Source organism: Pseudomonas sp. Z3-8 (assembly GCF_051131975.1).
Taxonomy (GTDB): Bacteria; Pseudomonadota; Gammaproteobacteria; order Pseudomonadales; family Pseudomonadaceae; genus Aquipseudomonas.
The window spans coordinates 4,815,290-4,871,860 of record NZ_CP071643.1 but is presented as its reverse complement, the minus strand read 5'-3'; the positions used below and the strand labels follow the sequence as shown (position 1 = coordinate 4,871,860).

General features: G+C 61.6%; 49 protein-coding genes and 1 pseudogene (2 of these 50 only partly in view). 23 read left to right on the top strand and 27 right to left on the bottom strand.

Annotated elements, in window-relative coordinates:
- Nucleotides 1-221, bottom strand: the start of a protein-coding gene (locus tag J3P94_RS22340; protein WP_305496537.1) for a GntR family transcriptional regulator. The gene continues 511 nt to the left of window position 1, outside the view; 221 of the gene's 732 nt are visible here — the first part of the coding sequence; the start codon lies at nt 219-221; its stop codon lies beyond the left edge, outside the window.
- Between the two features lie 1,213 nt (nt 222-1,434).
- Between J3P94_RS22340 and J3P94_RS22335 the strand changes: the two genes are divergently transcribed.
- Both J3P94_RS22335 and J3P94_RS22330 read left to right on the top strand, forming a co-directional pair.
- The gene (locus J3P94_RS22335; protein ID WP_434569689.1) at nt 1,435-1,743 is read left to right on the top strand and encodes a DUF6124 family protein; all 309 of its coding nucleotides are present in this window, start codon (nt 1,435-1,437) and stop codon (nt 1,741-1,743) included.
- A gap of 535 nt (nt 1,744-2,278) precedes the next feature.
- Nucleotides 2,279-2,728, top strand: a complete 450-nt coding sequence (locus J3P94_RS22330) for a hypothetical protein (RefSeq protein ID WP_434569688.1) — start codon at nt 2,279-2,281, stop codon at nt 2,726-2,728.
- Nucleotides 2,729-2,871: 143 nt separating this feature from the next.
- Here J3P94_RS22330 and J3P94_RS22325 read toward each other — a convergent pair whose 3' ends face one another.
- Entirely contained in the window at nt 2,872-3,072 is a 201-nt protein-coding gene (locus J3P94_RS22325) for a nucleoid-structuring protein H-NS (RefSeq protein ID WP_434574335.1), read from the bottom strand.
- Between the two features lie 466 nt (nt 3,073-3,538).
- On the opposite strand from J3P94_RS22325, the gene J3P94_RS22320 reads away from it, so the two are divergent.
- Nucleotides 3,539-3,847, top strand: coding sequence for a DUF6124 family protein (locus J3P94_RS22320; RefSeq protein ID WP_434569687.1), 309 nt, complete (start codon nt 3,539-3,541; stop codon nt 3,845-3,847).
- Between the two features lie 200 nt (nt 3,848-4,047).
- Here J3P94_RS22320 and J3P94_RS22315 read toward each other — a convergent pair whose 3' ends face one another.
- Together J3P94_RS22315 and J3P94_RS22310 are read right to left on the bottom strand one after the other, a co-directional pair.
- On the bottom strand, nt 4,048-4,554 hold the full coding sequence (locus J3P94_RS22315) for a L,D-transpeptidase family protein (RefSeq protein ID WP_305496533.1): 507 nt from the start codon (nt 4,552-4,554) through the stop codon (nt 4,048-4,050).
- Nucleotides 4,555-4,594: 40 nt separating this feature from the next.
- A complete protein-coding gene (locus J3P94_RS22310; protein WP_434569686.1) occupies nt 4,595-5,146 on the bottom strand; it encodes an NUDIX hydrolase in 552 nt (183 codons plus the stop codon).
- A 147-nt stretch (nt 5,147-5,293) separates the two neighbouring features.
- Between J3P94_RS22310 and J3P94_RS22305 the strand changes: the two genes are divergently transcribed.
- The 3 genes from J3P94_RS22305 to J3P94_RS22295 are packed head-to-tail and all read left to right on the top strand — an operon-like array spanning nt 5,294 to nt 6,640.
- Complete coding sequence (locus J3P94_RS22305; RefSeq protein ID WP_434569685.1) at nt 5,294-5,893, top strand: CoA pyrophosphatase; 600 nt, start codon at nt 5,294-5,296, stop codon at nt 5,891-5,893.
- A gap of 16 nt (nt 5,894-5,909) precedes the next feature.
- Complete coding sequence (locus J3P94_RS22300) at nt 5,910-6,434, top strand: gamma carbonic anhydrase family protein (RefSeq protein ID WP_434569684.1); 525 nt, start codon at nt 5,910-5,912, stop codon at nt 6,432-6,434.
- Nucleotides 6,431-6,640 carry a DUF1289 domain-containing protein gene (locus J3P94_RS22295; protein WP_434569683.1) on the top strand — a complete coding sequence of 70 codons (210 nt, stop codon included), beginning with the start codon at nt 6,431-6,433 and terminating at the stop codon, nt 6,638-6,640. The genes J3P94_RS22300 and J3P94_RS22295 overlap by 4 nt, the downstream gene beginning before the upstream one ends.
- A 45-nt stretch (nt 6,641-6,685) precedes the next feature.
- On the opposite strand, the gene J3P94_RS22290 is transcribed toward J3P94_RS22295, so the two are convergent.
- Nucleotides 6,686-7,303, bottom strand: coding sequence for a Pr6Pr family membrane protein (locus tag J3P94_RS22290; protein ID WP_434569682.1), 618 nt, complete (start codon nt 7,301-7,303; stop codon nt 6,686-6,688).
- A 42-nt stretch (nt 7,304-7,345) separates the two neighbouring features.
- On the bottom strand, nt 7,346-7,576 hold the full coding sequence (locus J3P94_RS22285) for a VF530 family DNA-binding protein (protein ID WP_434569681.1): 231 nt from the start codon (nt 7,574-7,576) through the stop codon (nt 7,346-7,348).
- 485 nt (nt 7,577-8,061) lie between these two features.
- On the opposite strand from J3P94_RS22285, the gene J3P94_RS22280 reads away from it, so the two are divergent.
- A complete protein-coding gene (locus J3P94_RS22280; protein ID WP_434569680.1) occupies nt 8,062-10,476 on the top strand; it encodes a glucose/quinate/shikimate family membrane-bound PQQ-dependent dehydrogenase in 2,415 nt (804 codons plus the stop codon).
- Between the two features lie 210 nt (nt 10,477-10,686).
- On the opposite strand, the gene purT is transcribed toward J3P94_RS22280, so the two are convergent.
- The 5 genes from purT to J3P94_RS22255 form a co-directional block, all read right to left on the bottom strand.
- Complete coding sequence (gene purT, locus J3P94_RS22275; protein WP_230151134.1) at nt 10,687-11,868, bottom strand: formate-dependent phosphoribosylglycinamide formyltransferase; 1,182 nt, start codon at nt 11,866-11,868, stop codon at nt 10,687-10,689.
- Between the two features lie 90 nt (nt 11,869-11,958).
- On the bottom strand, nt 11,959-12,426 hold the full coding sequence (locus J3P94_RS22270; RefSeq protein WP_434569679.1) for a VUT family protein: 468 nt from the start codon (nt 12,424-12,426) through the stop codon (nt 11,959-11,961).
- A 225-nt stretch (nt 12,427-12,651) separates the two neighbouring features.
- Entirely contained in the window at nt 12,652-13,437 is a 786-nt protein-coding gene (locus J3P94_RS22265; RefSeq protein ID WP_434569678.1) for a siderophore-interacting protein, read from the bottom strand.
- A gap of 4 nt (nt 13,438-13,441) precedes the next feature.
- Nucleotides 13,442-14,011 carry a PadR family transcriptional regulator gene (locus J3P94_RS22260; RefSeq protein ID WP_434569677.1) on the bottom strand — a complete coding sequence of 190 codons (570 nt, stop codon included), beginning with the start codon at nt 14,009-14,011 and terminating at the stop codon, nt 13,442-13,444.
- Nucleotides 14,012-14,161: 150 nt separating this feature from the next.
- On the bottom strand, nt 14,162-17,269 hold the full coding sequence (locus tag J3P94_RS22255) for a transglycosylase domain-containing protein (RefSeq protein WP_434569676.1): 3,108 nt from the start codon (nt 17,267-17,269) through the stop codon (nt 14,162-14,164).
- A 369-nt stretch (nt 17,270-17,638) separates the two neighbouring features.
- Between J3P94_RS22255 and J3P94_RS22250 the strand changes: the two genes are divergently transcribed.
- The 5 genes from J3P94_RS22250 (at nt 17,639) to J3P94_RS22230 (ending at nt 23,237) form a co-directional block, all read left to right on the top strand.
- On the top strand, nt 17,639-18,097 hold the full coding sequence (locus J3P94_RS22250; RefSeq protein ID WP_434569675.1) for an REP-associated tyrosine transposase: 459 nt from the start codon (nt 17,639-17,641) through the stop codon (nt 18,095-18,097).
- 520 nt (nt 18,098-18,617) lie between these two features.
- Nucleotides 18,618-20,039 carry an amino acid permease gene (locus J3P94_RS22245; RefSeq protein WP_434569674.1) on the top strand — a complete coding sequence of 474 codons (1,422 nt, stop codon included), beginning with the start codon at nt 18,618-18,620 and terminating at the stop codon, nt 20,037-20,039.
- 356 nt (nt 20,040-20,395) lie between these two features.
- Nucleotides 20,396-20,770, top strand: coding sequence for a GtrA family protein (locus J3P94_RS22240; protein ID WP_305496504.1), 375 nt, complete (start codon nt 20,396-20,398; stop codon nt 20,768-20,770).
- Nucleotides 20,767-21,717: a glycosyltransferase family 2 protein gene (locus J3P94_RS22235; RefSeq protein WP_434569673.1), complete on the top strand. Its 951-nt coding sequence runs from the start codon at nt 20,767-20,769 to the stop codon at nt 21,715-21,717. Before J3P94_RS22240 ends, J3P94_RS22235 begins: the two co-directional genes overlap by 4 nt.
- Nucleotides 21,714-23,237, top strand: a complete 1,524-nt coding sequence (locus tag J3P94_RS22230; protein ID WP_434569672.1) for a glucosyltransferase domain-containing protein — start codon at nt 21,714-21,716, stop codon at nt 23,235-23,237. Before J3P94_RS22235 ends, J3P94_RS22230 begins: the two co-directional genes overlap by 4 nt.
- A gap of 178 nt (nt 23,238-23,415) precedes the next feature.
- On the opposite strand, the gene J3P94_RS22225 is transcribed toward J3P94_RS22230, so the two are convergent.
- The 6 genes from J3P94_RS22225 to J3P94_RS22200 all read right to left on the bottom strand — a co-directional run bounded on the left by J3P94_RS22225 (nt 23,416) and on the right by J3P94_RS22200 (nt 33,623).
- A complete protein-coding gene (locus tag J3P94_RS22225) occupies nt 23,416-25,035 on the bottom strand; it encodes an FMN-binding glutamate synthase family protein (RefSeq protein WP_434569671.1) in 1,620 nt (539 codons plus the stop codon).
- A 219-nt stretch (nt 25,036-25,254) separates the two neighbouring features.
- Nucleotides 25,255-26,661: an ATP-binding protein gene (locus tag J3P94_RS22220; protein WP_434569670.1), complete on the bottom strand. Its 1,407-nt coding sequence runs from the start codon at nt 26,659-26,661 to the stop codon at nt 25,255-25,257.
- Complete coding sequence (locus J3P94_RS22215; protein ID WP_434569669.1) at nt 26,658-28,463, bottom strand: DAHL domain-containing protein; 1,806 nt, start codon at nt 28,461-28,463, stop codon at nt 26,658-26,660. The genes J3P94_RS22220 and J3P94_RS22215 overlap by 4 nt, the downstream gene beginning before the upstream one ends.
- Nucleotides 28,460-29,419 carry a cytochrome-c peroxidase gene (locus tag J3P94_RS22210; RefSeq protein WP_434569668.1) on the bottom strand — a complete coding sequence of 320 codons (960 nt, stop codon included), beginning with the start codon at nt 29,417-29,419 and terminating at the stop codon, nt 28,460-28,462. The genes J3P94_RS22215 and J3P94_RS22210 overlap by 4 nt, the downstream gene beginning before the upstream one ends.
- Before the next feature lie 41 nt (nt 29,420-29,460).
- Nucleotides 29,461-31,335 carry an EAL domain-containing protein gene (locus tag J3P94_RS22205; protein ID WP_434569667.1) on the bottom strand — a complete coding sequence of 625 codons (1,875 nt, stop codon included), beginning with the start codon at nt 31,333-31,335 and terminating at the stop codon, nt 29,461-29,463.
- Complete coding sequence (locus J3P94_RS22200; protein ID WP_434569666.1) at nt 31,332-33,623, bottom strand: GGDEF/EAL domain-containing response regulator; 2,292 nt, start codon at nt 33,621-33,623, stop codon at nt 31,332-31,334. Before J3P94_RS22200 ends, J3P94_RS22205 begins: the two co-directional genes overlap by 4 nt.
- A 226-nt stretch (nt 33,624-33,849) precedes the next feature.
- Here J3P94_RS22200 and J3P94_RS22195 point away from each other — a divergent pair, with 226 nt between their 5' ends.
- From J3P94_RS22195 to J3P94_RS22180, 4 genes are all read left to right on the top strand, one after another.
- Nucleotides 33,850-35,217 (top strand): HD domain-containing phosphohydrolase, encoded by a 1,368-nt coding sequence (locus J3P94_RS22195; protein ID WP_434569665.1) that lies wholly within the window; start codon nt 33,850-33,852, stop codon nt 35,215-35,217.
- Between the two features lie 215 nt (nt 35,218-35,432).
- Nucleotides 35,433-35,849 carry an NUDIX hydrolase gene (locus J3P94_RS22190; protein ID WP_434569664.1) on the top strand — a complete coding sequence of 139 codons (417 nt, stop codon included), beginning with the start codon at nt 35,433-35,435 and terminating at the stop codon, nt 35,847-35,849.
- Nucleotides 35,850-35,872: 23 nt separating this feature from the next.
- On the top strand, nt 35,873-36,511 hold the full coding sequence (locus J3P94_RS22185; RefSeq protein WP_434569663.1) for a LysE family translocator: 639 nt from the start codon (nt 35,873-35,875) through the stop codon (nt 36,509-36,511).
- Nucleotides 36,508-37,005: a GNAT family N-acetyltransferase gene (locus tag J3P94_RS22180; protein WP_434569662.1), complete on the top strand. Its 498-nt coding sequence runs from the start codon at nt 36,508-36,510 to the stop codon at nt 37,003-37,005. The genes J3P94_RS22185 and J3P94_RS22180 overlap by 4 nt, the downstream gene beginning before the upstream one ends.
- A gap of 143 nt (nt 37,006-37,148) precedes the next feature.
- Here J3P94_RS22180 and metR read toward each other — a convergent pair whose 3' ends face one another.
- Nucleotides 37,149-38,066 (bottom strand): transcriptional regulator MetR, encoded by a 918-nt coding sequence (metR, locus tag J3P94_RS22175; protein WP_053124730.1) that lies wholly within the window; start codon nt 38,064-38,066, stop codon nt 37,149-37,151.
- 306 nt (nt 38,067-38,372) lie between these two features.
- Between metR and J3P94_RS22170 the strand changes: the two genes are divergently transcribed.
- Nucleotides 38,373-39,392 (top strand): alpha/beta fold hydrolase, encoded by a 1,020-nt coding sequence (locus J3P94_RS22170; RefSeq protein ID WP_305496480.1) that lies wholly within the window; start codon nt 38,373-38,375, stop codon nt 39,390-39,392.
- Between the two features lie 60 nt (nt 39,393-39,452).
- Here the strand turns inward: J3P94_RS22170 and J3P94_RS22165 are convergent, their stop codons facing one another.
- Nucleotides 39,453-40,334 carry a LysR substrate-binding domain-containing protein gene (locus tag J3P94_RS22165; protein ID WP_434569661.1) on the bottom strand — a complete coding sequence of 294 codons (882 nt, stop codon included), beginning with the start codon at nt 40,332-40,334 and terminating at the stop codon, nt 39,453-39,455.
- A gap of 110 nt (nt 40,335-40,444) precedes the next feature.
- Between J3P94_RS22165 and J3P94_RS22160 the strand changes: the two genes are divergently transcribed.
- Entirely contained in the window at nt 40,445-42,076 is a 1,632-nt protein-coding gene (locus tag J3P94_RS22160) for a 5-guanidino-2-oxopentanoate decarboxylase (protein WP_434574276.1), read from the top strand.
- Nucleotides 42,077-42,217: 141 nt separating this feature from the next.
- On the opposite strand, the gene J3P94_RS22155 is transcribed toward J3P94_RS22160, so the two are convergent.
- Nucleotides 42,218-43,147 (bottom strand): AraC family transcriptional regulator, encoded by a 930-nt coding sequence (locus J3P94_RS22155; RefSeq protein ID WP_434569660.1) that lies wholly within the window; start codon nt 43,145-43,147, stop codon nt 42,218-42,220.
- Nucleotides 43,148-43,474: 327 nt separating this feature from the next.
- Between J3P94_RS22155 and J3P94_RS22150 the strand changes: the two genes are divergently transcribed.
- On the top strand, nt 43,475-43,828 hold the full coding sequence (locus tag J3P94_RS22150) for a putative quinol monooxygenase (RefSeq protein ID WP_305496474.1): 354 nt from the start codon (nt 43,475-43,477) through the stop codon (nt 43,826-43,828).
- A 40-nt stretch (nt 43,829-43,868) separates the two neighbouring features.
- Complete coding sequence (locus J3P94_RS22145; RefSeq protein ID WP_434569659.1) at nt 43,869-44,102, top strand: hypothetical protein; 234 nt, start codon at nt 43,869-43,871, stop codon at nt 44,100-44,102.
- Nucleotides 44,103-44,137: 35 nt separating this feature from the next.
- On the opposite strand, the gene J3P94_RS22140 is transcribed toward J3P94_RS22145, so the two are convergent.
- From J3P94_RS22140 to J3P94_RS22115, 6 genes are all read right to left on the bottom strand, one after another.
- Nucleotides 44,138-44,758 carry a flavin reductase family protein gene (locus tag J3P94_RS22140; protein ID WP_305496469.1) on the bottom strand — a complete coding sequence of 207 codons (621 nt, stop codon included), beginning with the start codon at nt 44,756-44,758 and terminating at the stop codon, nt 44,138-44,140.
- 190 nt (nt 44,759-44,948) lie between these two features.
- Complete coding sequence (locus tag J3P94_RS22135; RefSeq protein ID WP_434569658.1) at nt 44,949-45,167, bottom strand: hypothetical protein; 219 nt, start codon at nt 45,165-45,167, stop codon at nt 44,949-44,951.
- Between the two features lie 136 nt (nt 45,168-45,303).
- On the bottom strand, nt 45,304-46,623 hold the full coding sequence (locus tag J3P94_RS22130) for an MFS transporter (protein WP_305496467.1): 1,320 nt from the start codon (nt 46,621-46,623) through the stop codon (nt 45,304-45,306).
- 290 nt (nt 46,624-46,913) lie between these two features.
- Nucleotides 46,914-48,248: a sigma-54-dependent transcriptional regulator gene (locus J3P94_RS22125; protein ID WP_434569657.1), complete on the bottom strand. Its 1,335-nt coding sequence runs from the start codon at nt 48,246-48,248 to the stop codon at nt 46,914-46,916.
- Nucleotides 48,241-50,004, bottom strand: a complete 1,764-nt coding sequence (locus J3P94_RS22120) for a sensor histidine kinase (protein ID WP_434569656.1) — start codon at nt 50,002-50,004, stop codon at nt 48,241-48,243. The genes J3P94_RS22125 and J3P94_RS22120 overlap by 8 nt, the downstream gene beginning before the upstream one ends.
- Nucleotides 50,005-50,315: 311 nt before the next feature.
- Nucleotides 50,316-51,839: a fumarate hydratase gene (locus J3P94_RS22115; protein ID WP_434569655.1), complete on the bottom strand. Its 1,524-nt coding sequence runs from the start codon at nt 51,837-51,839 to the stop codon at nt 50,316-50,318.
- Between the two features lie 537 nt (nt 51,840-52,376).
- Here J3P94_RS22115 and J3P94_RS22110 point away from each other — a divergent pair.
- Together J3P94_RS22110 and J3P94_RS22105 are read left to right on the top strand one after the other, a co-directional pair.
- Nucleotides 52,377-53,483, top strand: a complete 1,107-nt coding sequence (locus J3P94_RS22110; protein ID WP_434569654.1) for a diguanylate cyclase domain-containing protein — start codon at nt 52,377-52,379, stop codon at nt 53,481-53,483.
- A complete protein-coding gene (locus tag J3P94_RS22105) occupies nt 53,476-54,420 on the top strand; it encodes an iron-sulfur-binding ferredoxin reductase (RefSeq protein ID WP_434569653.1) in 945 nt (314 codons plus the stop codon). Before J3P94_RS22110 ends, J3P94_RS22105 begins: the two co-directional genes overlap by 8 nt.
- Before the next feature lie 174 nt (nt 54,421-54,594).
- Here the strand turns inward: J3P94_RS22105 and pyk are convergent.
- Nucleotides 54,595-56,048, bottom strand: a pseudogene (pyk, locus tag J3P94_RS22100) (pyruvate kinase).
- Between the two features lie 325 nt (nt 56,049-56,373).
- Between pyk and J3P94_RS22095 the strand changes: the two are divergent.
- Nucleotides 56,374-56,571, top strand: partial view of a tetratricopeptide repeat protein gene (locus J3P94_RS22095; protein ID WP_305496455.1) — the 5' portion only. Its footprint extends 177 nt past the window's final position; only the first 198 of its 375 coding nucleotides appear in the window; it begins with the start codon at nt 56,374-56,376; its stop codon lies off the right edge, out of view.

Below are 56,571 nucleotides of genomic sequence, written 5' to 3'. Positions count from 1 at the left end.
TGGTTGCGGCGGATCAGGCCTTGTTCGAACAGCACTTCCAGTGCTTTGCGGGCGGTAACCCGGGAGATGCCCAGTTGTTCGCTGAGGCTGCGCTCGGACGGCATTGCCTGCTCGGCTTTCCATTGGCCGGCGTGGATGGCGGCTTCCAGGTTGCGGGCCAGTTGCAGGTAGAGCGGGGTGGGTTGGGTGTCGTCAGGGCGCAGGGTCTGGATGTCGTTCATGGGGGTGTCCGATGCGGTTTTTTTGGGCGTTGTCGCTCGGTAAGTTAGGGTGGAAGCTAATACCACTTAAATACCATGTCAACGTGGGATCTGGTTAGTTCCGGCGTATTTCGAGGGGGTTGGCTTTAAGTGGTATTAGCGGGTGGGGGAGGGGGTGTGAGTGTACGGCGTTGGGTGGTGGTTTCAGGAGGGCAGTGGTATGCATGGGTTGTAAATTATGGGATTCGATATTTATTTTTTGTGACGACTGGCGGGGGGATATCCGTTGCTGCGGTAATGGCCACTTATGGTTCCGCTTTTACAGCGGGTCACTTTTGGAAGAGCGCCAAAAGTAACCAAAAGCGCTTTGCCCCACCACTCGGCACCTCGCCTGGGCTCGGTGTGCCCTCACTCCGGCATTGCTCCGTGGGCCCGCCGCGAAGGGCCGTCCCTGGCCCAGCGCGGCTATCCCGGCATCCATGCCGGGATGCCCACTCCACAATACCTGCGTTCGGCCATCGTGGTTAACGGGGCGCTGAGATCAAAGTCAAAAGCACGGCAAGAGCAAGAGCAAGAGCAAGAACCGGCCTGTCTTTGGCGGTCGTACTTCGATCCATCTGTGGGAGCGAGCCTGCTCGCGAAGGCGGAGTGTCTGTTGATGAGGATGCTGGATGTGCCGGCCCCTTCGCGGGCAAGCCCGCTCCCACAGGGGCTGCGGTGTGCGCAAGTTTTGTAGCTGCTGAAGATCGAATGTGGGAGCGAGCCTGCTCGCGAAGGCGGAGTGTCAATCGATGAAGGATGCTGGCTGTACTGGCCTCTTCGCTAGCACCATTACCGGCCGTTATCGCAGCAACGGATATGTACCCAATTCAACTCCTAAAAAGACTACCCGGCGTTTTGTGGGAAACATCCCGGATTAGATGGTTGGTCTGTCAGACGCCCCGAAATTTCCGACATGTTTTTAAGGTTGTCCCTCGGAAGTCAGGGTTCTAGTCTTTGGGCGTCGCTGCCAATTTAGCGACCGGACGTGAGAATCCGAGCATCTCTAGGCGCACAGGCGCCCACCATATAAAGTGCAGGCGCATTTCGCCTATGCATCATGTTATGGCGGCTGTGCGCGGGCACGCTTCTGCGTGGCCGGGTTCCTAGAGTCCGGATTCTCACCCCGCGTACGGCTGCCACCCCCCAGTCCGTGAGAAGACTCGGTGGTAGCTCCATCTCTAGGAGCAAGACCATGATCAAAGAAACCCCAAACCCGCCGAACCCCGCCGATCGCGCTATGGACCAGAATCCCAAGCCCGACGACAGCGATTCAGACCCCCAATCCTCGACCGAACTGTTCAACGTGGCGGACAGCATCGACACCGAAACCCTGCTAGCCAACCTCAGCGAAACCCTGGCCTCGGCCAATGCAATGCTCAGCGACCTGGCATTCAATCTGGAAGGCTCACGACGGCACGTAGCGTTGGGAGTGGTGCAGATGATTGAGCTGGGGGAGTTGCTGACAAACAAGGCCTTGGATCGGGTCGAGCTTCGGACTTGATGCCATAAGGAATGGCCTCTTCGTCGGATCGCCGCCCGGAGCAGGCTCGCTCCCACAGGAGGAGTGCGGTCCCACCAAAACCAGGTCGGCTTCAGGCCGCCTCGTGGCGGACGTTGATTTCGGCGCCCCGTTAACCACGCTGGCCGAACGCAGGCATTGTGGAGTGGGCATCGGATGCCGGGATAGCCGCGCTGGGCCAGGGACGGCCCTTCGCGGCGGGCCACGGAGCAATGCCGGAGTGAGGGGACACCGAGCCTTGGCGAGGTGCCGAGTGGTGGGGCAGAAGCGTTTTGGTTACTATTGCGCTTCTCAAAAGTGACCCGCTGTAAAAGCGGAACCATTACTGGCCGTGACCGCAGCAAAGGATATGTACCCCCATTCAACTCCAAAAAACTACCAGAACTCTGTGGGAAACATCCCTGATCAGATGGTTGGTCTGTCAGACGCCCCGAAATTTCCGACATGTTTTTAAGGTTGTCCCTCGGAAGTGAGAATTCTAGTTTCAGGAGTCGCGTTTAGTTAGTGTGCAGAGATTATGAATCCCGTTAACGGTTACGTCCTTTCAAGCGCCTTGGATGTGCTAGTCAAAAGCCCGCTAATTCATGCTGATGACGCTGCGCTAGTGAGCGCGGCTACAGCGGTCTGGTATTCCAATTTGGATCTGACGAGCACAACCCAAGCTTTTCTCGGCCGGCATACCGAAGAAATAGAAATTCGTCGTGCCGGTTATTTGCTGGAACGATTTACTCGTTTTTCATGCGTAACGGACGCTCGTGCATCTGATGTTTTTAAAGCCCTTGAAGTTTTTTGGCTTTCGACGCCGAAGCAAGCTGTAACTTCGAAGAGTCAAGTTGCGCTTCGAAAACGGCGGGATGAACTGGCTCTTTCCTGGGGGTTGAGTGAGGGGCTTGGCTTGAAAATACAAACCTTGTTGCCCTACCAGACCCGACACTATGAAGCTCAGCAGCGTGCAACCATTCTTTAATCTTGTGTTCTTGCAGGGCTCTGTGGGCGAGCCCGCTCGCGAAGGCGATGTCACAGCCGATGAAGAAGTTGGCAGTGCCGGCCTCTTCGCGAGCAGGCTCGCTCCCACAGGAGAAGTGCGGTCCCACCAAAACCAGGTCGGCTTCAGGCCGCCTCGCGGTGGACGTTGATTTCGGGCGCCCCGTTAACCACGATGGCCGAACGCAGGCATTGTGGAGTGGGCATCCCGGCATGGATGCCGGGATAGCCGCGCTGGGCCAGGGACGGCCCTTCGCGGCGGGCCCACGGAGCAATGCCGGAGTGAGGGCATGCCGAGCCCAGGCGAGGCACCGAGTGGTGGGGCAAAGGCGTTTTGCTTACTTTTGCGCCTCTTAAAAGTGAGCCGCTGTAAAAGCGGAACCATTACTGGCCGTGACCGCAGCAATGGATATGTACTCAATTCAACTCCCAAAAAGACTAGCCGGAATTTTGTGGGAAACATCCCGGATCAGGTGGGTGGTCTGTCAGACAACCCGAAATTTCCGACATGTTTTTAAGGTTGTCCCTCGGAAGTCAGGCAGCTAGCCTCAGGGTGTCGCTGCCAATTCAGCGACTCGGATTTGACCGTCCGAATTAATAAGGCGCGTCAGCGCTCCAAGGCCTATTTCAGGCGTTTTTCTTTCGTCTGAGGTATCGTGTCGCGGCGGCTGTGCGTGGGACGTCTGCGGACGTGCCGGTTTGCCTTATTCCCGGTCGGTCAACCCGCGTACAGCTGCCACTTTTTTGTTTGACCGCGAAAGGTGGTGGCTCCATCAAAAATAAGGAGCTGCGAATGATCAAAGAAACCCCAAACCCGCCAAACCCCGCCCACCGCGCTATGGACCAGAATCCCAAGCCCGACGACAGCGACTCAGAACCCCAACCCTCGACCCAACTGTTCAACGTGACGGACTGCATCGACACGGAAACCCTGCTAGCCAACCTCAGCGAAACCCTGGCCTCGGCCAATGCAATGCTCAGCGACTTGGCATTCAATCTCGACGGCTCACGACGGCACGTGGCATTGGGAGTGGTGCAGATGATAGAGCTAGGGGAGTTGCTGACGAACAAGGCCTTGGATCGGGTCGAGCTTCGAACTTGATGCCATAAGGAATGGCCTCATCCCTTGCACGATGCGGGAACGCCAGGCCCCCTGTGGCGAGGGAGCTTGCTCCCGCTGGGTTGCGAAGCGACCCTGAAACCTGACAGCGCGGTGTGTCAGGCGGATTGAGTTGTCTGCGTTGGGGCTGCTGCGCAGCCCAGCGGGAGCAAGCTCCCTCGCCACAAAGGCTCCTTGCGCAGTTACGGGCGAATCTCGATCATCGTCCCATCCGGCACCAGGTTCCACACCTCACGCATATCCACATTGCGCATGGCGATGCAGCCATCGGTCCAGTCCAGCGTATGGAACAACTGCTCAGGGTTCTCCTCCGAATCCGGCGTGCCGTGGATCATGATCATTCCCCCCGGCTCCACGCCTTCGCGGCGGGCGCGGGCGGCGTCGCTGATGTTGGGGTAGGAAATGTGCATCGACAGGTAGAAGCGCTCGCTGGTCTTGCGCCAGTCCAGCCAGTAGAAACCCTCGGGGGTGCGCTTGTCGCCTTCGATCAGCTTGGGGCCTTTCTTGGCACCCTTGCCCAGGGAGATGCGATAGGTCTTCAGCGGCTTGCCGTCGTTGATCAATTGCAATTGATGGGCGGACTTCAGCACCAGGACTTTTTCAATGACCTTGCCGTTATAGGTTCCCACGGCGGCGGCTTGGGACACAGCGGTGAACGACAGGCAGAACAGGACAAGCAACCAGCGCATTAAAACGATATCCCTAGAGGTGTCGCGACTATATTGATGTTCAGGTATTGGCAGGCTGGGCCAGCGGCGGTATCGACTCGGATCGTACCGGGTAATCCTCGGCCTGTCGGTCCGCGTAAAAGTATTCCAGGGTACGGCCCACCGTGCGGAAAGCCAGTTCGTCCCACGGAATCTCGGTTTCTTCGAACAGCTTCACTTCCAGGCTCTCGGGCCCGGCGGCAAAATCCATGTCGACCAGCTCTGCGCGGAAGAATACATGCACCTGGCTGATGTGCGGTACGTCGATCAGCGTATAGATGCTCAGGTTTCGTACCCGGGCGCAGGCTTCCTCGGCGGTTTCACGGACGGCGGCCTGCTCGACGGTCTCGCCGTTTTCCATGAAGCCCGCCGGCAACGTCCAATAACCGCGGCGCGGCTCGATGGCGCGGCGGCATAAAAGGACTTTGCTACCCCAGGTCGGTACACATCCGGCAACGATATTGGGGTTCTGATAATGGATGGTGTGGCAGGTGTCGCAGACGAAGCGCAGGCGCGAGTCGCCCTCGGGTATGCGCTGGGTCACCGGGTTACCGCACTGGCTGCAGAATTTCATGCTTGGATTCCTGGAGGCTGCGCCTATCTTGGCGTGTGCGGGCGGGTATCGGCAAGTTGTCGTTTCGCGACATGACGTGGTCCCGGGGCTTGGGCCGCCTGGCTGATTGGTGCATGATGCTAGGCAGCGAATAAATCGAGAAGTCTCATGCTGGACGAGCTACTGCATCGAGTAAGCAACCATACGCCGCGCGATCTGGAGACCGATCGGCGTTTCCCTGAAGCGGCGGTGCTGGTGCCGATCACCCGCAGCGACGAGCCGGAACTGGTCCTGACTTTGCGCGCCAGCGGGCTCTCGACCCACGGCGGCGAAGTGGCTTTCCCCGGCGGGCGCCGCGACCCGGAAGACCCGGACCTGATCTTCACTGCCTTGCGCGAAGCCGAAGAGGAAATCGGCCTGCCGCCTGGCCTGGTGGAAGTGATCGGCCCTCTCAGCCCGCTGATTTCCCTGCATGGCATCAAGGTCACCCCCTATGTCGGGGTGATTCCCGATTACGTCGAGTACCAGGCCAACGACGCCGAGATCGCCGCGGTCTTCAGCGTGCCGCTGGAGTTTTTCCGCAAGGACCCGCGCGAGCACACCCACCGCATCGATTACCAGGGGCGCAGCTGGTACGTGCCCAGTTATCGCTTCGGCGAATACAAGATCTGGGGCCTGACGGCGATCATGATCGTCGAGCTGGTCAACCTGCTGTACGACGCGGGTATCGACCTGCACACACCGCCCAACAGTTTCATCAATACCTGACGCCCCGAGGACTCCCATGAAATACCGCCTGGGCGATGCCCGTGTCGAAACCCACCCACAGAGCTGGGTTGCGCCCAACGCCACGCTGATGGGCAAGGTCCGCCTCGAAGAAGGCGCCAATGTCTGGTTCAACGCCGTGTTGCGCGGCGACAACGAACTGATCCTGATCGGCAAGAACAGCAACGTGCAGGACGGCACGGTGATGCACACCGACATGGGCTTCCCGCTGACCATCGGCACCGGCGTGACCATCGGCCACAACGCGATGCTCCACGGCTGCACGGTGGGGGACTACAGCCTGATCGGCATTAACGCGGTGATCCTCAATGGCGCGAAGATCGGCAGGAATTGCATCATCGGCGCCAACTCGCTGATTGGCGAAGGCAAGGAGATTCCCGACGGTTCGCTGGTGATGGGCTCGCCGGGCAAGGTCGTGCGCGAGCTGACCGAGGCCCAGAAGAAGATGCTCGAAGCCAGCGCGGCGCACTATGTGCACAACTCGCAGCGTTATGCCCGCGACTTGGTCGAGCAAGAACAATGAACCCGGCTGAACGTCCGGTTCCCTCGCCCTGCGTGAACATCTGCGCGCTGGATGATGACGACATCTGCACCGGCTGCCAGCGCACCGTGGCGGAAATCACCCGCTGGAGCCGGATGGACAATGAAGAGCGGCGCGGCGTCCTGGCGTTGTGTCACGAACGGGCCAAGGCCAGTGGGTTGGTTTGGATGTTGCCGGCAAAACCCTGACGTTCCCCTGTGGCGAGGGCGCAAGCTCCCTCGCCACAAAAGCATTCACAACGCTTTAGCTGCCCGCCGCCCCAGCCACCGATCCAATCCCACCACCCCCAGCGCGATCCCGACAAACCCCGCCAATATCCCCCCGGCGTTGATCAGTACCTGTGGATAACCCAGAGTCGCAACGTCAATGAAAGGGTAAGGGTAAGCCGCCAGCAGATTGCCACGCAGCAGGATATAACCGAAGTACACCAAGGGATAAAGCATCCACAGCCCGATGTGGCGCAGGCGCAAGCTGCCCTTGGGCACGCAGAACCACCAGTAGCCGATGAACAGCACGGGCATCACGTCATGCAACAGTTCGTCGGCGATGAACTGCCAGCCTTCGGGTTGCCAGAGATGGCGCAGCAGCAGGCTGTAGGCCAGGCCGACCAGGGCAATGCTCACGGCGATGCCGCTGCATACCGCTGGCCCGAGGAACCAGCGCCGCGCCGCTGAATCACGGTGGGTCAGTTCGAAGCTCAGCACCACGGCCACCAGCGTGTTGGTCAGCACCGTGAAAAAACTGAAGCAATTCACCAGCCCGCCCAGCAGGCTCGCGCCCAATTCCCAGCGTCCCAGCAAGATCAGATACAACTGGATGCTCAGTCCCGCCCAGCCAAGCAGTGCCGCCATCGACACGAAACCGCGCCGCAGGGGAATTCCAACGCCCACGACTCAGACCGGCCGTTTCGTGCGCATCAGCTTGATGTACAGGCGCTCGACTTTTTCCCGCGCCCACGGCGTCTTGCGCAGGAAGGTCAGGCTCGACTTGATGCTGGGGTCGCTCTTGAAACAGCGGATATCGATACGTTCGGCCAGGCCCGACCACTCGTAGTGTTGCACCAGGGCATTGAGGATCTGCTCCAGCGTCACGCCGTGCAATGGATTGTCGTTGTGTTCGGTCATGAAGCCTGTACACCAGGTAAGTGATATGCCGCGCACCTTAGCCGAGGTACCGTTCGGGTGGAAGCGCCGCGCTTTGAAAGCAGTGGCCGCGTCGTTGAAGCCCGTTTGACTGTTACCGAATCCGAAAGGATCCATGTTGGTAAAAGCGCTTTCTCTATTTGTAACAGAACATTATCCTTGCGCAGCCAGCTGAAACGCTTCTCCTGCCGAGCCAGAGCCTTTGCGTTTGTTCAATCCTTAAAAAAGGATCAAGAAACCCCTCTTTATCTTTGATGTTCAGACTCTGTCAGACAGCGCTGTCCGGCTTCGCTGCCAGGCGGACGACACGCCGATTGGCGGGAGCCAGTCGTCGTTCTGATGGCCAACGCAAGCCCAGCGGCAGCGCGTCGACCGATCACTTTTTTACTGAACCATGCCTGCGCGAGATCGTCATCTAAAGTGACTGCTTGCGCGGGACTCTTTAAAACGTCACGGAGATACACACTATGAGCACTGAGGGTGCTTTGAGTCGAAGCCGTCTGCTACCGAGCCTGCTCGGCATTCTGCTTCTATTGATGGGCCTGGCCCTGTTGGCCGGGGGAATCAAGCTGAGCACGCTCGGCGGCTCGCTGTATTACCTGCTGGCCGGTATCGGCCTGGCGCTCACCGGCGTCCTGCTGATCCTGGCCCGCCGTGCGGCGTTGTGGCTGTACGCGCTGGTGCTGTTCGCCAGTACCGTGTGGGCCCTGTGGGAAGTGGGCCTGGACTGGTGGCAACTGGTGCCGCGCCTGGCGATGCTGTTTGCCCTGGGCATCGTCTTGCTGCTGCCATGGTTCCGCCGCCCGTTGCTGACTGCCGACGCGTCGCCGATGGGCACCCGCGCATTGGGCGCTGCGGTGATCATCGCCGGTATCGCCGCGCTCGCCAGCCAGTTCACCAACCCGGGTGAAATCAAGGGCCAACTGGACCGCGACAGCGTGCCGGGCATGGCCAACACCGCACCGGCGATGCCGGACGGGGACTGGAACTCCTACGGCCGCAGCGCCCACGGCGACCGTTATTCGCCGCTGGCGCAGATCACCCCGCAGAACGTCGGCCAGTTGAAGGAAGCCTGGACGTTCCGCACCGGTGACCTGCCAGGGCCGAACGACCCGGGCGAGACTACCGCTGAAAACACCCCGCTCAAGGCCAACGGCATGCTCTACGTGTGCACGCCGCACAGCCAGGTGATTGCACTGGAGCCTGAAACCGGCAAGGAAATCTGGCGTTTCGATCCGAAGCTTTCCACGCAGAACGCGGAAAACTTCAAGGGTTGGGCCCACATGACCTGCCGCGGTGTGAGCTATCACGATGACGCCGTGTACGCCTCGGCCGAGCAGAGCCCGACCGGCACCGCCAGCACCACGCCGGCCAGCACCGTGTGCCCACGGCGGATCTTCCTGCCAACCGCCGACACCCGCCTGATCGCCCTCAACGCCGACACCGGCAAGATGTGCGAAGACTTCGGCGACAAGGGCCAGGTCGACCTGACCGCCAACATCGGTGGTTTCACCGCTGGCGGTTACTACTCCACCTCGCCACCGGCGGTCACCCAGAACCTGGTCGTGATCGGCGGCCACGTCACCGATAACGTTTCCACTGACGAGCCAAGCGGTGTAATCCGTGCCTACGACGTGCACACCGGCAAGCTGGTATGGAACTGGGACAGTGGCAACCCGGACGACACCACGCCGATTGCCGAAGGCCAGACCTACACCCGCAACTCGCCAAACATGTGGTCGATGTTCAGCGTCGACGAAAAACTCGGCATGCTCTACCTGCCGATGGGCAACCAGACGCCCGACCAGTTCGGTGGTTTCCGCACGCCCGAGTCGGAAAAATACGCTGCTGGCCTGACCGCGCTGGACATCGCCACCGGCAAGGTGCGCTGGTACTTCCAGTTCACTCACCACGACCTGTGGGACATGGACGTCGGCGGCCAGCCGACCCTGATGGACCTCAAGACTGCTGATGGCGTGAAACCGGCCGTGCTGGCTTCGACCAAGCAGGGCAGCATCTACGTGCTGGACCGCAGCAACGGCCAGCCGATCGTGCCAATCAAGGAGATCCCGGTGCCGCAAGGCGCGGTGGAAGGCGACTTCACTTCGCCGACCCAACCGATGTCCGACCTGAACTTCGTGCCGCCGGTCCTTAAGGAGCGCGACATGTGGGGCGTGACCCCGTTCGACCAGATGCTGTGCCGGATCGACTTCAAGTCGCTGCGCTACGAGGGCATGTTCACACCGCCGTCGTTGCAGGGCTCGATCGTCTATCCAGGCAACTTCGGTGTGTTCGACTGGGGCGGTATCTCGGTGGATCCGGTGCGCCAGATCGCTTTCGTCAACCCGAGCTACATGGCGTTCAAGTCGAAACTGGTGCCGGCGGCGGAAGTGGCCGGTGGCCCGGGCCGCAAGAGCGAAACCGAAGGCGTGCAGCCGAACAAGGGCGCGCCGTACGGCGTAATCCTCGAGGCGCTGCTTTCGCCAATGGGCCTGCCTTGCCAGGCACCGGCCTGGGGTTATGTGGCGGCCGTCGACCTGACCAACAACAAAACCCTGTGGAAGCACAAGAACGGCACCGTGCGCGACAGCTCGCCGGTTCCGATCCCGCTGAGCATGGGCGTTCCGAGCCTGGGCGGCACGTTCACCACCGCCAGTGGCCTGGCGTTCCTGAGCGGCACGCTGGACCAGTACCTGCGCGCCTATGACGTGAAGAACGGCAAACAGCTGTGGGAAGGCCGCCTGCCCGCCGGCGCCCAGACCACGCCGATGACCTACACCGGCAAGGACGGCAAGCAATACGTGCTGGTCGTAGCCGGCGGCCATGGCTCGCTGGGGACCAAGCAGGGTGATTATGTGATCGCCTACAAGCTGGCGGATTAAGCAGAACCGCGCCCAAGAAAAAGGCGACACCCTTGCGGGTGTCGCCTTTTTTTGTACCGGAGTCTGAACATAGCCGCTTTTGTGGCGAGGGAGCTTGCTCCCGCTGGGTTGCGAAGCAGCCCCCGCTTTTGCCAGCCATCACACCATAGGGGATGCTGACGCATCCAGCGGGAGCAAGCTCCCTCGCCACGGGGTTTTATGTACGAGGTTTCAGAGTTCGATCTTGACCGCCTGCGAAGCCCGGGTTGCCTTGGCGCGGGCGGCTTCGATGGATTCGTCGCGGGCCAGGGCTACGCCCAGGCGGCGCTGGCCGTTGACTTCCGGCTTGCCGAACAGCCGCAGGGCGGTGTCCGGTTCGCTCAGGGCGGCGCCGAGGTTGGCGAAGGCGGTCTGCGTCGACTGGCCTTCCACCAGAATCACCGCCGAAGCCGATGGGCCGAACTGGCGGATCAGCGGAATTGGCAGACCCAGAATGGCGCGGGCGTGCAGGGCGAATTGCGACAGGTCCTGAGAGATCAGCGTCACCAGGCCGGTGTCGTGCGGGCGCGGCGAGACTTCGCTGAACCACACCTGGTCACCCTTGATGAACAGTTCGACGCCAAACAGTCCACGACCACCCAAGGCCTCGGTCACTGCCTTGGCGACGCGCTCGGATTCGGCCAGGGCCACCGGGCTCATGGCCTGTGGCTGCCAGGATTCCTGATAGTCGCCCTTTTCCTGACGGTGACCGACCGGTGCGCAGAACGTGGTGCCGCCGACGTGGCGCACGGTAAGCAGGGTGATTTCGTAGTCGAAGTCAATGAAACCTTCGATGATCACCCGGCCCTTGCCGGCGCGGCCACCTTCCTGGGCGTAGTCCCAGGCTTTCTGCACGTCATCGGCACTGCGCAGCAGGCTCTGGCCCTTGCCCGAGGAACTCATCACCGGCTTGACCACGCAAGGGAAACCCAGGGTCTCGACGGCCTTGCGGTAGTCTTCCACGGTGTCGGCGAAGAAGTACGGCGAGGTCGGCAGGCCGAGTTCTTCGGCGGCCAGGCGGCGGATGCCTTCGCGGTTCATGGTCAGTTGCGCGGCGCGGGCGGTAGGGATCACGGTGAAGCCTTCGGCTTCCAGTTCCACCAGGGTCGCGGTAGCGATGGCTTCGATTTCCGGCACGATGTAGTGCGGCTTCTCGGCCTCGATCACTGCGCGCAGGGCCGCGCCGTCGAGCATGTTGATCACGTGGCTGCGGTGGGCCACTTGCATGGCCGGCGCGTTGGCGTAGCGATCCACGGCAATCACTTCAACGCCCAGGCGCTGCAGTTCGATTACCACTTCCTTGCCCAGCTCACCGCTGCCACACAACAAAACGCGGGTCGCGGTGGGCGACAATGGGGTTCCGATACGGGTCATCTGAAGGTCCTCAAACAGGAGCGGATCATCGGGGCGCGCGCCGGGCGAGCTTCCCATGGGGAGAAAGCGCGGCATTTTACATGAACCGCGTCAGCCGGCGACGGCCTGTTTGCGCAGACGCCAGGCCATGATCAGCCAGACGGCCGTGACCCCGGCGAATTTCGACAGCAGGGCGGTGATGACCACGCCTGGCGTGAGGGCGTCGATCAGGCCGAAAAAGATGAAGGTATCCAGCGGAATACTCAGGGCCGAGCTGATCCACAATCGATCGTGCAATGGGCGCTTGGTGACGCTGAACACCAGCCAGTCGATGCATTCGGACACAGCGAATGCCGTGGCGCTGGCCAGGGCGATGGTTGGGTCGGAGGTGACGTAGGACAGCACCAGCGCCACCAGCATCGCCGCAATGGCACCATGGCCGAAGCGGGTCTGCACCATGTCGCGCAGGACGAACACCAGGCCACCCCAGGCTGACCAGATAATGTCCAGGTGCGGCGCGGCGGAGAACGCGAAGTTGATCAGCACGACGCTGCCGATGTAGGCGATCAGGAAAAGCATGGGACGGGGTACCTGGTGGGTTGGAATGTCGGGTAATGATTCCGTGGCGAGGGAGCTTGCTCCCGCTGGGCTGCGAAGCAGCCCCCAAAGCAGTCACCTCGATTTATCTGATCCACCGAATTGTCAGGTTTTAGGTCTGCTGCGCAGCCCAGCGGGAGCAAGCACCCTCGCCACGGAGGTTGTGTTCAGTCAGTGGGTAAAGGTTACTTCAGCACCGCCAGACCCTCAATCTTCCTCATTGTCATCAAGCTTCCAATACCCCACCGCCTTGATGAAATCCTGGTCCAGCCCTTTCTCCTCCAGCAACACTTTGCGAATCTGCCGCGACACTTTGCTCTCGGTCGCGACCCAGGCGTACAGCTTGCCACCAGGCATTTCCAACTGCTGGACGGTGCGAAGCAGGCTGTCGCGGTGGCCTTCGCGCAGTACCCAGATCACTTGCACCTGGGCCGGGCTGTGAAGGATCTGCTGTTCGGCGCCGTTTTCCACTTCCACCACCACCAGTGCCCGCCGGTTGGGGGCCAGGCCTTCGAGACGTCGGGCGATGGCGGGCAGGGCGGTTTCGTCGCCGATCAGTAAGTAGCTGTCGAAAATATCCGGCACGATCATCGAGCCCCGTGGCCCGGCGATGTTCAGGTACTGCCCGGGCGCCGCCTGGGCCGCCCAGGTTGAAGCGGGGCCGTCGCCGTGGAGGACGAAATCGATCTCCAGCTCCAGGACGTCCAGGTCGTAGCGGCGCGGGGTGTAGTCGCGCATCTCGGGCATCGGGCCCTGGGCCTTGCCGGCGCCGGGGTTGAAGTTTTCCAGGGCGGCGTGTTCTTCGGCGTTCTGCGGGAACAGCAACTTCACGTGATCGTCCGTGCCGAGGCTGACGAACCCGGCCAGTTCCGGTCCGCCGACGGTGATGCGGCGCATGCGTGGTGTCAGGTCTTGCACCCGCAGCACTTGCAGGCGGCGGCGTTTGATTTCGTGGCTGACGCGGTGGATGGTGTCTGGATCGACTTCAGTCATGCTTTTACTCCGAAACAGTTGGACGGCGAGGGCCGTCGACAATGGCTTTGGCGGTGTCGTTGAGCAGGTCGCGTACCCGCAGGATCTCTTCCGGGCTCCAGCGACCATGGTGCATCTGCAAGGCGTGGCGCAGGTTGTGGACCGCCTCGTGGATTTCCGGCGGCCGATCCTGGCCGCGCAGCGAACGCTTGCTGACTTCGATGCGCATCCGTACGCCGTCCAGCGCCACGGCCTGGTCTTCAAGGGATAGACGTCCGGCATCGGTGACGCTGTAGCGTTTTTTTCCGCCATCGGCATCGCCGCTGACCATTTCGCTTTCTTCGAGGAAGGTCAGGGTCGGATAGATCACGCCGGGACTGGGGCTGTAGGCGCCGTCGAACATGCTTTCGATCCGGCGGATCAGGTCATAGCCGTGGCAGGGTTGTTCTGCAATCAGTGCCAACAACAGCAGTTTCAGGTCGCCCGCGGCGAAAACACGCGGCCCGCGACCGCCGCGCTCACGGCTTGCCGCACGTTTGTCGAAGCCGTCGTGAGCGACATGTTCGCGGTGAGGGTGGGAATGCGGGCCTCTCATCGGTCTGTCCTCAGAAATTCTTAAGATAGAACTTAAGATATATCTTTAGACGATGCACGCCTGTTTTTTATAAATCCGACGAGCAGCCGGATTCGCCCGACGGCGCAGCGTTGAGCGCGATGGGTTATCAGAAGCTGAAATGGCGGGTGCTCAGCGGCTCGTCACCAATGGCTGACATTGGGTGTGGCTGCCCGGTTGCAAATAGGCCGAGAGAAACGGCGCCATGCCCTTGAGCACCTGTACCGGCAAGGCCGAGGTGAACTTGAAGTTCTGTGCCGAGGCGCCCGGTACGAAGGCGGTCAGGGTGCCGAAATGGCTGTCGCCGATGTAGAACACGAACGTGGCGGTGCGGTTGATCGATTTGGAACTGATCACCCGTCCGCCTGAGCCGACGGCTTCGATGCGGTTGTCGCCGGTGCCGGTCTTGCCGCCCATGGCCAGCGGCGTGCCGTCGGCCAGTTTGAAACTGCCCGCGACACGTTTCGCGGTGCCGGCGTCCACCACTTGCGACAGGGCGCCGCGCAAGGCCCGGGCCACTTCCACCGGCATCACCCGCTTGCCGTTGTCCGGATCGCTGACCAGCCGCGTTTCGTAAGGCGTGTCGACGGCAAACTGCAGGCTGTCGACACGCAGCGCCGGTTGGCGGATGCCGTCGTTGAGAATGGTCCCTACCAGTTCCGCGAGGGCGGCGGGGCGGTCGCCGGAGCTGCCGATCGCAGTGGCTAGCGACGGCACCAGATGGTCGAACGGATAACCGACTTGCTGCCAGCGCTGATGGATATCCAGGAAGGCTTCGACCTCCAGCATGGTGCGGATGCGGCTGTCGCGGGCGCTCTTGTGCCGGCTCTTGAACAGCCAGCTGTAGACCTCCTGGCGCTCGAACTGGCTGGCCTTGACGATCTGGTTGAACTTGGCGTCGGGGTTGTTGAGCAGGTAGCCCACCAACCACAGGTCCAGTGGATGGACCTTGGCGATGAAGCCTTGGTCCGGCAGGTCATAGGCGCCGGGGCCGTAGCTTTGGTAGAGCCGCTGCAGACGCTCGTCGGTGAGCTTTTCGGCGCTCTTGGCGTTTTTCAGATGGGCACGTACGAAGCGGTTGAAACTCTCCTGGCTGTCGTTGGGAAAGAAATAGCGGTGCACGGCGGCGAGGCGGATCGCGGTGGGACGCATGCCGTCGAGGAAGGTTTCGAGGCGCTGGGCGGTGTCCTTTTTCTGGTATTTCTTCCAGAACCTGAGCAGGAACGAGGTGCCTTCGCGATCGGCGAACTGGGCCAGGTATTCCTGGCGGCGCGGGTCCTTGTCATCCTTGAGCAGTTCGGAGCTGTTGTTGGGACCGGCATAGGTGGCGTAGCGCACCAGGTCGCGCATCAGGCGAATGAACGGCAGGTTGATCGATTCGCGCAGGGCGTCGCGCAGGGTCGGCAGGCGACCGTCGTCTTCCCTGCGAAAGTTATGAAAGGTGTGCAGCCCGCCGCCGGTGAAAAATGCCTCGCCGGGGCTGGCAGAGTAGGTGCGGTCGAGTGCCGCTTCGAGCATTTTCGGCAGGCTGCGGTCGGTGTTTTCAATCAGGTAGTCCACCGCCCAGCGCGAGAGGCGGTCCTGGTCGGCGATCTCGGTTTTCTTCAGTTGCGCCGGGGTCTGTTGGGCGTAGCGCTCGTGCAATTCGGCGATGATCTGCAGGTAGGTGGTCAGCACCCGCAACTTGGCGGTGGAGCCCAGTTCCAGCTTGCTGCCCTCGTTGATGTCGAAGGGCTGGTCGGTGCTGTCGGTCTGTACCCGCACACGCGAACCGTCCGGCGTCAGTTCCAGCAGGGTAAAGCTGTAGCGCACCTGCGTGGTGCTGGTGGGGGTCAGCAGGCGCTCTCCCATCAGGCCGATCTCGGCGGCGAACGCCGGGTCGGCCAATCGCTTGAGGTACTCGGTAGCCTGGGCCTGCAATTCGCTTTGCAAGGTGCTGGTGGCCGACAGGTCGAGGCGATCAAGGTCGTACAGCGGACGATTGAGCAGCGTGGCGAGACGACTGCGGGCGGCGCTGATGCCCTTGTTGGTTTCGTTGGGCTGGATCGTCGGCTGCTGCACCCAGTCGCGATAACTGACTTTACTCGCCAGGGCGGCCTCGGCCAGGGCCGCATCGATCACGCCATTCTGCGCCAGCAGCCGGATGTGGCTGTCAGTCAGGCGAGCGAGTTCATCGTGACCCTTCGATAGGTAATGGGAAGGCCGCCGCTGGGCGATCATCAGCGAGAGCATTTCCCGCAGGGCCAGGCCTTTCTGCGCCAGGCTCTCGGGGTCGGTGGCGGTGCTGAACAGGCGCTCGTTGGCCTTGTTGAAATCGGCGCCGTACCAGACCCTCAGTCCTTCCGCCATGCCATGGACTTCGCCATGACCCGGAACAGCGGAAAGCGGCACGCTGTTGAGGTAGTCGCGGATGACCCGCTGGCGGGCCTCGAGGGTTTGCGGGCCGGCCTGGTAGGCGCGCACGCTGGCGGAAATCATCTGGCGGATCTTCTCCGCCCCCGACACGGTCAGGCCCTCGGGGGAGTGCCGGTATTTCTCCAACTGCGTCGCCAATGTGCTGCCGCCCGCCGACTGGCCGGGCAAGCTCAGCAACTTGGCCACTTGCGACCAGGCCGCCATGCCGAAACGCGGCCAGTCCACCGCCGGGTTAGCCAGCGGCTGCTTGGGATCGAGCAGGAAGCGGTTCTCGATAAACAGCAGGCTCTGCACCACGAGCGGTGGGATGGCGTCGAAACTGGCGTACAGCTGTTGCGGGTATTTGAACTGATACACCGGCGCGGCGCGGCAATCGGTGATGGTCAGTCCGGCCTGGATCTTTTCCGCGTAGGGCACGAACAGGCCTTTATCGACATAGTCCATCAGCTCTGGGGAGAAACGGGCCTGGGCCTGGATCACATAGTCGCGCTTGATCAGTCGTGGCAGGAACTCCCCCAGCGAGCTGTAGCCCAATCGCCGGTCGAACGGACCTGCGCCAGGGTAGACGATGGCGTCGCTGGGCCCCGGTTGCACCGAATAGGTCAAGGACGCGGCGTACTTGCTGATCTCCCGGGCCTGGAACCGGGACGTGCGCATCTCCTTGGCCACGGCAAGGCCGACCACCACGACGATAATCAGCAACAACAACCAGAACGCCCGCCAGCCATGCCGTGCGCGGCGTTTTTTTTGGGGTAAAGGCGCTTCTTCCATACGTTCAGTCGGGACCACAGGTTTATTCGAATCGGTTTGCCACAAAGCGCCCATAGTCGACTGATCCATTCACGCAGATTGATCGGACTTGCTTGAAGCTTAGACGGTGGTTGGCGTGGGGGGAGGGAAATTGTGGGCATCCATAGGTGAAGCCTCCCCTATGAGGTTTGTAATTATTGCAACGGTCATGTCTGTGGCGAGGGGATTTATCCCCGTTGGGCTGCGAAGCAGCCCCAATGCCAACAACGCTGTTGTACAGGCGTACCAAGTTGCAGTTAGGGGGACTGCTTCGCAGTCCAGCGGGGATAAATCCCCTCGCCACAAGTCCTACGCAAGTATCGGAATATTCGCTCGACCTTTGCCGGGGCGACAAAGCAGCGGCGTGGCTACGCTGGATTCAAACCCTTCAAAAGGAAGCAAGGAATGCATCCGCGCCCCAACTCACATCGCTTGCGCAGAGGTCGTTATTCAGAGCTTGGGCGTGCTTATCTGGTGACTGCTGTGGTTCACAAACGCCAGCCGGTTTTTTCCGATTGGAGGCTTGGACGCCTGTTGGTTGCCGAATTCAAGCATGCTCATGATTCCGGCCAGGTGAATTCTTTGGCCTGGGTGGTGATGCCGGACCATTTCCATTGGCTGCTGCAAATCATGGATAGTCAGCTAAGTCGTATCATCGGCGCTACCAAGGCTCGATGCACCCACAGTGTCAATAACACGATCGGAGCCACTGGTCCGCTGTGGCAAAGCGGCTTTCATGATCGTGCGATTCGAGATGACGTGGAGTTGTTGCCGTTTGCTCGCTACATCATTGCGAATCCGCTTCGTGCCGGGCTGGTGAGTCGAATTGGCGATCACCCGCTGTGGGACGCTGCATGGCTTTGAGAAGAACTTATGGCGAGTAGATTATCTGTGGCGAGCGGATTTATCCCCGTTGGGCCGCGAAGCAGCCCCAATGCCTACGGCTCTTTTTACAGTTATTCCGAGTTGCGGTTAGGGGGACTGCTACGCAGTCCAGCGGGGATAAATCCCCTCGCCACAAGTATTCCTTCTCAAGGGAGCGCAGCCTGAAAGTCTTGTATTAGAGCCATCGACCTCTACCAGCGCATGACCCTGCACCATCACTGTGCAATACTTGCCGAGTTCCGTGAACCGCTGTAACTGCAGATAATGCCTCTCCTTAAAGACGGTTTTTACTGCGGCATATCCCTGAATTTTCCAGGTTTTACAGTGAAACTCTCTGTTCTCTGCTTTTTATACTGCACGACCCGCTGATCTTGAGGACTTGTCCTACAGGACGGTCTGCCCACGAGGCAGGCCCGGTTTCGGCAAGGTTGCAGGCTTATCCGCCTGTGGCCTTGGAGACTCGGTGGTTAATCCAATAACAAGACGAGGTTGTATCCCTATGCCAGTCGGCAATCCTCTGCCCCATGGCGAGACCGCTCAGGGTGGTCCGCTCAAACGTGAGCTCGGCGAGCGGCATATCCGCTTGATGGCGCTCGGCGCCTGCATCGGTGTCGGGCTGTTCCTCGGTTCGGCCAAGGCCATCGAAATGGCCGGCCCGGCGATCATGCTGTCCTACATCATTGGTGGCCTGGCGATCCTGGTGATCATGCGCGCCCTCGGCGAGATGGCCGTACATAACCCAGTGGCCGGTTCGTTCAGCCGTTATGCCCAGGATTACCTCGGCCCGCTGGCAGGCTTCCTGACCGGTTGGAACTACTGGTTCCTCTGGCTGGTGACCTGTGTGGCGGAGATCACCGCGGTGGCGGTGTATATGGGCATCTGGTTCCCCGACGTGCCCCGCTGGATCTGGGCGTTGGCCGCACTGGTCAGCATGGGCTCGATCAACCTGATCGCGGTCAAGGCCTTTGGTGAGTTCGAGTTCTGGTTCGCCCTGATCAAGATCGTGACGATCATCGCCATGGTCATCGGCGGCGTCGGCATCATCGCCTTCGGGTTCGGCAACGATGGCGTGGCCCTGGGCATTTCCAACCTGTGGACCCACGGCGGCTTCATGCCCAACGGCGTGTCCGGCGTGCTGATGTCTCTGCAAATGGTGATGTTCGCCTACCTGGGCGTCGAGATGATCGGCCTGACCGCCGGTGAAGCGCGCAACCCGCAGAAAACCATCCCCAACGCCATCGGTTCGGTGTTCTGGCGGATCCTGCTGTTCTACGTTGGTGCGTTGTTCGTGATCCTGTCGATCTACCCGTGGAACGAAATCGGCACCCAGGGCAGCCCGTTCGTGATGACCTTCGAGCGCCTGGGCATCAAAACCGCCGCCGGCGTCATCAACTTCGTGGTGATCACCGCTGCCTTGTCGTCCTGCAACGGCGGGATCTTCAGCACCGGTCGCATGCTTTACAGCCTGGCGCAGAACAGCCAGGCCCCGGCCGGTTTCGCCAAGACCTCGAGCAACGGCGTGCCGCGCCGTGCGTTGCTGTTATCGATCGCCGCGCTGCTGCTGGGCGTGCTGCTCAATTACCTGGTACCGGAGAAAGTCTTCGTCTGGGTTACGTCCATCGCCACCTTCGGCGCGATCTGGACCTGGGTAATGATCCTGCTGGCCCAGCTGAAATTCCGCAAAGGCCTGAGCGCGTCCGAGCGTGCGGCGTTGAAGTATCGCATGTGGTTGTACCCGGTCAGCTCGTACCTGGCGCTGGCATTCCTGGTGCTGGTGGTGGGCCTGATGGCGTACTTCCCCGACACGCGTGTGGCGCTGTATATCGGCCCGGCGTTCCTGGTGCTGCTGACGGTGTTGTTCTACACGTTCAAGTTGCAGCCGAAGGAACAGGTACAGGGTTCGATGCGTTCCGCATCGTAAGCCCGGCACTGTCGAAGAAAGCCCCGGCCGAATGACCGTAATGCGCTTCACCTGAGAAAAATGATGTACCTGTGGCGAGGGAGCTTGCTCCCGCTCGGCTGCGAAGCAGTCGTAAATCGGCGGGTGCGGTGTGTCTGATGCTCCGCATGTGTCAGGTTTTGGGGCCGCTTCGCGGCCCAGCGGGAGCAAGCTCCCTCGCCACGGGTTCGTCGATTGCCTTGAGGAACCTGACCCCCGCCTCGCGGCAACTGCCGAAGCGTTTTCCTGAACTGTCTCGCTCCTGTTATTTCTAACGCAAGACCGCGTGTTTAAGGCGTTGGACGTCATGTCCGGCGGCACTGACCGTTGGAGGGAGCATGAAAGCGATATGGAATGGTTTTTTCAGCTATTCACTCGTCGGATTGGCCAACACGCTGATCCACTGGCAGGTGTTCTTTGTGTTGCGCGTGGCGTTCGACCTCGATCAGTCAACGAGTAACTTCATCGCTTTTTGCCTCGCCGCGACATTTTCCTTTTATGCCAATGCGCTTTATACCTTCGAGGCCAAGCTCTCGGTGCCGGGTTATATGCTGTTCCTGTGCGTGATGGGCGCCCTTAGTTTCATCGTCGGGCATCTCGGGGATCGCTGGCAGTTGCATGGCCTGCTGACCGTCGCGGCGTTCTCGCTGTTGAGCCTGGTGCTCGGTTTTCTGTTTTCCCGGTTTGTCGTGTTTCGCGGACCTCGTCCATGAAGATTTCGCTGATCGTTCCGGTGTACAACGAAGAGCAGGCGATCAGCCTGTTCTACCAAAGTGTCCGCGAGCATCCGCAGCTCCAGGACCATAGCGTCGAGATTGTTTTCATCAACGATGGCAGCAGCGACCAGACTGCCGCACTGGCGCGTGAGATAGCGTTGGCGGACAGCCAGGTTGTGTTGATCGACTTCTCGCGTAATTTTGGCAAGGAGCCGGCCTTGTTTGCCGGGATCGAACACGCCAGCGGTGATGTGGTGATCCCGATGGACGTGGATCTGCAGGATCCCATCGACGTCATCCCCCGGATGATCGAGCAATGGCACAAAGGCGCCGAAGTGGTGCTGGCCAAGCGTCGCAATCGTTCATCCGACAGTTACCTGAAGCGGCGCGGGGCGGCGCTGTTCTACCGCCTGCTCAATCGGATTGCCTACCCGCACATTGAACAGAACGTGGGCGACTTTCGCCTGATGGACCGCAAGGTCGTGGAGGTCATCAAGACCCTTCCCGAATATCAGTTGTTCATGAAAGGCGTTCTGTCGTGGGCCGGTTTCAACACCGTCATCATCGAATACGACCGCGCCGGCCGCGCCGCTGGCAACAGCAAGTTCAACGGCTGGAAGTTGTGGAACCTGGCACTCGAAGGCATCACTTCGTTCAGCACCGTGCCTTTACGGTTGTGGACTTACGTCGGCAGTTGCATTTCGTTGGTTTCGTTGCTGTATGCCGCCTATCTGATTATGGACAAGTGGATCTTCGGAAACGATCTGCCCGGTTATCCATCGCTGATGACCGCGATCCTGTTCCTGGGCGGCGTGCAACTGATCGGGATTGGCGTGTTGGGTGAATACATCGGGCGCATTTATCTGGAGACGAAACATCGGCCTCGGTATGTCATCAAGGAAATGATCCAGGGCGGACGACCCAAGATGCGAGATGAACCGTGAGCCAGTCCCTGTGGGCCAGGGTAATGACGCCACGGGAGGTGCTGCTGTTTTTCCTGGCGGCCAGTTTTCTTCATGTCTTTCCCCTGGTTCAGGCTGATTATTTCTACAACGACGATAACTGGCGGGCGCTGGTGGCGGGCGAGGGCTGGCGCGAGGAAGGGCGGGTTGTCATCGAGCTGTTCTACAACGCCCTTTCGTTTGGTTCGAAGGCGCCGGATCTGTTTCCCTTGCCATTATTCATCGCCACCGCGGGCATCTCGTTTGCGCTGAGGTCGCTGACGTTTTTTTATTTCAAACGGCCGACGTTTGTTCATTGCCTGGTCGTCCTGCCGATCTGGTACAACCCGTTCTTCTTGCAGAATCTGTCCTACCACTACGACGGGCCGGCGATGGCATTGGGACTGGTGGCGCTTGTTTACGCCGTCATCCGGTCCAACGACAGGGCCTGGCGAGACGTATGGATACCGGCATTGTTACTGGCCGTGGCCCTCGCGATCTATCAAGTGCTCATCGGTTTTTTTATTGCGATGTGCTGTGTCGAAGTGATCAGGCGGGTGTGGGAGGGCGAGCCGTCGGAGCAAGTACTGCGGTTCATTGCGCGCAGGCTTCTGGTCATTGTCGGCGGCGTGTTGGTCTATTACGTCACGGCTTATCAACTGATGACCGGAGCGCGTCAGGCGTTGCTGCCGCTGCAAGCCAGCAGTCTGATGGAAATGGGCAACCGGCTTTTTTTTCTTGCGCATCTGTTGGTTGAAGGGGCCCGACCTTGGGTCTGGAGCGGTGCGTTGCTCATGCTGGTCGGGTTCGCATGGGCAGGCATCGGATTGTTCCGGCGCCCAGAACTGCTTTGGCGAAAAGCACTACTGTTGCTCGTTTATCTATTGACCCTCCCAGTGCTCTTGTTCTGCATCCCTGGCATCACGCTGTTATTTGCCGAGTTCAACTACGGTGCCAGGACATTGGTGGCTTTTTCGGCGTTGTTATTGCTGACGTTCTTTCTGAGCCTGCAAATACTCACCCGTGTCCATGCAGGACTGGGACTGGTCTTGTTGATTCCGTTGTTGGCGATGTTGTCATTCTCCTTCGGACACGGCCGTGCCCTGTCGCTGCAAAAGGAACAGGAAGCCGTGGTGCTGGCTTCGCTGGCTTATGACATCAACCATTCGCCGCTGCGCGATAAAAGCCGTCTCTACATGGTCCCGGAACTGAAAGCCAACTGGCTCCCGGCCGCCAGCGGATTGTTCGCGGCGATGCCGGCTCAACGGTATGTGCTGGGCGTGGGCTACGTATTACTGCCGGAAAGCTTGCCGCGAGCGGGCATCACCAACGTGTATCTCGCCAAGGATGCAGAAGTGGTTGCCTCGATCCGGCGCGGGGATTTCCTGCCGGTGGTGTCTACTGGGTTTTATGACCTGTTTGTCATCAATGACAGCGGCTATATCTTCATGAAAAAACCGCAGGGTGATCCTGATGTGGCGCCCAAGTTGTGTTTGATGGTTGATATCGAGCGGTGTCGCTGAACGGCCGCATAGCAAGCACAGCGCATCACCCCGTGGCGAGGGAGCTTGCTCCCGCTCGGCTGCGCAGCAGTCGTAACCGGATTTTGCGCGGTCTGACTGCTGTAGCGCGGTGCCTGTCTTGGGGCCGCTGCGCAGCCCAGCGGGAGCAAGCTCCCTCGCCACAAGAGCGAATGCGAAGTTACGCTGCCGCTATTTCCTGGGGCTCGAAACTGTCTGCCCGCGCCAACTGCCACATCCGTGAGTAGAACTCGCCGTTCACTTCCCCGGTCAGCAGTTGCCCGGGTTTGAGGAAGACGTGCAGTTGGGAGAACAGCTTGATCTCGGTGGCCGACATGCGCCGCACCAGATGCTTGGGTTGCAGTTGCGAAGGGTGGTCGAGGCCGGCGGCGGCGAGCATTTCGGCCAGGGCCTTGAGGGTGTTGCGGTGGAAGTTGTAGACCCGCTGGGCTTTGTCCGGGACGACCAGGGCGCGCTGGCGCAGGGTGTCCTGGGTGGCGACGCCGGTGGGGCATTTGTTGGTGTGGCAGCTTTGCGACTGGATGCAGCCGATGGCGAACATGAAGCCGCGTGCGGCGTTGGCCCAGTCGGCGCCGATGGCCAGGACACTGGCGATGTCGAAGGCACTGACAATCTTGCCGCTGGCGCCGAGCTTGATCTTGTCCCGCAGGTTCAGGCCCACCAAGGTGTTGTGCACAAACAGCAGGCCTTCGCGCAGCGGCACGCCGATGTGGTCGGTGAACTCAACCGGCGCGGCGCCGGTGCCGCCTTCCTTGCCGTCGACCACGATGAAGTCGGGCAGGATTCCGGTTTTCAGCATGGCCTTGGCGATGCCCATGAATTCCCACGGATGCCCCAGGCAGAACTTGAAGCCCACCGGTTTGCCGCCTGACAGTTCGCGCAGTTGCTGGATGAATTGCATCAATTCAATCGGCGTGGAAAACGCGCTATGGCAGGACGGCGACACGCAATCCTCGCCCATGAGGATGCCCCGGGTCTCGGCAATTTCCCGGGTGACCTTGTGCTTGGGCAGAATCCCGCCGTGGCCCGGCTTGGCGCCTTGACTCATCTTGATTTCGATCATCCGTACCTGAGGGTTCTGCGCCTGGATTGCGAAGCGCTCCGGGTCGAAGCGCCCGTCGGAGGTGCGGCAACCGAAGTAACCGCTGCCCAATTCCCAGGTCAGGTCGCCGCCGTGTTCGCGGTGGTAAGGGCTGATGCTGCCTTCGCCGGTGTCATGGGCGAAATTGCCGAACTTCGCGCCCTGGTTCAACGCCCGGATGGCGTTGGCACTCAGGGAGCCGAAGCTCATGGCCGAGATGTTGAACACCGACGCCGAGTACGGCTGGGTGCATTGCGGGCCGCCGACCGTGACGCGAAAGCCGCTGGGGTCGCTCAACGGGGCCGGGCGCATGGAGTGGCCGATGAATTCGAAGCCGGTCTGGTAAACGTCGATCAAGGTGCCGAACGGTTTGTCGGCGCTTTCGTTCTTGGCCCGCGAGTACACCAGCGAGCGCTGGGCGCGGGAAAAGGGCAGGGCGTCGCTGTCGGACTCGAGCAGGTATTGGCGGATCTCCGGGCGGATGCCTTCGACCAGGTAGCGGATGTTGCCCAGGATCGGATAGTTGCGCCGTACCGCGTGACGGCTTTGCAGCAGGTCGAACACCCCCAGCAGGCTCAGCAGCCCGGTCAACAGCACGATCGGCCATAGCCAGTCGTGTTGCAGGAACGGCAGGCTGGCGAGGGTGAAGATCACACAGCCGGCGAAGAAGGCGTAGCGGCTCAGCAGCGATAGGCTCATGCGGGTTCCTTGGGGGAGAGCGATTGGCGAGACATTAGCGTGGAATGCAACCCCGTGGCGAGGGAGCTTGCTCCCGCTCGGCTGCGCAGCAGTCGTAAAACCGGATCCTACGCAACGACTGGATTACTGCGACGGGCCATTTGGGGCTGCTGCGCAGCCCAGCGGGAGCAAGCTCCCTCGCCACAAAAGCCCTCTCGCTGAAATTAGAACTGCGGTCGCTCACCCCGCGAGCTTCATCTGCCGTACCGGCAGCTCCACCCGGAACGTCGTCCCGACGCCGACTTCGCTGCGCACGGTAATCTCGCCGTGGTGTTTTTTCACGATGCCGTAGGACAGTGACAGCCCGAGCCCCGTGCCCTGGCCGATGGGTTTGGTGGTGAAGAACGGGTCGAAGATTTTCTGCAGGGTTTCCGGCGGGATGCCCGAGCCATTGTCGGCGACTTCGATCCAGACGTTGTCGCCCTCGACCCCGTTGCGCAGGGTGATGGTGCCGCGCTCGGGGCCGATGGCCTGGGCGGCGTTGACGATCAGGTTCATGATCACCTGGTTGATCTGCGACGGCAGGCATTCGACTTCCGGCAGGGGGCTGTATTGCTTGACCACGTCGGCCTTGTATTTGATTTCGTTGGCGACGATGTTCAATGTCGAATCCATGCCCTGCTGCAGATTTGCCATCTGCCATTCCTGGCTGGAGTCGACGCGGGAGAAGTCCTTGAGGTCCTTGACGATCTGACCGACGCGAGCGATGCCGTCCTTGGATTCCTTGATCAGTACTGGAATGTCCTCCACCAGGAAGTCGAGTTCCACCTGTTCGCGCAGGCGCTTGAGTTCCGTCAGCAGCTCCGGCGAGGCAATGGCTTGTTCGGCACTGCCGTAGGCGTGGAGCATTTCTTCGAGCTTGCCGAAGTACCCACCGAGGGCGCCGAGATTGGAGGAAATGAAGCCGATCGGGTTGTTGATTTCGTGGGCCACACCAGCCGCCAGCTGACCCAGCGAAGCGAGCTTTTCCGACTGCACGAGCTGGCTTTCAAGCATCTTGCGTTCGTCGATTTCCATCTGCAGCAATTCGCTGGCCTGCTTGAACGCCAGGGTGCGTTGCTCCACCAGGTCTTCGAGCTTGTTCATTTTCAAACGGGCACGAGAAGTCATTTCCCATTTGGTGGTGAGGGTATTGGCCATCTGCTGGACTTCGATGTTGTCGAAGGGCTTTTTCAATATGAGCAGGCGGTCGTGGCCGTTCAGGCGATCGAGCAATTCGTCCCAGGAATAATCCGAATACGCGGTGCAGACAACCACCTGCAATTGCGGGTCGACTTTCCACAGCTCTTCGATGGTCTTGGCGCCGTCCCAGCCTTCGGGCATGCGCATGTCGACGAAGGCCAGGGCATAGGGAAGCTCCTTGGCCAACGCCCGTTGCAATTTGGCCAGGCCTTCCTGGCCACCGTAGGCCGAATCGAGTTCGAACACGGTGGCGGCGGGTTTCGGGGCCTCGCCGAACAGCGCGCTTTCCATGTCCTGCAGGTCGCTGTCGCTTTCGTCCTCCGGGGTCAGGATCTTGCGGAAATCGTCGTGGATGGCGGGCGTGTCATCAATCAAGAGGATGCGCCGGTTGCTCAGGCTGTTCATGGCTCACCTTCTGCGAGTTTCAGGGGCAGCTGCAATACAAACGTCGCCCCGGTACCAGGCCCCTCGCTGTGTGCGGTGAGGTGGCCGTTCATTTCAATCGCTGCCAGTGCGCAACTGTGCAGGCCGAACCCGTGGCCGTCCTTACGGGTGGTAAAACCGTGGGCGAAGATGCGTGTCATGTTCTCTTCCGGGATGCCTTCGCCTTCGTCCTTCACGCTGATCTGCAGGGTCTCATCGTCTACGACGGTGGCCTTGAGCGTCATGTTCCGTGCATGGTTGGAAACCCCGGCCATGGCGTATTTGGCATTGCTGATCAGGTTGATCAGGATCAGCAACAAGCGGTGTTTGTCGCCCATGATCCGCGGCACTTCGCCGTAGTCCTTGATGACCGTTACATGGTGGCGGGTCAGGGCTCCCGAGTTCATGCGCAGGGCGTCTTCGAGCAGTTCGCTGACCACCAGGGGTTCCATCAGGCTGTTGGCGCCGGCATAGGATTGCTGCGTGGAGACGATGTCCTTGATGTGGTCCACGCTCTTGCTCAGTTGCGCGAGTTCGTCGGTCAGGCCTTGTTGTTCCACCGCGATGGCTTCCACCAACTGGTTGAGGTAGCCGGGCAGCAGCTTGCCTTTTTCGTCCTCGGTGAGGAAATGCCCCAGGTCGTGGTTGTGCTCGTTGATCAGGTTCATCGCCTTGCCCAGCCCCAGGGCCTTGCTGCTGCGCAGCTTGCGGCTGACCAGGTCGGCAGAGATGTTCACGCTGTTGAGCACGTTGCCGACGTTGTGCAATACGTTGGTGGCGATCTCCGCCATGCCGGCCTGGCGGGCGGTGTCCATCAGTTCGCTCTGGGTGTCCTTGAGCTGGCGGGTGCGCTCTTCGACCCGTTGTTCGAGTTCGTCGTTGGCGGTTTGCAGCGCACTGTTGACCCGCTTGATCTCGCCGAAACTGCGCACCAGCCTAACCGCCAGCCAGATCAGGATCAGCACCAGGAAGGTTGCGAATACCAGCAACAGGATGTGGTTGCGCTGATGTTTGGTGGCGGCTTTTTCCTGGTCCTTTTCCAGCAGACTGGTGATGGTGTCCAGGCGGGCGGCCAGGGGGACGGCCTCGAAATCGCGCAGTAGCTGGTTGACCAGTGGTTGCTCGCGCAGGATCAGCGCAATGTGCCTGCGCAGGATTTCCACGGAGCTGACGAGCCCGTCCGGCAAGCGCTCCTTGTTGATATCCAGCTGGTTGAGGCCCATCAGGATTTCGGCAGCCTGATCCTGCGTGGTGATCTGCGCGAACTCCAGCGTGGCGAGCAGCAGGTCGTAGGTATCGATGGTGGCGCTCTGCAGCCGAAGCTTGTCGTTATCGGACAGCAGGGAGAACTGGCGCTGGATATCGTCTTCGGCGGTGGGCAGGAAAGCCAGGGAGTTGCGCAGCACCGCGTTATGGGACTTGAACTGTTCCACCAGGCGGGTTTTTTCCTTGAGCGCCTTGAGGTACTCGTCGCGCTGGGTCGACCAGAGCTCGGGCGCATGGCGGCCAGGCTCCGCCTCGATGGCGTCGAGGCGCTGCCACAGGCGCGTCATTTCATTGAGCGGCGAGACCAGCGGGTCGTAGTTGTGGCTCAGGGCGATTCGCGACTTGAGCACTTCGTTGTCCCAGATCCCGTCCTGCTGCTTGAGCAGGCGGATCAAGTCGCGCGATTCGATGTGCGAGGCGGCTTGCTGGGCGCCTGATTCGATGTACATGAACAACAGGATCGAAGCCAGCAAGACGCCGATGAAAGCCAGGCCGAGGCGGCGGGAGAGACTGTTCATAGCGGCTTGCCCTCCCATTCGCCAGTGAGGGTCTTGAGGAATTCGACGATCAGTTCGGTATCGTTTTTCAGCGGCTCACGGCCCAGCTGGTACTTGAACATGACTTCCACCGCGCGCTCCAGGGTCGGCGCGGAGCCGCCATGGAAATACGGCGCGGTGACGGCCACGTTGCGCAGGCTCGGCACCTTGAACACCTGGCGGTCGGCTTCGTCGCCGGTGATGTTGAAGCGGCCGTTGTCGGCCCGGGTGGGGTTGCCCCGGTCCTGGATGTAGTCCCCCATCACGCCGAACTTCTGGAACATGTTGCCGCCGATGTTCACGCCCTGATGGCAGGCGATGCAGCCGTATTCCTTGAAGCGCTGGTAACCGAATTTTTCCCGGGGGGTGAGAATGTCGGTGTTGCCCAGCAGGTATTGGTCAAAGCGCGAATTCGGCGTCAGCAGGGTGCGCTCGTAATCGGCGAGAGCGCCCTGGATGTTGGGCTGGGTCACGCCGCCGGGGTAGGCGTCGGCAAAATCCCTGGCGTAGCCCGGATCGTCGGCGATGCGCTTGACCACCGTTTTCCAGTCGCTGCCCATCTCCCCGGGGCTCGTCACGACGATGTGCACCTGTTCTTCCAGGGTATCGACGCGACCGTCCCAGAACTGATGGAAGTTCAGGCTGGCGTTGAACACGGTGGGGGTATTGACCTCCACCGGCTTGCCGTCGAAGCCCAGGGAAAACTGCTTGTCATCGGCGCCGCCCTTGTCCAGGCGATGGCAGCTGGCGCAGGACAGTGTGTTGTTGACCGACAGCCGTGGGTCGTTGAACAGCCGCTGGCCCAACTGGACCCGCTTGGGGTCCAGGGCCGGCGCGGCGGGCAGGGGTTTGAGCGGTTCGTCCAATGGTTCTGCGTGACTGGTCACGCTGTATCCCAGAAGCAGGCAGAGAGCCAGAATCAGTCCGTGTGACGCCATGGGATGCTTTCCTTGAAACTTCGGTTTATGGACTCAATTGCTCATGAAAACGGATTCGTTTTTTTTCCCCATGCCGCCACCCACTGGGCAAATGCCTGCGGCTCCACGGCCTTGCTGAAGTAATAGCCCTGGGCTTCCTCGCACTGGTGCGCCTTGAGGAAGGCCAGTTGCTCGCGGGTTTCCACACCCTCGGCAATGATGTGCAGGTTCAAGCTCTTGCCCAGGCTGATAATGGTGCTCACCAGTTTCGCGTCGTTGCTGTCGATGCTCAGGTCGCCGACGAACGACTGGTCGATCTTCAACACGTCCACCGGAAATTTCTGCAAGTAACTCAGGCTCGAATAGCCGGTGCCGAAGTCATCGATGGCCAACCGTACCCCCAGCTGCTTGATGGCCTTGAGGGTGGCCACGGTGGTATCGATGTTCTGCATGAGCACGCTTTCGGTAATCTCCAGTTCCAACTGTGTCGGGTCCAGGCCGGTTTCCTTGAGGGTGCGCGCAATGCCTTCGACGAAACCGCGCTGGCGAAAATCGATCGCCGAGACATTCACCGACAGGTACAGCGGCCGCATGCCCTCGGCTTGCCAGCGACAGGCCTGTTGGCAGGCTTCCTGGAGCACCCACTGGCTCAGCGGTACGATCAGCCCGCTGTCTTCGGCCACCGGGATGAAATCCGACGGAAAGACGAGCCCCTGGTCGGGCCGGTTCCAGCGCACCAGCGCCTCGACACCGACCACCGCGCCGCTCGTCAGATCGAGCTTGGGTTGGTAATGCAGCACGAATTCCTTGCGTTGCAGCGCCAGGCGCAAACCTGATTCGATAGTCTGCTGCTGTCGTGCCCGGCGGTTCATGTCCTCGGTGAAAAAACGGTAGTCGTTGGGGCCGGTCTCCTTGACGTTGCGCATTGCCGTCTCGGCTTTCTTGATCAGCGCCACGGCGTCGAAACCGTCATTGGGGTACACGCTGATGCCCAGGCTTGCCGTCACCGTCAGGTCATGGCCGTCGATGGGGTGTGGAGAGTTGATCGCCGCGAGCAGTTTTTCCGCCACGCCCTTGATCAATTGCGGATCGGCGACGTCGCCGAGGATCACCACGAACTCATCGGAGCCGTAGCGAAACACCGAGTCGGATTCACGCACCACGGTGGCCAGGGTGCGTGCCACCCGCTTGAGCATTTCATCGCCCACCGGATGGCCCAGCGCATTGTTGATGCGCTTGAAGCGGTCGAGGCCGATGAACATCACCGCCAGCTGCCGGTCATGCCGGCGGCACTGGGCCAGGGCCTGGGTCAGGCGGTCGCCGAGCAGCATGCTGTTGGGCAGTTCGGTGAGGACGTCGTATTGCAGCAGGTGAGAAACCTTGAGCAGTTCCTGGACCCGCTCTTCGATCGTGCGCTCCAGGCTGCGCATTTTCCGCGCTGCGTCTTGCGCCAGTTGCCATTTCCAGGTCATGGCGCTGGCCATCTGGCGGATTTCCAGAGTGTCGAAAGGTTTCTTGAGAATCAGCAACTGGTCGTCGAATTCGATGCGTTCGGACATGGTTTCCCAGGAATAGTCCGAATACGCGGTGCACAGGGCAATTTGCAGCCGCGGGTCGGCTTTCCACAGCTGTTCGATGGTTTGCAGGCCGTCCCAGCCCGGCGGCATGCGCATGTCAGCGAATACCAGCGCATACGGCTGGCCCTCGGCCTGGGCGCGCTTGACCAGTTCTAGCGCTTCCTCGCCCTGATAGGCCGAGTCGATCTGAAATTGCAACCGATTAACCTGCGGCGTGCCGAACAGCAGGCTCTCGGTGTCGTCCAGCGAATCGTCATTGCCGGCGCTGGGGCTGAGGATCTTGCGAAAATCCTGGTGGATGGCGGGCGTGTCGTCCACCACCAGGATTCGCCGGTTGGCAGGTACCGACATGGGGTTCATGGGTTGCTCTCCGATAGCTGGCTGGCCGGCCGGGTCCAGTGGTCCGCCACCGGCACGATGGTGCCGGCCTTGAGCAGTGCGGCAGCCTGGTCGCTGTCGACCACGGTACTGAAGTAATGCCCCTGGGCCTGCATCGAGCCGCCGCTGGACATCAGGGTGGTGCGTTGTTCCTGGGTCTCGACGCCTTCGGCAATGATGCCGATGCCGACGTCCCGGGCAAAGTTGATGATCGCCCGCAGGGTCGTGGCGTTCTCCGGATCGGCGTTGGCGCTGTCGAGGAATCGCTGGGCGAGCTTGAGATGGTTGACGCGGTAGGTCTTCAGATAATCGAACGAGGAATACTCGGTGCCGAAGTCATCGATGGCGACCTGTACGCCGAGTTCGCACAGCCGTGGCAGCACGTCGTTGTGGGTCCATTTGGTCTGGGCCAGGGTCGCCTCGGTGACATCGAAGCGCAGGTCCCAGGGCGCCAGCTCCCAGCGCGCGGTGGTGCGCAGCACGTCGTAGATCAGTTCCGGGCCGGTCTTGAGCTGGGTCAGGGACAGGTCGATGGCGATCACTGGCGGCGCCATGCCCTGATCGCGCCATTGGCGCATCTGCTGGCACGCCTGGTCCAGGACCCAGTGACCGAGGCCGATGATGATCCCGGTTTTCTCGGCGGCAGGCATGAACGCCGCCGGCTCCAGCCAACCGCGCTCGGGGTGGTTCCAGCGCACCTGCACGCCCATGCCGAGGATCTTGCCGGTGCCGAGATCGACTTCCGGCAGGTAATGCAAATGCAGTTCGTTGTTCTCGATGGCCTGGCGCAGGTCATTGGCCAGGGCGACCCGGTCGGTGACTTCCTGATTGATCTCTTCGTTGTGGAAGTGATACTGGTTGCGGCCCTTCTCTTTCGAGCGGTACAGCGCCATGTCGGACTGCGCCATCAGGCTGTCGGCACTCAGGCTTTGTGGCGTGTACAGGCTGATGCCGATGCTCACCGAGATGCGCACGTCGTTGCCGTCCAGGGAGTAGGGCGCTACCAACGCGTCACGGATTTTGCCGGCCAGCGCGGCGCAGTGCGTCGCTTCGTGGACATCCAGTTGCAGGATGGCGAATTCATCGCCGCCCAGGCGCGCCACCACGTCGTTTTCCCGAGTACAGCCCTTGAGGCGCGCCGCGACTTCCTGCAACAGCAGGTCACCGATGGGGTGCCCGAGGGTGTCGTTGATGCGCTTGAAATGGTCCAGGTCCAGGTAGAACATCGCAAACGGCGCCGCCCCCCGGCGCGCGGCGGCGAACGCCTGGTGCAGGCGCTCGATCATGGTGGCGCGGTTGGCGAGCGCGGTCAGGCCGTCGGTGCGGGCGAGCAGGGCGATCTTTTCCTCGGCCACTTTGCGCTCGGTGATGTCGAGGATGATGCCCTCGACTTCCAGCAGCAGGCCTTGTTCATTGCGCACTGGAATGTAGCGGTTCTCCACCCAGCGAAAGGTGTCGTCTCCGGTGCGCATGCGAAACTCGATGGACGCCCCGGCCGTGTCGCGGTCCAGGACGCGGACCATGGCCTCCTGGACCTTGCCCTGATCGTCGGGGTGGATCAGGGTTTGCGCCCAGTCCGGCGAACGGATCAGTTGCGCCGCGACATGGCCGAACTTGGTGATGTTGTGCGAGATGTACATCAGCGGGAACGGCGGCTCGCCACGCAGGCGATAAAGGATGGTCGGGCTGTTCTGCACGATGATGTTGGCGTCGGCCAGTTCCCGGGTGCGTTCCTCCACCGCCCGTTCGAGCATGTCCATTTTCAGCGCCGCGTCTTCGGTCATCTGCCATTTGACGGTGAGGGTGCTTGCCATCTGGCGGATCTCGATGGCGTCGAAGGGTTTCTTCAGGATCAGCAGGCGATCACCCAATTCCAGGCGATCGGCGATGTCCTCCCAGGAGTAATCCGAATAAGCGGTGCACAGCGCCACTTGCAGCTTGGGATCGACGCGCCACAGCCGCTCGATGGTTTCAAGACCGTCCCAGCCTGGCGGCATGCGCATGTCGATAAAGGCCATGGCGAAGGGTTTACCCCGGGCCAGGGCCGTTTCTACCTTGCTCAAGGCCTCCATGCCCTGGAATGCCGACTCCAGCTCGAAACTCTGGGCGGCGATCACCACCGGTGCGCCGAACAAGGCTTCTTCGGCGCTGCTCAGGCTGTCTTCGAGGATCACATGGGGGGCGAGGATCTTTCGAAAATCCTCATGAATCGTTGGCGTGTCGTCGACGATCAGGATCCGCCGATTGGATCTATCCATCGGCAGGCTCATGGCCGTGCACCGTTGAGATGCTGACTATGGAACCGTGGGAACATCTGATATCCCTTTCGCTGGCATGAGTATTCGGCCTGTACTTGGCCCTTCATGAGGTACAGCATAGTCGGCTCAAGGAAACCGCGCGGTGCATGGTGGCGAATTGTGTCTAAATATCCGCTATCTACTAGCCTGTCTTTCAGGGGTAAGGTAGAACGGTGATCGTCAATAGGAGGGGGTGCCAATGGAAGATCAGTCGTCGAACGTTCCTGCTGCGAAGCCGACGGTGTTGCTGGTGGATGACGAAGAGTCGATTCTCAACAGCCTGCGTCGGCTGTTGCGCAGCCAGCCGTATGAAATCCTGCTGGCCGACAGCGGTGCGAAGGCCTTGGAAATCCTCAAGGAGCGGCCGGTCGACCTGGTGATGACCGACGCCCGGATGCCGAACATGGACGGCGCCACGCTGCTGGCGGAAATCCGCAAGCTGTATCCATCGACCTTGCGCATCCTGCTCACCGGCTACGCCGACGTGGACATGATGACCAAGGCCATCAACGAGGGGCAGCTCTATCGCTACCTCAGCAAACCCTGGAATGACGAGGAACTGGTGCAGGCCCTGCGCCAGGCCTTGGCCCACCAGCATTCGGAAAGCGAGCGTCAGCGCCTCGAAGCGTTGAACCGCGAGCAGAACCAGCAACTCAAGACCCTCAACGCCACGCTGGAAAAACGCGTGGCGTCGCGCACCGCCGAGCTGCAGCAGACCGCCGACATGCTCGACCTGGCCTACGAAGAGCTCAAGCGCAGCTACGTGACCGGCACCGAGGTGTTCTCGCTGATCGCCAACCTGCGCCTGCCCAAGGCCAAGCAGACCAACCGGCAGATCATCGAGTTGATCCGGGTCTACAGCCGGCTCAACTTTCTCGATGAGTCCACCGACCGCGACCTGACCATGGCCGCCGCCCTCTACAACATCGGCAAGCTGAGCTGGACCGATAACATGATGGTCACGCCCGCCGACATGCTGCACCACAGCGAACTGGAGCTGTACCGCGCCTATCCGAAGCAGAGTGAATCGCTGCTGATGACCCTCGACCCGATGAAGGACGCGGCGCGCATCATTCTCCATCATCAGGAGCGCTGGGATGGCAGTGGTTTCCCCGATCACCTCAAGGGCGAGGCGATTCCGTTCGGTTCGCGACTGTTGAAACTGGCGGTGGATTTCATCGAATTGCAGCGCGGGTTGATCCTGGAGCGGCAGATGAACAGCGATGAAGCGCTGGTCTACATCCGCAAATACGCCGGCAAACTGTACGACCCGGACATGGTCGAGGACTTCATCAAGGCCTGCGCCGAGTACCTGGAAGACGTGACCTTGTCCGACCCGACGGTGAAGGTCGTGACCACCCGCGAGCTGGCGGCCGGCATGGTCCTGGCCCGCAACCTCAATGCCGACAACGGCATGCTGTTGCTCAATGCCGGCAAGGTCATGAGTGCTCCGCTGATCGAAAAACTCATCGCCTTCGAGGCGATGGAAGGGGCGCGGTACAGCGTGTTCGTCAAGATCCCCGAGGAGGAAGCGGATCCTGCGGCGCCGAAGCCGATTTTGGGGTGAAACCGCTCCAGCTACCACTGCGGTTCCTTGTGGGAGCGAGCCTGCTCGCGAAAGCGTACTGTCAGTTAAAAAAAATCTGACTGACACTCAGTCTTCGCGAGCAGGCTCGCTCCCACAGGGGAATTGTGTTGGGTTGGAGGGGGAGGCCAGGCTTTGCTCCCACCGCCTGCCCCTGTAATCTGCCCCGGCATTTTCTGCCCGAGGCCTTTTTGATCATGACCATTGCTCTCATCCGTATCGCCGCCGCCCTGCTCATCGGCCCTGACGGCCGGACCCTGCTGGTACGCAAGCGCGGCACCCAGGCCTTCATGCAACCGGGTGGCAAGATCGAAGCCCGTGAGCAACCGGTCCAGGCCCTGGCTCGGGAGCTGGAGGAGGAACTCGGCCTGAGGATCGATCCGGCGCAGGCTCGTCACCTTGGACAGTTCAGCGCGCCGGCCGCCAACGAGCCGGGTTTTACCGTGCAGGCCGAAGTGTTTTTGCTGGACATCGATGCTCAGGTTTCTCCCGCCGCCGAGATCGAGGAAGTGCGTTGGATCGATCCGGCCGGCACCGGCGATTTGTTGCTGGCGCCGTTGACAGGCGAGGTGATCCTGCCGTTTTATCGAGCCACTTGTCTCGCAACCTGCTGATTCAAGACTCAAGGACTGACGCCATGATTCCATTGCCGGACCTGCTGATTTTCGCCGCCGCCGCGTTGTTGATGGTGCTCACGCCCGGCCCGAACATGATCTACCTGATTTCCCGTTCGATCTGTCAGGGCCGCAAGGCCGGCGTCACCTCCTTGCTTGGCGTGGTGGCGGGCTTCTTCGTGCACATGTTCGCCGCGGCGGCGGGGCTGACCGCGGTGTTCCTGGCAGTGCCGATGGCTTATGAAATCCTCAAGTGGGCCGGTGCGCTTTATCTGCTCTGGCTGGCCTGGCAAGCGGTGAAGCCGGGGGCTCGCTCGCCTTTTCAGGCCCAGCAGTTGCCGGCGGACTCGACCCGCAAGCTGATCACCATGGGTTTTCTCACCAGTGCCTTGAACCCGAAGATCGCGGTGTTCTACCTGTCGGTGTTTCCGCAGTTCATCAGCCCGGAGCATGGCTCGCTGTTCACCCAGAGCATCATCCTCGGGCTGACTCAGATCAGCGTGAGCTTCAGCGTCAACCTGCTGATCGCGCTGTTCGCCGCCGGCATCGCCTCGTGGTTTGTCCACAACCCGACCTGGCTGGCGGCGCAGCGCTATTTCATGGGGGTTGTACTCGGCGCACTGGCGCTGCGACTGATGCTTGAGCAACGGCGTTCGGCGTGAACATCCGACGGCTGAAGGTGGCTGATGCCCAGGGCTATCGGGAGTTGATGCTCCAGGCCTATGAGCTGCATCCAGAGGCTTTCACCTCCAGCGCCAGTGAGCGGGCGACGCTGCCCATCAACTGGTGGGAATCGCGCCTCACCAGCCGGCTCGATGTGATCCTCGGGGCATTCGTGGAGGACGAACTGGTGGGTATCGTCGGCCTGTCCCTGGAGCCTCGGTTGAAGGCCCGGCACAAGGCGACCCTGTTCGGCATGTACGTCGCCGCAGCCCATCGCCAAGGGGGGCTTGGCCAGCAACTGGTCCAGGCGGCCCTCGCCGAAGCCCGTCGTCACGCCTTTCTGCGGCTGGTGCAACTGACCGTCACCGCCGGCAACGACCCGGCCGTCAAACTCTACCAGCGCAGCGGCTTCGTTTTGTACGGGCTCGAACCGATGGCGATTCGCGTGGGCGATGTGTATTTCGACAAGATCCACATGTGGCTTGAACTCTGATCTCACCGAAGATTGGAGTGATGGAGCTTTTGTGGCGAGGGAGCTTGCTCCCGCTGGGCCGGCTGGCGCTCCAGGGCGTAGCAGACCTTTCTTGTGGCCGCTTCGCGCCCAAGCGGGAGCAAGCTCCCTCGCCAAAAAAGCGGTCAGCGCACGGCGCTGACGCCGTCGAGTGTCGAGAACGATGTGTCCTTGGCCGTCAGCAAAAAATCGCGCATGTACGGCGCGTCGAGCATGTCGGTGCGCACCGCCGCGTAGAGCGTGGCGAACAGACCTTTCTCCCCCAGCCGCTTGGCCTTCACGTAGCCCCGTGAGCTGTATTCATGCAGTGCCCAGTGAGGCATGCCGCAGACGCCCCGGCCGCTGGCAACCAGTTGCATCATCATTACCGTCAGCTCGGAGGTGCGAACCTGGGCCGGTTCGATGTCGGCCGGCTCCAGGAAACGGGTGAAGATGTCCAGCCGATCGCGCTCCACCGGGTAGGTGATCAGGGTTTCGCTGACCAGGTCTTCGGGCACGATGTACGGTTTGCCCGCCAGTCGATGCTGGTTCGCCACCGCGAGCATCGCCTCGTAGGTGAACAGCGGCACATAGGTGATGCCCGCCAGCTCCAGCGGGTCGGAAGTGACCACTAGGTCGAGGTCGCCCCGGGCCAGGGCCGGCAGCGGGGCGAAGGCGAAGCCCGAGGCCAGGTCCAGCTCGACTTCCGGCCAGGCATCGCGGAACTGGTCGATGGTCGGCATCAGCCATTGGAAGCAGCTGTGGCACTCGATGGCCATGTGCAGACGCCCGGCGGTGCCGCCGGCCAGCCGCGCGATGTCCCGCTCGGCGCTGCGCAGCAATGGCAGGGCGGCATCCGCCAGTTGCAACAGGCGCAGGCCGGCGCTGGTGAACCGGACCGGTTTGGTCTTGCGCACGAACAGCTGCATGCCCAGGCGCTCCTCCAGTTCCTTGAACTGGTGGGACAGCGCGGACTGGGTCAGGTGCAGCCGCTCGGCGGCCTCCACCAGGCTGTCGGCTTCGCGCAGGGCGTGCAGGGTCTTCAGGTGACGGAGTTCAAGCACCGGATGGCTCCATGAGTAAATCTTGTGATAAATACGAAAAGGTTGAGTTTGTCTCATGTGGGGCCGGCTGTCGACAATGACCCAAAATCTACCTGTCGTCACGGTGCTTCAGACGGACCCAAAGGGCTGCTACGCACTGGAGCGCCAGCCGGCCCAGCGGGAGCAAGCTCCCTCGCCACGGAGAATCGGGGATTCAGATAACCACTCGGCAATCTTCATCAAACTGTCACGCAACTGTGGCAGCGCGCTTGAACAAACTTCATCAGACTTGCGCTCTATTGGGGTTCTGCGTTCTGGTGTTTGTTCATGCGTGTATTCATTTTTCTGGCCGCATTGTTGTGCGGCCTGCCGTCGTTGGCGGCTTCTCGTTGTGATGTCAATGTCGCGACCCAACGGGTCGACCTGGACCAGGTAAGCCTGGCGTACCAGAGCATCGGCCGTGCTTCGGATCCCGCGCTGCTGCTGGTGATGGGGCTGGGCGGTCAGTTGATCCATTGGCCGGACGAAGTGGTGGTGGCGCTGTGCGAACAGGGTTTCCGGGTGATTCGCTACGACAACCGGGATGTGGGTCTGTCCGCCTGGCGCCAGGCCCCAGGCACTGCCAACCTGACCTTCGAAGCCTTGCGCTACAAGCTTGGCTTGCCGGTGGCCGCGCCTTATACCTTGACCGACATGGCCGCCGATGGCCTGGGCTTGATGGATGCCTTGCAGGTGCAAAGCTTCCATGTACTGGGCGTGAGCATGGGCGGGATGATCGCCCAGCACATGGCGGCGATGGCGCCGCAACGGGTCGAGAGCCTGACCCTGATCATGACCAGTTCCGGCGCCGCAGGCTTGCCGGCGCCCAGTGAAACGCTGGTGCAGTTGCTGTCACGGCGCAGCGCGCCGAATCGTGAAGTGGCGCTTGAGCAACAGGCCGACCTGCTCGCCGCGCTGGGCAGCCCGATGGTGGTCGATGACCGGCAGGCCTTGCTGCATCAAGCCGCCGTGGCTTACGACCGGGCCTTCAACCCCGAAGGTGTGAAGCGTCAAATCATGGCAATCCTGGCCGAGCCGAGCCGGGTGGCGCTGCTCAATCAATTGCAGGTGCCGACGCTGGTGGTCCATGGCACCGCCGATCCGTTGCTGCCGGTGATGCATGGTGTGCACCTGGCGGCGCACATCCGTGGCAGTCAATTGAAACTGATCCCAGGCCTTGCCCATCGCTTTCAAGAAGCCTTCAAGGAACCCTTGCTGGGCGCGGTGTTGCCCTACTTGCAGCAGCACCGCGAAGACACCTCGCACTGGGCGCAGGTCGAGCCGGCGCAGGCGCCTAATCTGCTTTGATCTTCAAGACTCGCACGATCCCCTGTGGTGAGGGAGCAAGCTCCCTCACCACAGGGACGGCTACCGTGCGCGAGCCTGCTCCACCAGCCATTCCATCAGTTCCTGCAACTGGCCAGACACCTGGGCTTTGCGCGGATGCACCAGGTGATAACCCAGCCCGGTCCTGACCTTCATTTCGAACGGCGCCACCAGCCTGCCGGCGCTGAGGTCGTCGCCGATCAGCGACCAGTCGCCAATCGCCACGCCCGTACCCTGGGACGCCATGGACATCGCCAAGTCCAGGGTTTCGAAATGCTGGCCCTTGCTGACGTTGTTCAGGTGGACGCCGGCCTCGGCGAGCCAGGCGTTCCAGTCGCGCTCGTCGGTGGTGGGGTGCAGCAGCAAGTGCTGTTGCAGGTCGGCGGGCGAGCGCAACGGTGCGGGGCCTTCCAGCAGCGGCGGGGAGCAGACCGGCGTCAGTTGTTCATCGAACAGGTGCAGGCAGGCCAACGAGGCATCGGGCGGCGGGCCGTAGACGACCGCCGCGTCGAAGGTTTCCCGTTGGAAATTCACGCCGTGCCGGATCGTGGTGGTCAGCTCCACCGGCACGTCTGGCCGTTCCTTTTGCCATTGCAACAGGCGCGGCAGCAACCAGCGCATCACGCAGGTCGGCGCCTTGAGTTGCAGGGCCTGGCGTTTCTCGCCGATCTGCTCCAGCGCCTCGCCGATCAGGCCGAACACCTGCTGCACCCGCGGCAGCCACGCCTGGCCTTCGGCGGTCAGGCTCAGGCCACGCGCCTGGCGGTGAAACAGCGGGTAACCCAGGTGCGCTTCCAGCCCGGCAATTTGTCGGCTCACCGCACCTTGAGTGATATGCAACAATTCCGCGGCCCGCGTGAAGTTGCAACATTGGGCGGTGATCAGGAAGGTGTGCAGCGCCGGCAGCGGAGGAAGTCGTTTCATTGAGGCCGAGCCATGACTTGAAGACATGGCTAGTATGACTTTTTATCGATTGTTGTCGCTATGGCCCGACCGTTCCAATAACGCCATTCCCGAAGAAAAAGGCGATGGCAATGGCGACGTGCGGCGAAGTATTGGTCAAGTTACTCGAAGCTTATGGTGTGGAGCAGGTGTTTGGCATTCCTGGCGTGCACACCGTCGAGTTGTATCGCGGGCTGGCCCGTTCGAGCATCCGTCATGTGACGCCGCGTCACGAGCAAGGCGCCGGGTTCATGGCCGACGGTTATGCGCGGGTCAGCGGCAAGCCGGGGGTGTGTTTCATCATCACCGGGCCGGGCATGACCAACATCGCCACCGCCATGGGCCAGGCTTATGCCGACTCGATCCCGATGCTGGTGATCTCCAGCGTGCAGTCACGCAGCCAGTTGGGCGGCGGCCGCGGCAAGTTGCATGAGCTGCCGAACCAGAGTGCGCTGGTGGGCGGCGTGGCGGCGTTTTCCCATACGTTGATGTCGGCTGCCGAGTTGCCCGGCGTATTGGCCCGCGCCTTTGCGGTGTTCCAGGCCGGGCGCCCACGGCCGGTGCACATCGAAATCCCGCTGGACGTGCTGGTCGAGGACGCCGATGCGCTGTTGTGCAGGGCACCGGTCCGGGTCAGCCGCGCCGGGGCTGCGCCAGACGCCGTGGAGCAGATGGCGGCATTGCTGGCGACGGCCAGACGGCCACTGATTCTTGCCGGCGGGGGCGCCATCGATGCAGCAGCTGAATTGACCGAACTGGCCGAACGCCTCGGTGCACCGGTGGCGTTGACCATCAATGCCAAGGGCTTGCTGGCGTCCCGGCACCCGTTGCTGATCGGCTCTACCCAGAGCCTGGTCGCGACCCGGGCCTTGGTGGCCGAGGCCGATGTGGTGCTGGCCATCGGTACCGAACTGGCCGAGACCGACTATGACGTGACCTTCGCCGGCGGCTTCGAGATTCCCGGTGCGCTGCTGCGCGTCGACATCGACCCCGACCAGACCGTGCGCAATTACCCACCGAAACTGGCGCTGGTGGCCGATGCGCGAAGTGCTGCTCGCGGCTTGCTCGACGCGCCGAGCCTGCAAGCGCCCGATGCACGCCAGGACGACTGGGGAGTGGCGCGTGTAGCGCGGCTGTGGGCTGAACTCGACCGACTATGGGATGAACCGACTCGCGCCCAGACCGTGTTCCTCGACAGTGTTTTGCAGACGCTGCCCGAGGCGGTTTTTGTCGGCGATTCCACCCAGCCGGTGTACACCGGCAACCTCACCTTCAATCTCGAACAGCCGCGCCGCTGGTTCAACTCCTCGACCGGCTACGGCACCCTCGGCTACGCATTGCCGGCGGCGATCGGCGCCTGGCTTGGCGGTGTCGATAACGCCCATGGCCGCCCGCCGGTGGTGTGCCTGATCGGCGATGGCGGCCTGCAATTCAGCCTGCCGGAACTGGCCAGCGCCGTGGAAGCGCGGGTACCGGTGATCGTATTGCTGTGGAATAACCAGGGCTACGAAGAGATCAGGAAATACATGGTCAACCGTGCCATCGAACCGGTGGGCGTGGACATCTACACGCCGGATTTCATCGGCGTCGCCAAGGCGTTGGGCTGTGATGCCGAGGCGGTTGAGGATGTGCCGTCATTGCGGGTGGCGTTGCTTGCTGCATGTGAGCGGCGGGGGCCGACGTTGATCGAGATTGATCAGGACCTTTGGGCGGCGAAGTATTGAGGTGCCTTTACTGGCCCCATCGCGAGCAAGCTCGCTCCCACATGGGAATCTCTGTTGGCTATAAATGTTGCGTTCACCGCCGATCCCTGTGGGAGCGAGCTTGCTCGCGATGAGGCCGGCCCAGTCAGCACAAAGTACAGATCAAACGGTCATCCGCAACCGCGCCAGGTCCCTCAGCGGCGGCGCGCCGAACAGCCGGCTGTATTCGCGGCTGAACTGCGACGGGCTTTCATAACCCACGCGATACCCTGCCGCCGAGGCTTCCAGCCCTTCGGCCAGCATCAGGCGACGGGCTTCCTGCAGGCGCAATTGCTTCTGGTACTGCAACGGGCTCATGGCGGTCATTGCCTTGAAACGATGGTGCAGAGTCGAGACGCTGAGGTTGACTTCCCGGGCCAGGTCGTCGATGCGCAGCGGCTGTTCGAAATGGCCGTTGAGCCATTTGATCGCTTGGCTGATGCGATGGCTCTGGCTGTTGGCAATGGCGATTTCATACAGCCGGTAGCCTTGCGGGCTGCGCAGCAGGCGATAGAGGATTTCCCGGCGCACCAGTGGCGCGAGCATGGCGATGTCTTTCGGGCTGTCCAGCAACCGTGCCAGGCGCAGCACCGCATCGAGCATCGGCGTGTCCAGGCGTTCGACATACAGGCCGCGACCGGCGGGGCGGGTCGGTACGCCCAACGGACCGGCGTCGGCGATCAGCGCGGTGATTTCCGCCGGGTCGATGTCCAGGCGCAGCGCCAGGATCGGTTGTTCGGGCGACACGTCGGCGATGCACCCGCTCAATGGCATCGAGACCGAGACCACCAGATAGTGCAACGGGTCGTAGTTGAACAGTTCGTCTGCCAGGCGCACTTGCTTGCTGCCCTGGGCCATGATGCACAGCGCCGGTTGGGCCAGCACCGGGGCAAATCTATGCGGCTGGCTGTGGCGCGACAGGTGCAGCGAACCGATGGCGGTGGCGTAGCTGCCGTCCTCGCTGGTATTGCGTTCGATGATCGATGCCAGCTCGGCGCGCTGTTGTTCCAGGTAAGTGTCCAGCGGGACGTGGGCGTGATCGAGTGGCGACATGCCGAAATCCTCGGATGATAGGGATGCGATGGACGCAGCTTAAATTTGTGCAAGGCGCAGCGGTAGCAACATCCTGTTGAAAGCTTGCCTGATCCTGCACGGCCTGTCGGATCGGGACGGTGCAACCTGCTCGAAACTTGCTTGAAACCTTTTGTTTCAAGTTGCGCTGTTTGTGTCGGTTCCAAGCCAGGCCGGCGGCATCTGCGGGCAGGATCGTGCAATGTGTCGGCAGGAATCGACTAACGAAGCTGGCGTCAGGGCGCTTAACCTTTGATCCTGTCGCAGCCCGTCCCCGGCTGCACAATGGATCACCTGGGAGGGTTGAACATGACTACACAGATCCCCGTCAGTCACATGGCTTTTGTGCGGGCACGAGCCGGCTGCAGTCAGCAATTGGGTGCGCGCCTGAGTACCTTGATCACCCCGTCGCGGCAAGCTCCCGGTTGCCTGCACTTCGCCTTGCAGCAATCGCAATGCGACGCCGACCTGTGGCTGGTGTCCGGGCTGTGGACCCACCAGCAGGCGATGGAGGCCTACTTCAATTCCCCGGCAATGGCGATCTTCGCCGAGCTGGTACAGGATCTGGTGGTGAGCAGCCTGGATTTCCATACCTTTCGCGAGGTGTCTGCCGCCAAGGCGACCGAAGGGTGTATGGCGAAGGTACACAAACTGGCCGGTTGAAGGTTTAATGACGGTCATTCCAACCGCCAGGATGCGCATTATGGCACGCAAAGCCTTTGAAACTTTTGAAGCTGTTTCCGCTGTTGTTCCCAAGGAGGGTGGCGGCTATTACGCAGCCATCGCCACCAAGGCCATCGGCAGTCCCGACAAGCCGCGTTTCAACAAAGTGCTCGAAGAGCAGACGTTCGAGACTGCTTTCAAAGCCGATGAAGCGGCTGCCCAGCAGTTGACTCACCTGCAGGGTGTCGATGGCGAAGGCGGCCTGATCTGGTAATCGGCATTTCTAGGTTGTCTTCGTGGCGAGGGGATTTACTTCGGGCGATGCATCCTGAACAACGCTTCCGGCCCCAGCTGGAAGTAATCCGCCGGTCCGCCGCCACGCAAAATCGGCTCGGCGGCGGCAGTGTCGTATACCCCATCCTTCAACAGCCATTTGGCGATATGCACGGCGACGACTTCGCCGAGGATCAGCCAGCTCGGTACAAGCGCCTTGTCGGCACGTTGCAGCTGAATGATCTGAGTGACCTTGCATTCGAAGGACACCGGGCTCTCCGCCACGCGTGGTACCTGAATTACCCGCGACGGGGCGGTCGTCAGACCTGCCAGTTCGAACTCATCGACCTCTGGCGCGACCATCGCGCAGCTCTGGTTCATCTGCTCGGCCAGCGGGCGGGTGGCGAGGTTCCAGGCGAACTCCCCGGTCTGCTCGATATTGTTCAGGCTGTCTTTGCGCCCGACACTTGAGAAACCGATGATCGGCGGAACGTAGTTAAAGGCGTTGAAGAAACTGTAAGGCGCCAGGTTCAGGCGACCTTCGCCGTCCTGGGAAGAAATCCAGCCAATGGGCCGTGGACCGACGATCGCGTTGAACGGATCGTGGGGCAGGCCGTGACCGTTGGCGGGTTCGTAGTAATGGATATCGTCGGGCATGGAGATGTGAAGGTCCGGTGCTTAAAAAGGAATCCGACGATAGTGCAGCGATCAGCCCGTTTTGTCAGCACCCCGAAAAACATGTGGGAGCGAGCTTGCTCGCGATGGCGGCGCATCAGATAAAAATTTCTGTCTGACACACTGTCATCGCGAGCAAGCTCGCTCCCACAGGGTTTAGTTATATAGGGAATCAATTGGTGGACGCCGCATCGGCGCGGTCGGAGCCCTGTGTTGCGACGGTCGGCTCGGTGGCGCGATTTTCATCTTGTCTGGCAACAGAGGCCGAGCCGCTGCGGTCATGGGTGCCGGCGATAAAAGCGGCGGTGCCGGTGCGGTCGAAGCCGTCGTCGGCAAAGGCGCTGGTGGCCAATAAGGAGAGGGTCAGGGCGAAAATGAGTTGGGTTTTCATGGTCATGCTCCAATCAATGTTTTGATGGAGATGAGAATGAAGTGCGGTCATTAAGTGAGAATTAATCTCGAAAACCTGGAACGAAAAAGGGGCGAACCCGGTGAGGTCAGCCCCTTCTGTTGCTACGCCTTGACTATCAGTCCGTCACGATCCGCGAGTGCTTGCGGGTGTCTTTCATGGTGATGTAGACCAGCAGCGATACCGCGATGCAGCCTGTCACGTACCAGTAATAGCCGGTTTCCATGCCGATGCTCTTGAACCACAGCGCGATGTATTCGGCGGTGCCGCCGAAGATCGATACGGTCAGGGCGTACGGCAGGCCGACGCCGAGGGCGCGGATCTCGGTAGGGAACAGCTCGGCTTTCACCACCGCGTTGATCGAGGTGTAGCCGCTGACGATGATCAGCGCGGCCATGATCAGGAAGAACGCGCCCCACCAGGTCTGGATGGTGTGCAGGGTGGTGAGGATCGGCACCGTGAACAACGTGCCCAGGATGCCGAAGGCAATCAGGATCGGCCGGCGACCGATCTTGTCCGACAGCCCACCGATGATCGGTTGCAGGCACATGAACAGGAACAGCGTGGCGGCGGAAATGGTGGTGGAGTCGGAGATGCTCATGCCGACGGTGTTCACCAGGTACTTCTGCATGTAGGTGGTGTAGGTGTAGAACGCCAGCGTACCGCCCATGGTCAGGCCGACCACCGTCAGCAGCTCCTTGGGATGACGCATCAAGGTGCGCATCGCGCTTTCCTTGGCTTTTTCCTTCTTGGTGAACGACTCGGTTTCTTCCATGCCGCGACGCAGGTACAGCGCCACGACTGCGCACAGCGCGCCGATGGCGAACGGGATGCGCCAGCCCCAGGCGTAGAGTTGCTCGGTGGTGAGGACCTGCTGCAGCACGATCAGCACGCCGAGGGCGATGAGCTGGCCGGAGATCAGGGTCACGTACTGGAAGCTGGAGAAGAAGCCACGTCGTTCCTTGGTCGCCATCTCGCTCAGGTAGGTAGCCGACGTGCCGTATTCGCCACCCACCGACAAGCCTTGGAGCAAGCGGGCGAAGACCAGCAGGATCGGCGCGCCGACGCCGATGGTTTCGTAGCTCGGGCTCAGGGCGATGATCAGCGAGCCGAAGCACATCAGGTACACCGAGGCCATCAACGCGCGTTTACGGCCGGCGCGGTCGGCGTACAGGCCCATCAGCCAGCCGCCGATCGGGCGCATCAGGAAGCCGACGGCGAAGATCGCGGCAGTGTTGAGCAGTTGGGCGGTGGTGTCGCCCTTGGGGAAGAAGGCTTTGGCGAAGTACAACGAGAAAGCGGCATAGACGTACCAGTCGTACCACTCGACCATGTTGCCGACCGAGCCGCTGAAGATCGATTTGATCCGGCTGGCGGTGGTTCTTTCACGGGCGGGCACGGCAGCCGACCCAATGGGCAGGGCGTTGGAGTTATCCATTGAAGGATCCTTCGTTTAATTGTTTTTGTGGAGCGCGTGTGAACGCAGCCTGCCAGGGTTATAGCAGGACCTGTGCCAGGTGGCGGAGGGCCGGTTTAGAGGGGGTTATGGCGGCATATAAGCGGAAATCCGCTTATTGTGGCTAGGGGGTTGGGCGGAAATCCGCTTATCAAGTGATGTATCGGGTGGCCTCTTCGCGAGCAGGCTCGCTCCCACATGGGTTCAGTATTCGCAGGACCCTGTGGGAGCGAGCCTGCTCGCGAAGAGGGCAGAGCAGGCAGCGGAAAAAATCAGCGCTCCTGCAAAAACATCTCCCGATTTAATCCATGCCGCTGCATCTTTTCATTGAAGGTACGGCGCGGCAGTTGCAGCTCTTCGAGCACGGCTTTCACGTCGCCCTTGTGTCGCGCGAGGGCGGCGCGCAGGCATTGCGCTTCGAAGGCTTCCTGCCGGGCCGCCAGGGATTGGCCGGGCGCCGCATCCTCGACGGGCAGTTGATCCAGGCCCAGCACCTGGCGTTCGGCGACGTTGGCCAGTTCGCGCACGTTGCCCGGCCAGTCATGGCTGAGCAAATGGCTCAGTTGCGGGCCGCTCAGCGGCGTTGCCGGGCGGCCCAGGCGTTCGGCGGCGCTGTGGGCGAAATGCTCGAACAGCAAGGGGATGTCTTCGCGTCGTTCCCGCAGCGGCGGCAGGCGCAGTTCGGCGATATTCAGCCGATAGGCCAGGTCTTCGCGGAACCGCCCGGCACGGGCTTCGTCCAACAGGTCCGGCTTGGTCGCGGCAATGATGCGCAGGTCCACCGGGATGCTCTGGTTGGAGCCCAGGCGCTCGAGTTTCTTTTCCTGCAGAACCCGCAGCAACTTGGCCTGTTGCGCCAGGGGCATGCTTTCGATTTCATCAAGAAACAGCGTGCCGCCACCGGCATATTCGAGCTTGCCGATGCGTTTGCCCTGGGCGCCGGTGAACGCGCCGCTTTCATGGCCGAACAGTTCGGCCTCGAACAGCGGCTCGGGAATGGCCGCACAGTTCAGCGCCACGAAAGGCTTGCTCGCCCTTGGGCCGAAATCATGCAGGCAGCGGGCGACCAGTTCCTTGCCACTGCCGGTTTCGCCGCGAATCAACACGTTGACTGGCAGGGTCGCCAGGTCCAGCACCTGGCGGCGCAGGTTCTGCAAAGGCCGGGAGACGCCCAGCAGCGTGGTGTCCAGCCGGGCCTTGGCGTCGGCCTGCTCGTGCAGTCGTCGGTTCTCCAGCACCAGGAAACGTTTATCGAGGGCGCGACGCAGGCTGCCCAGCAGGGCTTCAGGGCTGAAGGGTTTTTCCAGGAAGTCGTAGGCCCCGTCGCGCATGGCTTCCACCGCCATCGGTACATCGCCGTGACCGGTCAACAGGATCACCGGCAGGTCGGGGTCGCGCTTGCGTACTTCGGCCAACAGTTCCAGGCCGGTGAGCCCAGGCATGCGCACGTCACTCAGGATCACCCCGGCAAAATTCTCCGGCAACTGCCCCAGGCAGTCTTCGGCGCGGCTGAACAACTGCACGCGGAACCCGGACAGGCTCAGCCACTGCTCCACGGCACTGCGGATACTGCTCTCGTCATCGACGACTATGACCGAATCAAGCATGCAACGGCGCCTCCGGATCGATGGGCAAGGTGACGCAGAATACCGCGCCGTTTTCGTGATTGCCCGCTATCAGCCGCCCGCCGGATTCATGAATGATCGCAAACGACACCGCCAGGCCCAGGCCCAGGCCATCGCCGACGGCCTTGGTGGTGAAAAAGGGGTCGAACACCTGGGCCAGATGCTCTTCGGCAATCCCGCCGCCGCTGTCTTTCACCGTCAGGCACCACAGTTGCTCATCGGCCTGCAGGCGCACTTCCAGGCGCTTGATCGGTTGGTCGACCATCGCGTCGAGCGCGTTGCGCAGCAGGTTGATCAGCACCTGTTCGAGGCGGATCGCGTCGCCGCGAACCCAGGCCGGGCGGGCCAAGTGCAACACCGTGCTGACGTGTTCATCGCGCAGGCGTGTCTCCAGCAATTGCAGGGCCTGGTCGACCACCGCTGCCAGGTCCAGGCGCTCACGCAGGCCGCTCGGGCTTTTGCGGGCAAAGGTTTTGAGGTGGCCGGTGAGGGCCGCCATGCGTGTGAGCATGTCATCCACCGGTTTGAGCGCCTTGTAGGCGTCCTCCACCCGACCATGGTCGAGCAACAGGCGCAGGGTCGCCAGCTGCATGCGCTGGGCGGTCAGCGGCTGGTTGATCTCGTGGGCCAGTGCTGCCGACATCTGCCCCAGGGCCGCGAGCTTGGCCGATTGCACCAGGCCGTCCTGGGCAGTGCGCAGTTCACGCGTGCGTTCCTCCACCAGCCGTTCGAGTTCCTCGCGGCTGCGTTGACGCAGTCTTGCCAGGCGCCAGCGCTGGTTGAGAAACAGCAACAGGAACACCAGCGCCAGCCACAACCCGGCGGCGGCGAGCCCGGCGTTGCGCAGGTCTTCAAAGGCGATCTGCGGCCTGCGCAACAAATGCAAGGTCCAGCCTTCGCCGGTCAACGGCAGGGATTCCCAGAGATAGTCCGCCGCGCCATCGGGCGCTTCGACCCGGGCCAGATGGCTGTTGTCGTCGAAGCGTCGCAGCGGATCGAAGGCCAGGGGCTGCAGCGGTTGCTTGTCGTATTGACGGGTAGCCTTGAGTTCGGCGCGGTCGCTGTCGGCCAGTGGGCGCAGGTGGCGATAACGCCAGCCCGGGCGGTTGGCGATGAAAATGATGCCGCGCGCATCGCTGACCAGCAAGGTATCGCTGCCCTGGCGCCACTCGCGCTCCAGCTCCGGGAACTCCAGCTTCACGACCATGGCGCCAAGGAACTCGCCGTTGTCGCCGGTTACCGCGCTGGACAGGAAATAGCCGGGGATGCCACTGGTCACGCCCACGGCATAAAACCGCCCGGTGCCTTGGGTGCGGGTCTGGATGAAATAGGGGCGAAAACCATAATTGTGACCGACATAGCTGCTCGGCAGCCGCCAGTTGCTGGCCGCTACGGCCAGGCCGGTATGGTCCAGCAATTCCAGGGTGGAGGACTGCGCGGCGCCGTTGATCTTTTCCAGCTTGCGATTCAGTTCATCCTGTTGCGCCGCACTGACCGGGCCCTTCAGGGCATCGCGCAGTTGTGGGTCCAGCGCCAGCACGGAGGGCAGGGCACGGTAGCGTTCAATCAGGGTATGAAGGGAGTTGGCGTACAGCGCCAGTTGCTGGCTGGCACGGCTGGCGTCCTCTTCCAGGGCCGCGCGTTCGGCGTGACGCACGGCGAGGGTGGCGGCGATGGCAGCGCCAGTGAGAATCAGCAGGGTGTACAGCGACAGGCGCAAGGTACGGGTAGTCGGCATGCTGGCGTAAACCAGTGGAAAGTCGGGCGGGCAAGATAGCATGCTGGATCGGCTTCGGGCCTGCACCACCGCCATCGCGAGCAAGCTCGCTCCCACACTGGGTCTGCGGTCATCACTGTATTTCGATTCACACCCTATCCCTTGTGGGAGCGAGCCTGCTCGCGAAAGCGGTGGAACACTCTGCATTGATGTCGACTGACAAAGCGCTTTCGCGAGCAGGCTCGCTCCCACAGGTTTTGATTGTGGTATTTACAAAAAAGGCCGGTGGGCTTGTCGCTCACCGGCCTTCCTCACAGCGGCTGGAACGCTTGTTACTGCACTTCGACCGCCAGGCTTTCGCTGATCTTCTGCTGCCAGATCGCCGGACCGGTGATGTGCACCGACTCGCCTTTGCTGTCGACCGCAACGGTCACCGGCATGTCCTTGACCTCGAACTCGTAGATCGCTTCCATCCCCAGTTCGGCGAAGGCCAGGACCTTGGATTTCTTGATCGCCTGGGCCACCAGGTAAGCGGCACCGCCGACGGCCATCAGGTAGACCGCCTTGTTGTCCTTGATCGCTTCGATGGCGGTCGGGCCGCGCTCGGATTTGCCGATCATGCCCAACAGGCCGGTCTGCTCGAGGATCTGGCGGGTGAACTTGTCCATTCGCGTGGCGGTGGTCGGACCGGCCGGGCCAACCACTTCGTCGCCGACCGGGTCGACCGGGCCAACGTAGTAGATGAAGCGGCCCTTGAGGTCCACCGGCAGGGTTTCACCCTTGTTCAGCATCTCGACCATGCGCTTGTGCGCCGCGTCGCGACCGGTGAGCATCTTGCCGTTGAGCAATACCGTTTCGCCCGGCTTCCAGCTCTGCACTTCTTCCGGGGTCAGGGTGTCGAGGTTCACGCGCCGCGCCGACGGACCGGCTTCCCAGACGATTTCCGGGTAGGCGTCCAGCGGTGGCGCTTCCAGCGAGGCCGGGCCGCTGCCGTTGAGCACGAAGTGGGCATGACGGGTGGCGGCGCAGTTGGGGATCATGCACACCGGCAGGGAAGCGGCGTGGGTCGGGTAATCCATGATCTTCACGTCGAGCACGGTCGTCAGGCCGCCCAGGCCCTGGGCGCCGATGCCCAGTTGGTTGACCTTCTCGAACAGCTCCAGGCGCATCTCTTCGATACGGTTCTGCGGGCCGCGGGCCTTGAGCTCGTGGATGTCGATGGATTCCATCAACACTTCCTTGGCCATCACCGCGGCTTTCTCGGCGGTGCCACCGATGCCGATGCCGAGCATGCCCGGTGGGCACCAGCCGGCGCCCATGGTCGGAACGGTCTTGAGTACCCAGTCGACGATGGAGTCGGACGGGTTGAGCATGGCCATCTTCGACTTGTTCTCGGAGCCGCCGCCCTTGGCCGCCACGTCCACTTCCACGGTGTTGCCCGGGACGATGGAGTAGTGGATGACCGCCGGGGTGTTGTCCTTGGTGTTCTTGCGCGCGCCTGCCGGGTCGGCGAGGATCGATGCGCGCAGGACGTTTTCCGGCAGGTTGTAGGCGCGACGCACGCCCTCGTTGATCATGTCGTCCAGGCCCATGGTCGCGCCATCCCAACGCACGTCCATGCCCACGCGCACGAACACGGTCACGATGCCGGTGTCCTGGCAGATCGGCCGATGGCCGGTGGCGCACATGCGCGAGTTGATCAGGATCTGCGCCATGGAATCACGGGCCGCCGGCGATTCTTCGCGCAGGTAGGCCTCGTGCATCGCCTGGATGAAATCCACGGGGTGGTAATAGGAAATGAACTGCAAGGCGTCGGCGACGCTCTGTATCAGGTCATCTTGCTTGATCACGGTCATGAGTCGCGCTCCTCTCTAAAGACGGGAACATTCTATAAGGCAGCTTCGAGCTGCAAGCTTCAAGCGGCAAGCTGAAGCAGTATGCGTACTGCTCTGAACTTGCCGCTTGGAGCTAGCGGCTTGCAGCTGACCTCAGGTCAAGGCACGCCGGGCATGCTGGCGCGACGCTAAAAAGGCGCGGCAGTATATCGCAGGCACGCAGCCTGTGGGAGCGAGCTTGCTCGCGATGGCGACCTGCGGGTTGAAGGGCTGGAATGCACCCCGTGGCGAGGGAGCTTGCTCCCGCTCGGTTGCGCAGCGACCGCAAAATCTTGGGGCCGCTACGCCCGAAGCGTCGGACCGGCCCAGCGGGAGCAAGCTCCCTCGCCACGGGGGGCAGCGTCGGGGTTGGCAGATGCGTCAATCTGGGCCATTGCTTTGACGCCATTTTTCTGCGCCAGAATTGAATGGTCATTTGCCGAACACGCCACTAAAGTGGCGTCTGGCCTGTAGCGTAGGACGCCTCTGTCAGTCTCCTTTCCCATGGTGAGTCACCGATTGACCCATAACGCCATCCAACGTCTTTTGCTTAAACGCTTTGCCCTCGCAGCCACGACTTATGCGCTGGCACTGGTATTGTTGTGGCTGGCGTTTTTCAGTGGTCATTACCTCGACACATTGCGTGGCGTCATTGTTGGCAGCCTGTTGGTCGTGCTGTGCCAGGCCGGTCTGTTCACGCTGTTCATCACCGACCGCAACCTGCGATTCGCCGACCCCAGCCTCACGGAAATACAGGTCTGGATCGGCCTGGGCTGGCAGACCTGGATGATGGCGCACCTGGACCAGGCCCGGGGCGTGTTCCTGGTGTTCTATGTGCTGATCCTGCTGTTCGGGCTGTTTCACCTGTCCCGCCGGGCCTTTGTGCGTTGCGCGACGCTGGTGTTTATCAGCTTCACCGGGATCACGCTCTGGGACGGTTATTTCTTTCGCCTGCCCGATCCGACGCTGGCCGGTCTGCAGGTATGCGTACTGTTCATCGTGCTGGTGTGGCTGGTGTTGTACGCCCGCTACGTCCAGACCTCGCGCCAACGCATGCGCCAGCGTCGGTTTGCCTTGCAGGCGCACCAGGACACATTGCGCGGCATGATGCGCCAGCTCGAAGACCTGGTGGCCACCGATGAACTGACCGGCCTGTTCAACCGCCGGCACTTCCTGCGCCTGGCCGGCCGCGAGCTCAATACCCTCAGGCCCGGCGTCGCCCATGGCCTGGCCTTGATCGACCTCGACCATTTCAAACGCATCAACGACCTGCATGGCCATGCCGCGGGCGACCAGGTGTTGCAGGCTTTCGCCGCTGTCGCCACGGCGTGCCTGCGCGAGGGCGATGTGCTGGCCCGTTACGGTGGCGAGGAGTTTGTCATGCTGCTCCCCGCTTGCGATCCCGCGCGCCTGACGGCCTGTTGCGAGCGACTCCGGCTGGCGTTCACCGAGGTTCGATTGGTCGATCTGCCGGTGGGCAACCTCAGTTTGTCGGTGGGGATGACCATGCTGGAAATCGGCGATGACCTGGACAGCGCCTTGCAGCGCGCCGACCAGGCCTTGTACCGTGCCAAGCGGGACGGTCGCAACCGTTGCGCCGCCGCCTGGGAGAACGTCGATGCCTGAACTGAAAGTCGCCGACCGGCAATGGACGGTGGCGGCTGGCGGCAACCTGCTGGACGCGCTTAACCACGGCGGCGTGCCGGTGCCCTATAGCTGCCGTGCCGGCAGTTGCCATGCCTGCCTGGTGCAATGTGTGAAGGGGGATGTGCGTGACAGCCGTCCCGACGCCCTGAGCCCGGCGCAGCGAGATAACGGCTGGCGCCTGGCATGCCAGTGCCAGGTAATCGAAGACGTGCAGATCCACACCTTTGATCCGCAGCGCGACGGCCAGGCCGCCGCGGTGGACGCGGTGGATTGGCTGGGGGCTGACGTGCTACGCCTGCGCATCAGCCCGCAACGACCACTGCGTTATCGAGCCGGGCAACATCTGGTGTTGTGGGTCGGTGACGTGGCCCGGCCGTACTCCCTGGCGAGCCTGCCCGAAGATGATCGTTTCCTGGAGTTTCACCTCGATTGTCGCGAGCCCGGCCAATTCGTCGACGCGGCGCGACAACTGAGCACCGGAGACCCGATCCGCCTCGGCGAACTGCGCGGCGGCGCGCTGCATTACGACGCCGACTGGCACGATCGGCCGCTCTGGCTGCTGGCCGCTGGCACCGGCCTGGCACCGCTGTTCGGCATCCTCCGTGAAGCCCTGCGTCAGCAGCACCAAGGCACGATTCGGCTGATTCACGTGGCCCATGATGAGGCCGGGCATTACCTGGACAAACCTCTGAAGGCACTGGCGGCCAAACACTCCAACCTGAACGTCGAGCTATTGACCGCAGCCGAGGCGCCAGCGGCGCTCGCGCAACTGCACCTGGCTTCACGCCAGACCCAGGCCCTGGTGTGCGGTCATCCGGACCGGGTCGAGGCGTTTGCCAAGCGTTTGTACCTGGCGGGGCTGCCGCGTAATCAGTTGCTGGCGGATGTGTTTCTGACCCGGGAGGATGGCGGCTGACAGACCGCCTTCGCGAGCAGGCTCGCTCCCACAGTGGGATTTGCGGCGTGCGCAAGCCCCTGTGGGAGCGAGCCTGCTCGCGAAGGCCTCAGCCCAGACATTACATCCCCAAAGCCAGAAACCAAAAAGCCCCGCCATTCACATGGCGGGGCTTTTGTTTTCAGCAACCGGTCATCAAACCATCGGGTCGCCGACGTGCAGGATCTTCATCCCATTGGTGCCGCCGATGGTGTGGTAGCTGTCGCCCTTGGTCAGGATGACCCAGTCGCCGGTCTGCACCACGCCACGCTTGACCAATTCATCCACCGCCGCCTGGCTGACTTCGCCCGGTTGCAGGGCAGCCGGGTCGAACGGCACGGTGTAGACGCCACGGAACATGGCGGCACGGGCCTGGGTTTCGCGGTGCGGGGAGAGAACGCATAGATCGGCACGGAGGAGCGGATGCGCGACATGATCAACGGCGTGTAGCCACTTTCGGTCAGGGCGATGATCGCCTTTACGCCCGGGAAGTGGTTGGCGGTGTACATGGTCGCCAGGGCGATGCTCTCGTCGCAGCGCTCGAAGGTCTTGCCGATGCGGTGGCTGGAGGTCTTGCCGGTCGGGTGCTTTTCAGCGCCGATGCAGATACGTGCCATGGCCTGCACCGCTTCGAGCGGGTAGAGGCCGGCGGCGCTTTCGGCCGAGAGCATCACGGCGTCGGTGTAGTCGAGCACGGCGTTGGCTACGTCGGACACTTCGGCGCGGGTCGGCATCGGGTTCTGGATCATCGACTCCATCATCTGGGTCGCAACGATCACCGCTTTGTTGTGGCGGCGTGCGTGCAGGATGATCTTCTTCTGGATGCCTACCAGTTCGGCATCGCCGATTTCCACGCCGAGGTCGCCACGGGCCACCATCACGGCGTCGGACGCCTTGATCAGGCCATCGAGGGTTTCATCGTCGGCCACGGCTTCGGCGCGTTCGATCTTGGCTACCAGCCAGGCGGTACCGCCGGCCTCGTCGCGCAATTGACGGGCATATTCCATGTCCGCCGCGTCGCGCGGGAAGGACACCGCCAGGTAGTCGACTTCCATTTCCGCGGCCAGCTTGATATCGGCCTTGTCTTTATCGGTCAGGGCCGGAGCGGTCAGGCCGCCGCCGCGACGGTTGATACCCTTGTGGTCCGACAGCGGGCCGCCGATGGTCACGACGCAGTTCAGTTCGGTGGCGGTGGCGGTCTCGACGCGCATCACCACGCGGCCGTCGTCGAGCAGCAGCTCGTCGCCCACGCCGCAGTCCTTGACCAGGTCCGGGTAGTCGATACCGACGACTTGCTGGTTACCCTCGGTCAATGGATGGCTGGTGGAAAAGGTGAACTTGTCACCGATCTTCAGCTCGATGCGCTTGTTGGCGAATTTGGCAATGCGGATCTTCGGGCCTTGCAGGTCACCCAGCAGGGCGACGAAGCGGCCATGCTTGGCGGCCAGGTCGCGCACCAGCTTGGCACGAGCCTTGTGCTCGTCGGGGGTGCCGTGGGAGAAGTTCAGGCGGGCAACGTCCAGGCCAGCCAGAATCAGCTGTTCGAGAACTTCCGGCGAGTTACTGGCCGGGCCAAGGGTAGCGACGATTTTGGTGCGACGGACGGACATGCAGGACTCCTCAAGTTCAAGCGCCAGCGAAGGCTACTATGGTCTTTGGGTGTAGTCATTGTTCATGTGCACTACTTATTCGTTTCTTTTTCGAAATGAACATTCCTGAAAATTTCTGCGCCGTTAATTCCTAAAGCCGAACATCGCTTTTGTGGCGAGGGAGCTTGCTCCCGCTCGGTTGCGTAGCGACCGCAAAATCTTGGGGCCGCTGCGCCCGAAGCGTCGGACCGGCCCAGCGGGAGCAAGCTCCCTCGCCACAAGAACTGGTCGATTGAAGATTTTTCGCGCCAGGTCGATAAAGAGCTCAAGACAGGAGAACCTCCCCATGCGATTCGTGCTTTTTATTGCCTTGGCCCTGAGCATCACGGGCTGCACCCGTTGGTCGATGAACCACCACATGAACCTGGCCTACAAGGCCTACGAGCGCGGCAATTGCGAGCAAGTGATGCTTGAACTGTCCAAGGTCGACCGCGCCAGCCGTGCCCGCCGTTACATGCAGCCGGAAGTCTCGATGATGCGTGGT

What these genes read in the sequence shown, in the direction of transcription:
- J3P94_RS22150 (WP_305496474.1), top strand. Translation starts at nt 43,475, where the DNA reads ATGACTACACAGATCCCCGTCAGTCACATGGCTTTTGTGCGGGCACGA.
- J3P94_RS22315 (WP_305496533.1), bottom strand. Translation starts at nt 4,554, where the DNA reads ATGCGCTGGTTGCTTGTCCTGTTCTGCCTGTCGTTCACCGCTGTGTCC.
- J3P94_RS22120 (WP_434569656.1), bottom strand. Translation starts at nt 50,004, where the DNA reads ATGCCGACTACCCGTACCTTGCGCCTGTCGCTGTACACCCTGCTGATT.
- J3P94_RS22145 (WP_434569659.1), top strand. Translation starts at nt 43,869, where the DNA reads ATGGCACGCAAAGCCTTTGAAACTTTTGAAGCTGTTTCCGCTGTTGTT.
- J3P94_RS22155 (WP_434569660.1), bottom strand. Translation starts at nt 43,147, where the DNA reads ATGTCGCCACTCGATCACGCCCACGTCCCGCTGGACACTTACCTGGAA.
- J3P94_RS22115 (WP_434569655.1), bottom strand. Translation starts at nt 51,839, where the DNA reads ATGACCGTGATCAAGCAAGATGACCTGATACAGAGCGTCGCCGACGCC.
- J3P94_RS22235 (WP_434569673.1), top strand. Translation starts at nt 20,767, where the DNA reads ATGAAGATTTCGCTGATCGTTCCGGTGTACAACGAAGAGCAGGCGATC.
- J3P94_RS22280 (WP_434569680.1), top strand. Translation starts at nt 8,062, where the DNA reads ATGAGCACTGAGGGTGCTTTGAGTCGAAGCCGTCTGCTACCGAGCCTG.
- J3P94_RS22160 (WP_434574276.1), top strand. Translation starts at nt 40,445, where the DNA reads ATGGCGACGTGCGGCGAAGTATTGGTCAAGTTACTCGAAGCTTATGGT.
- J3P94_RS22215 (WP_434569669.1), bottom strand. Translation starts at nt 28,463, where the DNA reads ATGAACAGTCTCTCCCGCCGCCTCGGCCTGGCTTTCATCGGCGTCTTG.
- J3P94_RS22305 (WP_434569685.1), top strand. Translation starts at nt 5,294, where the DNA reads ATGCTGGACGAGCTACTGCATCGAGTAAGCAACCATACGCCGCGCGAT.
- J3P94_RS22255 (WP_434569676.1), bottom strand. Translation starts at nt 17,269, where the DNA reads ATGGGCGCTTTGTGGCAAACCGATTCGAATAAACCTGTGGTCCCGACT.
- J3P94_RS22195 (WP_434569665.1), top strand. Translation starts at nt 33,850, where the DNA reads ATGGAAGATCAGTCGTCGAACGTTCCTGCTGCGAAGCCGACGGTGTTG.
- J3P94_RS22125 (WP_434569657.1), bottom strand. Translation starts at nt 48,248, where the DNA reads ATGCTTGATTCGGTCATAGTCGTCGATGACGAGAGCAGTATCCGCAGT.
- J3P94_RS22220 (WP_434569670.1), bottom strand. Translation starts at nt 26,661, where the DNA reads ATGAACAGCCTGAGCAACCGGCGCATCCTCTTGATTGATGACACGCCC.
- J3P94_RS22250 (WP_434569675.1), top strand. Translation starts at nt 17,639, where the DNA reads ATGCATCCGCGCCCCAACTCACATCGCTTGCGCAGAGGTCGTTATTCA.
- J3P94_RS22310 (WP_434569686.1), bottom strand. Translation starts at nt 5,146, where the DNA reads ATGAAATTCTGCAGCCAGTGCGGTAACCCGGTGACCCAGCGCATACCC.
- J3P94_RS22260 (WP_434569677.1), bottom strand. Translation starts at nt 14,011, where the DNA reads ATGAGAGGCCCGCATTCCCACCCTCACCGCGAACATGTCGCTCACGAC.
- J3P94_RS22210 (WP_434569668.1), bottom strand. Translation starts at nt 29,419, where the DNA reads ATGGCGTCACACGGACTGATTCTGGCTCTCTGCCTGCTTCTGGGATAC.
- J3P94_RS22335 (WP_434569689.1), top strand. Translation starts at nt 1,435, where the DNA reads ATGATCAAAGAAACCCCAAACCCGCCGAACCCCGCCGATCGCGCTATG.
- J3P94_RS22140 (WP_305496469.1), bottom strand. Translation starts at nt 44,758, where the DNA reads ATGCCCGACGATATCCATTACTACGAACCCGCCAACGGTCACGGCCTG.
- J3P94_RS22290 (WP_434569682.1), bottom strand. Translation starts at nt 7,303, where the DNA reads ATGGCGGCACTGCTTGGCTGGGCGGGACTGAGCATCCAGTTGTATCTG.
- J3P94_RS22185 (WP_434569663.1), top strand. Translation starts at nt 35,873, where the DNA reads ATGATTCCATTGCCGGACCTGCTGATTTTCGCCGCCGCCGCGTTGTTG.
- J3P94_RS22320 (WP_434569687.1), top strand. Translation starts at nt 3,539, where the DNA reads ATGATCAAAGAAACCCCAAACCCGCCAAACCCCGCCCACCGCGCTATG.
- J3P94_RS22165 (WP_434569661.1), bottom strand. Translation starts at nt 40,334, where the DNA reads ATGAAACGACTTCCTCCGCTGCCGGCGCTGCACACCTTCCTGATCACC.
- J3P94_RS22105 (WP_434569653.1), top strand. Translation starts at nt 53,476, where the DNA reads ATGCCTGAACTGAAAGTCGCCGACCGGCAATGGACGGTGGCGGCTGGC.
- J3P94_RS22270 (WP_434569679.1), bottom strand. Translation starts at nt 12,426, where the DNA reads ATGCTTTTCCTGATCGCCTACATCGGCAGCGTCGTGCTGATCAACTTC.
- J3P94_RS22135 (WP_434569658.1), bottom strand. Translation starts at nt 45,167, where the DNA reads ATGAAAACCCAACTCATTTTCGCCCTGACCCTCTCCTTATTGGCCACC.
- J3P94_RS22190 (WP_434569664.1), top strand. Translation starts at nt 35,433, where the DNA reads ATGACCATTGCTCTCATCCGTATCGCCGCCGCCCTGCTCATCGGCCCT.
- J3P94_RS22300 (WP_434569684.1), top strand. Translation starts at nt 5,910, where the DNA reads ATGAAATACCGCCTGGGCGATGCCCGTGTCGAAACCCACCCACAGAGC.
- J3P94_RS22295 (WP_434569683.1), top strand. Translation starts at nt 6,431, where the DNA reads ATGAACCCGGCTGAACGTCCGGTTCCCTCGCCCTGCGTGAACATCTGC.
- J3P94_RS22245 (WP_434569674.1), top strand. Translation starts at nt 18,618, where the DNA reads ATGCCAGTCGGCAATCCTCTGCCCCATGGCGAGACCGCTCAGGGTGGT.
- J3P94_RS22240 (WP_305496504.1), top strand. Translation starts at nt 20,396, where the DNA reads ATGAAAGCGATATGGAATGGTTTTTTCAGCTATTCACTCGTCGGATTG.
- J3P94_RS22130 (WP_305496467.1), bottom strand. Translation starts at nt 46,623, where the DNA reads ATGGATAACTCCAACGCCCTGCCCATTGGGTCGGCTGCCGTGCCCGCC.
- J3P94_RS22170 (WP_305496480.1), top strand. Translation starts at nt 38,373, where the DNA reads ATGCGTGTATTCATTTTTCTGGCCGCATTGTTGTGCGGCCTGCCGTCG.
- J3P94_RS22265 (WP_434569678.1), bottom strand. Translation starts at nt 13,437, where the DNA reads ATGACTGAAGTCGATCCAGACACCATCCACCGCGTCAGCCACGAAATC.
- J3P94_RS22285 (WP_434569681.1), bottom strand. Translation starts at nt 7,576, where the DNA reads ATGACCGAACACAACGACAATCCATTGCACGGCGTGACGCTGGAGCAG.
- J3P94_RS22330 (WP_434569688.1), top strand. Translation starts at nt 2,279, where the DNA reads ATGAATCCCGTTAACGGTTACGTCCTTTCAAGCGCCTTGGATGTGCTA.
- J3P94_RS22205 (WP_434569667.1), bottom strand. Translation starts at nt 31,335, where the DNA reads ATGAACCCCATGTCGGTACCTGCCAACCGGCGAATCCTGGTGGTGGAC.
- J3P94_RS22225 (WP_434569671.1), bottom strand. Translation starts at nt 25,035, where the DNA reads ATGAGCCTATCGCTGCTGAGCCGCTACGCCTTCTTCGCCGGCTGTGTG.
- J3P94_RS22200 (WP_434569666.1), bottom strand. Translation starts at nt 33,623, where the DNA reads ATGAGCCTGCCGATGGATAGATCCAATCGGCGGATCCTGATCGTCGAC.
- purT (WP_230151134.1), bottom strand. Translation starts at nt 11,868, where the DNA reads ATGACCCGTATCGGAACCCCATTGTCGCCCACCGCGACCCGCGTTTTG.